Below are 55,429 nucleotides of genomic sequence, written 5' to 3'. Positions count from 1 at the left end.
CTGGCCAGTTCGACCGCCACATGGCCGCCGAGCGACCAGCCGAAGATGATGGCGTGGCCGATGCCCAAAGCGTCGAGAAGCCGGGCTGTGGTCTGGGCAAGGCCGGTAATCGTATAGGCGGTCGCCGGGTCGCGGGCATCGGAGGACTCGCCGTGGCCGGGAAGGTCGAAGGCGATCAGCCGATGGCCGTCGGCAAGCGGGCTATCGAACTGACGGGCAAACACGGCGCGCGAACTGCCCGAGCCATGGATCATGACGATGGGCATGCCGGACCCAGACGACTGGCTGAGGCGCAAGTCGGCCTGCGGCGTGCGGATGGTGCGGTGAGTGATGCTCATGCTGGATTAGACCTTGAGATTTGCCTGACCGCCAACATCGCATCGCTGGCTCTATATGTTCTTTAAACATGTGGTTAAGAAAGGATTTCTAAAGAGATAGCCGGCACGATCGCTGGCTCCATGGCAATCACGCGCGGAATCCCGACAATGGAACCAGTCCTCGATCTTCTTGTCTCGATCTGCAGCATCGCGATGCTTGGCCAATATGTCTGGTCGATGCGGGCGCATTTCCAATCGCAGGCGATGTCTCCAGGCGCCATGGTGATTTCGGCGGCGGTCATCGCCACGGCGCTGTTCTTTCTCGCCACCCTTTGGATCCAATCGCAGCCGGGTTCGGCAAAGCTCACCGGACTTGCCGTCGAACTGGCGAGCTCTGCCCTGTTCTGGTGGGCGATCGTCACGTCGCGCAAGGTGCGGCTGCGCTTCGTCTTCGCACCCGACGATCCGCACAGCCTGCTGACCCACGGCCCCTACGGCCATGTCCGCCACCCCTTCTATACGTCCTACATCGTCTTCTGGATCGGCTGGGGGATCGCGACCTGGTCGGTCTGGGCGTTGGTGCCGGTCGCCGGGATCGCTATCCTCTATGTGTTTGCGGCGCTGGACGAAGAGAAGAAATTTTCGCGCACGCCGCTGGCCGGAGCCTACGCGGACTATCGCGTACGTGCCGGCCTGTTCTGGCCCCGGCTGGGGTGGTAGCCGGCACCGGGGCAGGGTAGGTTCTGCCAAACTTAGGGATCACCAGAGATGAAGATCATTGCCTGCGGCAGCGTGCCGACCATCATCGCGCCGGACCAGTATTTCACCGGCCGCGTGCTGCAGACGCCCATCATCGAGAAGGAAGCGCCGGCCCGGCTCAGAGCCACGCTGGTCAGCTTCGAGCCCGGTGCGCGTACCCACTGGCACACGCATCCGCTCGGCCAGACGCTTTATGTCACTGCGGGGGCCGGCCTTGCGCAGGCATGGGGCGGGCCGATCCAGCAGATCAAGGCGGGCGACGTGATCTCGTTCGAGCCCGGCGAGAAGCACTGGCACGGCGCGGGTGCAAAGACGACAATGACCCACGTCGCCATGCAGGAAGCGCTGGACGGCGTCCACGCAGATTGGATGGAAGCGGTCACCAGCGAGCAGTATGGCGGCTGAGGTCTGCTCTTGACAAAAACCCGGCTCGAAAGGCCGGGTTTCATGTCTCGGAGCCTGATCAGGTCAGCGATGCAGTGAATCGCTGGATGCGGGTGCAGGCTTCCTCCAGCAGCGTCTCCGACGTGGCGTAGGAGATGCGGAAGTTGGGGCCGAGGCCGAAGGCCGAGCCGAACACCACTGCGACACCCTCGCCTTCGAGCAATTCGGAGCAGAAAGTCTCGTCGGTGTCGATTATCTTGCCGGCTTTGGTCTTCTTGCCAATCAGCTGGGCGCAGGACGGGTAGACATAGAAGGCGCCTTCCGGCGACGGGCAGGTTATGCCGCGCGCCTGGTTGAGCATCGACACGACGAGGTCGCGACGGCCCTGAAAGATCGCCTTGTTCCTGGCGACGAAATCCTGCGGGCCGTTGAGCGCCTCGACCGAGGCCCATTGCGCGATGGTGCAGGCGCCCGAGGTCTGCTGGCCCTGGATCATGTCCATCGCCTTGATCAGCTGGACGGGACCCGCGGCATAGCCGATGCGCCAGCCGGTCATGGCATAGGCTTTCGAGACGCCGTTCATGGTCAGCGTGCGCTCGTAGAGTTTCGGCTCGACCTCGGCGATCGTCCTGAAGACGAAGTCGCCATAGGTCAGGTGCTCGTACATGTCGTCGGTCAGTGTCCAGACATGCGGATGCTTCAAGAGCACGTCGGCCAACGCGCGCAGCTCGGCTTCCGTGTATGCGGCGCCGGACGGGTTCGACGGCGAGTTCATCAACAGCCATTTGGTCTTCGGCGTGATCGCCTTTTCCAGCACGGCGGGAGTGAGCTTGAAACCATTGTCGATCGAAGTATCGGCGAACACCGAGGTGCCGCCGCAGATCGCCACCATTTCGGGATAGCTGACCCAATAGGGGCAGGGGATGATGACCTCGTCGCCTGGGTTCAGCGTCGCCATGAAGGCGTTGAACAGGATCTGCTTGCCGCCGGTGCCGACAATGGTCTGCTCGGGCTTGTAGTCGAGATTGTTCTCGCGCTTGAATTTTTTCGCGATCGCCTCACGCAGCGGCGCGATGCCCGAAACCGGCGGGTATTTGGTCTCGCCGCGGCGGATCGCCTCGATCGCCGCATTCTTGATGTTGTCGGGCGTGTCGAAATCCGGTTCGCCGGCGCCGAGGCCGATAATGTCGCGGCCGGCATTTTTCAGCTCGCGGGCTTTCTGCGTCACCGCGATGGTGGCGGAAGGCTTTACGCGGGCAAGGGCGTCGGCAAGAAAGGCCATGGCCAGATATCTCCAGAGGGGTCGGCGCAACCGCAAACAGCTGCGGCGCCTCTCATGTCGCATCGACCCGGCAAGTGCAAGCATTGTCGGATGAGCCAGGGTCAAGGACCCCCTGGAGATCGGCTTTTTGGAGCGCGTGCATGACGGTTTCACTCTGCGTTGCGGGCTCTGCAATCGACGCCTATCCCCGGCAAGACTAAATTCATCAACGGCCGCTAAAACCTTTGACGGCAGGATCGCCAGCCATTTCGCCTGTCTCGCGGAGCGAGGGACCCTTGTCGCGCAGCACCGGGCTTGCCCACATCATCCGTCACGATGACGGCACCGCTTCAGGTGTCTGGGGTCCCTACACGCTGCAGAGCGCCTTTCAGCCGATCTTCGCCTTCAAGGAGAGCAAGCTCTCGATCGCAGCGTTCGAGGGGCTGATCCGGCCGTTTCGTGACGGCGAGCCGCAATCGCCGATGAACTTCTTCCGCACCTGTCCGGCCGGCGACCGCCTGCATATCGAGGCGCTGACGCGCACGCTGCATTTGCTCAATTCCGGCGCCTGCCTGCCGCAAGAGGCTTCGATCTTCGTCAATTTCGATCCGTCGGTGTTTACCGAGCGCTCCATCGCCGATAACGCGCTGCGCGACATGCGGCTGGTGCTGCACGAAGCCGGGATCGATCCGCGCCGCATCGTGTGCGAGGTGACCGAGCAGAAGTCGGCGTCGCAGGAAACGCTCTACAGCTTTGTCGAGGCGCTGCGGGCCAATGGCTTTCGCATTGCCGTCGACGATTACGGCGCCGATGAATCCGACATCAACCGCATCAAGGAGCTCAAGCCCGACATCGTCAAATTCGATGCGCACTGGATCACGCAGCTCATGGAATCCGGCGCCGGCTTTGCCCTCTTGACTGCCATGGTGACGAACTTCGAACTACAGGGCATCCGCACGGTGTTCGAAGGCATCGAGGAAGGCTGGCAGCTTCAATTGGCCGAGAAATCCGGCGCATCGATGGTGCAGGGCTTCGTGCTGGCGAAGCCGGAACTGGCGCCGACCAGCTTTCGCGCTTTCGGCAAGGATGGGCAGCCATCCGTCGCGGCGGCCGAGCCTGGCAAGACGCCTGGCGGCCCGACTGCAGCGCCTCCGGCGCGGTCGGGCAGGGTGTTCGGGCGCAGGACCGGGCCATGACCGGGCAACGCGAGAGGCGTCGCGATATCGGCGAAGCGATCTTTGCCGACGAGGTCGGCATCGAATACGGCGTCTATGGCGCGTTCCGGCTGAAGAGCGCCTACCAGCCGATCTTTGCGCCACGCGGTGGCGCGTTGGCCGCGGTTGCCGTCGAGGCGCTGATCGAACCGCAGCGCGCTTCCATGCCGGTTGCACCGGCCATGTTCTTCGACAGTGTTGCGCCGGGCGACCGCCTGTTTGTCGAGACGATGTGCCGGATGCTGCATCTGAAAAACTTCCGCAACATCGGCGTCGACGGGCTCGACCTGTTCTTCAATTACAACCCGATGATCAACGATCATCTCGGGCGGGCGCTGGCCGAGATCCGGCTGATGACGCGGCATCTTGGCGATCTCGACCTGCATGCCGCCATGCTGGTCTGCGAGATCACCGAACAGGCGGCCGACGATAATGTGCTGGCCCCGCTGGTGCGCGAGATGCGGCGCCACGGCATCCGCATCGCCATCGACGATTTCGGCACCGGCCACTCGACCGCGGAGCGGATGAGCCTGCTTCAACCGGATATCGTGAAGATCGACGGCGGCTGGTTCGCCGAATTCTGCCGCCACGCTGCCGCCGAGCGCTTCTTCCGGCCGCTCGTCTCGTCGCTGCACGATCGCGGCGCCAAGGTGCTGGTGGAAGGCATCGAGCAATCCGTGCATCTGCGCGTGGCGCTGGATGGCGGCGTCGACCTGCTACAGGGGTTCCATCTCGGCCGCTCGGCGCTGGCCGGCACGATCTTCAACCGGGAGCCGCTGTCGATCGAGGCGCTGCTTGGCGCCGACAACAAGGTGGTGCCGCTGCATCTGCGGCGCTGATTTGTGCTCGCGCTTGCCGCCGCTTCGCGGCTCGTTCCGGACCGGACGCCAACGGGCGCGATGCCCGGTTGGGCTTGCGGCCTTCGGCCGTAGCGCGCATTCAAAGAGGGCGAACTCGGCCCGCGTGAAGTTCAGCCAAAGCCTGCTCGGCAAACTTATCCAGCCGGCCAGCCTTGGCGTCCGCCTCGATCTGCATATCCCACACCTCTGCCTGATACGCTGCGAACCATTTGGTAAAGGCCTTTAGTTCTTTGGTGTTCAGGGCTGCGATGGATCTTTCAATCTGTTCGAGCTTGGTCATGGGGCGAAACTAGCATGGCCATCGTCCAATTCCAGACAAACAAAAAGGCGGGATAAATCCCGCCTTCCCATTTTCGGTAGCCTGATCGGAGCTTTAAGTCCGGGCCGGCAGCTATCTGCTGATCCAGCTTGTCGGGTCTTTCTGCTCCAGCGCGCTTCTCGCGCGACCGTCAGTACATCCGTGACTTGCCGCGCGCCCCGAACTCTCGTCCGGCGCGCGCTATCGCAAAATCAGGCTGCCTTGCTCAGAGAACCAGCGGACGACTTGCCTGTGCGGCGGTCCTGCTCGATCTCGAAGTTGATTTTCTGGCCTTCGACCAGGGTCGACAGTCCAGCGCGCTCGACAGCGGAGATGTGAACGAAAACGTCCGCACCGCCCGAATCAGGCTGAATGAAGCCGAAGCCCTTGGTGGCATTGAACCACTTGACCGTACCAGTTGCCATATGAATAGTCCTCGCATTTGCTTTGGTTTGACCGAACCGAGGTTCAGCCGGTTTGTATCGAGATTTTGGAGATAGACGTCAGCAAACGCGAAGATCGCGAGGCCCGGATCGATCGGCCGAAATATCAATGGAGTTGATATAGGCGGGTTTCGCACCAAAAACAAGATGGCTCGAAAAATGGCGTTGCGGTGGCGCCGCCCAAAGGCCGCCCCAATCGCATGAAAGCGTCGAGCAATCGGGAAGATCGGGACGCCCGACGGCGTTAGTCCGGTTTTGGGAGACTGTCATGAAAACGGTTGTGAAAACCATTCTGCTTGCCGCCTGCCTGACGCTGGCGGCCGCCGAGGCGCAGGCGATCTCGCGCTACGACCCCACTCGTATGAGCTGCGACAGGGTGCAAGGCACGATCGCCCGCCAGGGCGCGGTCATCCTGCGCTATCAGTCCAGGCGCGTGCCGGGGCTGCCGCTCTTCGACCGCTATGTGCAGAGCCAGCAATTCTGCAATGTCGGCGAGGTCAGAAAGCGCGCCTATGTGCCGAGCGCCGATACCGAATCCTGCCCGGTCTATCTCTGCAAGCGGATCGAGAACGACCATTTTCACCGCCGCTTCCTGCGCCGTCATTAGGCATATTGATATTCAAGTGAGGCCGGTCTTCTGCGCTTCCGGCGCCCACGTACATTAAGTACGCTCCGCTCCGGTTCTCGAAGACCATAGTTCTCGGTGCGGCCTGACCTGAATCTCAACATACCCAGCCGGCATACCATTCAAGCTCCTAGAACCCGAACGAGACCTGCGCCGCCGGCGGCGGGCCGACGCGCACGCCTTCCATGGCCAGCATCTTTTCCTTGGTGGCCGAGCCGCCGGGCGCCGAGAAGCCGCCGATCTTGCCGCCCGCGGCTAGAATCCGATGGCAGGGGATGACCAGCGGCACCGGGTTGGCGCCCAGCGCTGCCCCGGTTTCGCGCGGCAGGCCGGCTTGGCCGGCGCGCTTGGCCAGTTCGCCATAGGTGGTGGTTTCGCCGTAATGCAGTTTTCGCGCCGCGTCGTAGATGGCGAGACGGAAGTCGTCGACGCCGTCGAGATCGACCGGCACGCCGGAGAAATCGACGTCCTCGCCTGTGGCATACGCCTTGATCGAGGCGATCAGCTCGACCACCCATTGCGGCTGCCCAATGTTCGCAGTCGTATTGGCGGCAACACCGGCATGCCGCATCAGCCGGCGCTCCACCGCTTCGCGGCTCCTTTCGGGCAGGCAGAGCCGGATCAGGCCCTTTTCGCTCCAGGCGATGCCCATGAAGCCGATCACTGTTTCTAACACTGCGTGGCCGGCTGTGATCGAAGATGCCGTTTCCATGATGCGCTCCTTTCCGCAAAGCGGCGAAAACCAGGATGCCGACCGGTACATATGCAGAACAATATGGCATCTGAGCCCGGCTCTCGCCACCCGAAAACCACCAGATGGTCCCGATTGCCCACCAGGAATCGCTGGTGTAAGGACTTCTTAACAACCGACAAATCGGACCCGCGCGGCTTGCCAGCAAAATTCAACCTTTTCGCGATCTCTGTGATCGTCGGCGCAGCTGCCCTCAGCGGCTGCCAATCGACCTCGCAGATGAAGGCTACGCCTGCGCTGACCGAAACCGCGACCGCCGCCGGCAGCGATGCCGGCTTCACCTTGCCGCTGCCCGATACGGTTTCGGTGCTACCGCAATCCTCGGGCATAACACCCGTTCAGTCGGCCGAAGCGACGCCGGCCACGCCAGCGCTCGATGCCGCTGCGCTGCCGGTTGCCGCGACCGCGGCCTTTGCTGGCGCGACGCCCACGGCCCCGGCCCTGCCTGCGGTGATGGCCGCCAACGCCTGGCAGGCGCCTGCGCCCGCCAAGGCCGGACAGCCGGTCGCGGCGCAATATACGACCGCCGGCCTTGTCATGCCGGCGACCGCCAAGGGCGGCCAGAACGCCATGCCCGGCGTGCAGCAGGTAGCCTATGTCGTGCCGCAGAACCCTGCTTCCCTGGGCCAGTTCCCCGCCGCGCCCCTCGGTCTCCCGGAAGAAGAGCATGCGACCGGCATGCGCGGCGACGTCGACCGGCTGATCCAGAAATACGCTGCTCTCTACGAGGTGCCGGTCGATCTGGTGCGCCACGTCGTCAACCGCGAAAGCACCTACAATCCCAAGGCTTACAATAACGGCCATTGGGGGCTGATGCAGATCAAGCACGCGACGGCGCGCGGCATGGGCTATGACGGGCCGGCCAAGGGCCTGTTCGACGCCGAGACCAATCTGAAATACGCGGTCAAATATCTGCGTGGCGCCTGGCTGGTGGCGGGTGGCAACGCCAAGAAGGCCGATTGGCTCTACCAGACCGGCTATTATTTCGACGCCAAGCGCAAAGGCCTGCTCGAGGCCACCGGCCTCGGTGTCGACCGCAAGCGCCGCCGGCTGCAGCCCGACGCCTGAGCGCGATGCCTGAACCGCGCCCGCCGGCTCCAAACGACATCCGGCTGCGCAAGATCCTCGACGAGACGCTCGTTGCACCGCACTGGCCGGACGGCTTTACCATGCGCTGCTTCGAACATGGTGACGCGCAGTCCTTGCATGCGCTTTTGACCGAGGTGTTCGACGACGGCACCGACGGCCCGTTCGACGAATGGTGGCCGCGCATATCCAGCGATGCCGAATTCGACCCGGCGCTGTGTTTCCTCGTCATCGACGCCAAGGGACGGCTGGCGGCGGCAGCGCTGTGCTGGACGAGGGCCTTCGTCAAGGACCTCGCGGTCCATCCCGAAGCGCGCGGCCAAGGCATTGGCGAAGCGCTGATGTGGCAGGCTTTCAACGCCTTTCGCGATCGGGGCGCGGCCCATGTCGACCTCAAGACCAACACGGTCGAGAACGCCGCCGCGCTCCGGCTCTACGAGCGGCTGGGAATGATGCCTGTCGCCTGGGAAGGGTAAGGCTTTCTTGCCGCAATTCCCTGGGAAAGACGCTACGCGCTTTTTCCCGGGAAAACCGGTTCCCACTTTTCCTGGAATTGCTCGAGCGCTGTTGAAATCCTTCGGATTGTGAACTGCTTCACATAGGCCGCCGCAACCGGATGCTACCTCACCTTCCATGCCTTTCGACCGATGGCGGATCGACGACTGGCAGATGTGGAGGGGCTGCACCGGCATGTGTTCAGCCACTCCTTGGCGGGTCCCAGGCGGGGGTTTGGGGCCCGCCAGTCGTTTTGCGGTCGCCCTCAGATATCGGGCGCATTGCCGATCTTCTTTTTGAGCTCAATCGCCCAGGCGCGGCCCTCGTCGCCGCCCCACAGCAGCCAGGCGATATGGCCGGCCGATGGATTGTCTTCATTGCCGTAATTCTTGCCGCGCTTGTCGACCTCGTGGCGGGCGAAATAGCTGACCATGCGGCGGATGGTCGAGGGCGCCAGCTTTTCGCGGTTCTTGAGTTCCGTCGCCCGCGCCACGCCGATCTCGGTGCCGCCCCGGCCGAACTGCTTGCGCAGCCTCAACCCCTTGGCGGCATTGTCGGCCACCACTTGCGGGCAGCGCAGATCGATCTCTTCATCCTCTTGCATGTGTCTCCCCAGCTCCGGAAATCTAACCTGCAGACGCAATACAGGGAAGTGCAACCGGCTCCCAATGCAGCGCCGTCCATTAGGATCAGCGCGCCATCGGCATCTGCGAGATCCTGTGGAACCTTTATGGATTTCACGCCTGAGGGTCGGCCGAACTGGAACGAACAGCTGCAATATGGCGAGGCGTGCTGTCCTGAGGTTTGTCCGCCAGGGGCTCGGGACGGCTCTTCGGCAGATGGTCGCTGACGAATAGTTCTCCGGACGCAACCCTGCCGCCAATGCCGCGTTTGATTAGCCGAGGGAAATTTTCAAATCGGAGACCTCAGATGAAAACGCTTCTCACCATTGCCGCCGTCGCCTTGTTCGCCGGTGCCCCTGCCGCCTTTGCGGCCAACTCGACTGCGGTCGCGCCTGCCATGGCCGCCAGCAAGGTCGATACCCCAACCTTCGTCAAGACCGTGCCTAGCTCCAACGAATTCGAAATCCAGTCGAGCAAGCTCGCCGAGGAGAAATCCAAGGCGGCTGACGTCAGGAAATTCGCCAAGCAGATGGTCAAGGACCACACCAAAGCCGGCAAGGAGTTCAAGGCGGCGCTGAGCCAGGGCCAGACCACCGGTTCGACCAAAGCCGCGGGACCGGCCCTGCAGCCGAAGGAGCAGGCAATGCTCGACGAGTTGAAGAGCACAAGCGGCAAGGATTTTGACGCCAAGTACATCCAGATGCAGACGGACGCGCACAAGGAGGCCGTTGCCCTGTTCAGCACCTATGCCAACTCGGGCGACGACCCGGCGATGAAGGAATTCGCCAAGAAGACGCTGCCGACGCTGCAGATGCACGAGAAGCACGTGAAGGAACTCGCGGCCGCGCATCAGGGTTGAGGGTTGGTGACTGGCCAGCAACAGCATTCTACGGCGCCCCCTCTGTCCTGCCGGACATCTCCCCACGAGTGGGGAGATCAGCAGCGTCGGCGCCGTGCTTTTCTACCGACGGTGAAAATTGGCGAAGGCTGAGGCGACAGCCAATCTCCCTGCTTGTGGGGGAAATGTCCGGCAGGACAGAGGGGGGCGCCGTAGAGTGCGACGGCCGATGCCTGCCGTTGGCAAGGCATTGCGGCAAAGTGGCTCTGTGGCTGCGGCGGCAGTGACATACACTGCCGCCACCAATTCAATGGAGCTCCCATGCCCAAGATCGACCTGTCCACCGTGCCTGTCCGCAAGGGCTCCGGCTACCCCGCACCCTTCGACGCCCCTTGCGCCGAGCGCACACGCCACCGCCTCGGCGATGCCGGCGGCCTCACCGATTTCGGCGTCAACCTGATGACATTGCCATCAGGCGGCTGGTCCAGCCAGCGCCACTGGCACAGCCATGAGGACGAGCTCGTCTATGTGCTGGAAGGCGAACTGGTGCTGGTCGAGGATGGCGGCGAGACGCTGCTCAAGGCCGGCGACTGCGGGACCTTTGCCAAGAACAGTGGCAACGGCCACCACATGATCAACCGCTCGTCCACAACGGCGCGCTATCTCGAGGTCGGCTCGCGCAATCCGGATGATCTCATCACTTGCTCCGACATCGACATGATGAGCCCGAGTTCGGACGGCAGGTTCCTGCACAAGGACGGCACGCCGTATCCGGGGCAGGGGTGAGCGCTGGACCATGCTTCGGCGCTGGTGTTCGCTGGGCGACAGGATAAGTTCCTCACGATTAAAGGTGGCGCCGGTCCCCTCATCCGACCGCTTCGCGGCCACCTTCTCCCCGCTGGGGAGAAGAGGGAAGCGCTGGCGCTGACCGGCTCCTCTCCCCTCGGGGGTCTGAAGGACGGGCGAGACACGTGGCTCGCCCCGGAACGGTCAGCCGAGCGAAGCGGAGGCTGGGTGAGGGGGCCTTGGCGCCAGCTTGGCAAACAAGGGGAAGATCACCATGAAAAAAGAAGTCATCGAAGTGCCCGTCATGTCGGCCAAGGTGCGGGCGCTCGGGCTGCCCTGCTCGACAGCGGTCCGGGCCAACGGCTTCGTGTTCATATCGGCGACGCCGCCGGTGGACATGGTGACCGGCGAGATGGTGCGCGGCGACATCGAAACGCAGACCGAGGCGTCGCTGAAGGCGCTGAAACACTGCCTGGAAGCGGCGGGAACCTCGCTCGACAATGTGGTGATGGTGCGCATCTACGCCGTCAATTCCGGCTTCTACAACGCCATCAACCGGGTCTACGCCAAGTACTTCAGCGTCAATCCGCCGGCGCGCAGCTTCGTGCCTGTGGCGTCGTGGCCGATGGAGTTTGATATCGAGATCGAGTGCGTGGCGGTGGGGTGAGGGGGCCAAAGCCTTCTTAAATCTAAAAGACTCCAAAAACACAAGGCTATCTCAACCGCGCTGCGGGCCGGGAGGCAGCAGAAAGCGAAAGAGCTTGCAACCCGTTCTATTCACATAGATATAAGTTGGTTGGGCATGTAGATTGGGGAGTGGGAGCATAAAATGGTCGACTTCAGATCAACTAAAACATGGTCATCGTCTTTAGAAATCAAATCACAAGATAAATTTGGCGAGGAAAGGGGGATTTTGCGAAGCTCCTTTCTCGCCGCGCGCACCAAGGCGTCGTTACTAGTTCAGGAAATAGCTAGAGATTTGCCTGAATATACTTCCCACGATATAACGCATCTTGATGCTCTTTGGGAGTACTGCGATCTTATTATTGGCGATAGCCTAGATCTCAATCCAGCTGAGGCGTATGTCTTAGGGTTGAGCTTTCTTACCCATGACGCTGGTATGTCGCTAGCTGCCTACCCGAATGGCCTCGATGATCTTAAGAAGACAACTATTTGGAAGGACTTGAGTGCTCTATATAGAAGTGATATAAATTGGTCTGGCCTTCGTGTCGAAGCCGATTTAGATAAAATGGCCACTGCTGAGTCTCTAAGGCTTATGCACGCCGAGAAGTCGGTAGATGTTGCCAACCAGTTTTGGGTAGATAGGAATGGCAAGCAGATATACATAATTGATGACGAAAGGCTTCGTAATTCATTTGGTGAGGTGATAGGTGCTGTCGCCAAAAGTCACTGGGAAAGTATAGAGAAAATACATGTCTACTTAAATAGAATAATTGGGTCTCCTCCGTTCCTTCCTCCAGAATGGACGTGCGATCTTCTCAAGTTGTCGTGCATATTGAGAGCGTGCGATGTTGCTCATTTAGACTCCCGCCGCGCTCCATATTTTACCCAGCTATTTCGCAACCTACCACCAATCAGCCGAGACCATTGGATTTTTCAGGAAATGTTAGGTCGACCTATCGCTGTTGGCGACCGCCTTTCCTACGCCAGCACTAGAAGGTTCAGCGAGACGGAATCTGCGGCCTGGTGGCTCTGCTATGACACGTTGAGATATGTAGATGCCGAGTTGCGATCTACAGATGCACTTTTGGCGGATACACGGACTGACTGTCGCTTGGCAGTACGCGGCGTGTCGAACGTTGAAACTCCTGCGCTTATGGAAAAGAACGTGGGGACAAGGGACTGGGTTCCGGTTGATGCTCAAATCAGAATTTCAAACGTGTCCAAAATTGTTTCTATACTGGGTGGTCGGGGCCTTTACGGCGATAATCCGCTAGTTGCGTTACGTGAGCTGATACAAAATAGCTGCGACGCAGTTAGGGCCCGTCGGCTTATTGAGGGTCGGGGAAACGATTGGGAAAAGATAAGGGTCCGCAAGAGAGTAAGTGACAATGGAACCTATATTGATATCTCCGACGATGGGATTGGCATGTCTTTGGAAGCTATCAATTCTAAGTTATTAGATTTTGGCTCAAGCTATTGGGAGTCTTCGCTTTCCTATCTCGAATTGCCGGGCTTGTACGCGAAGGGATATAAGAGCACAGGGCGCTTCGGCATAGGGTTCTTTTCCGTCTTCATGCTCGGAGATCAGGTCTCAGTTTGGACAAGGCGGCCTTCTGCCCCTTTGGAGAAAACAATTGAGCTGGTGTTTAATTCCGGAATTTCTACTCGACCGTTTATTCGATACGCGAACGAGTCGAAAAGACTTGTGGATCCAGGCACTATTGTCAGCGTGAAGATTTTCGATAAGCCTGAGAAGCTTTTTCCTAGAGGTCGAGAGGTCGGGTATTTCTCAAAAAGCATAGAGAGAATAGCGTGCAGTTGTGACGTAAATATAGAGATAGTTGATGATGGTGATGGTGGATATCAATTGAGCATTCCAGCTAACTCCTGGAAAGAGCTTGATCCACCTGGCTTGGTTAGAAGAACGTTTGACGCTGATCGCTCAAATAACGAGAGATTTGGCTCGATAAAGCAAATTCAAAAGGAGTTGATGAAAGACGCGAGACGTGCTCGCCCCGTTATCGCGAAGTCTGGGGAAATCCTTGGCTTCGGCTTTTTGAACCCAAGGCCGGATTACTATATTGGCCCGGAGCTCGATGGAATAATTACGGTGGGCGGATTGAAGGCCGATCAAATAAATGGACTGTCAGGAATTTTCTTGGGTACGACTAACGCAATCTCACGAGACATAGCGTGCTTACGAGGTTCTAGAGAAGACTATAGCGATTGGATTAGTGATCAAGTCAACCTTATTCGTAAGGAGAATATCGACTTTGGAATATCAGTCGGGCTTGCCGAAACTTTGTTGCATCTTGGGATTAAGGATGAATCCCTTCCTATAATGGAAAGGGCAGGCCCAGCAGCATCGATTAACGATTTAAGGAATTTTCTTCGTGTAGAGGGGGAAGTCAAGTTTATTCATGATGCATCTCTGAGCCTGATGCGAAGAAGTTATGCAGCTGTTTCGTCCAATAAACTTGGAAGCATAGTACTAGATGATAATGTCTTTTCTGTTAGAATGGGAACTCGGCCGATATTTCCGATGAGGCGGCTGCATTTTAGAGAAGAGGTGGTTTGGAACGGCGACGGAGTCCGTTCCGATTTTGGTATTTTGGTTGGGTCGTTAGTGTTGTCGAAGAAGAGTGGAATGTGTCAATAGCCATAGATGAATATAGAGAAGCTAAGGCTAGGCTAGGCTCCTTAGATGGCAACCAGCTTGATGACAGATTATATGTGTTTAACAGGAATTCTTTGAGCTCCAGGGGAGCTAAGAGAAAGAGGTCGATGCGTCAGAAGTGATTCTGGATGCGGTGGCGATTACCCGATCAACTCCCTTCTCCCAGTTGAACGGGAGAAGGGAGCTAATCGCCTACGCAAAATACTCCTGCAGCGGCCTGACTTCCAGGCTCCCCGCCTTCAACGCCGCAATCGCCTCCGCCACCGCCGCGGCGCCCGACAGCGTCGTATAATACGGCACCTTCTGCATCAGCGTGGCGCGGCGCAGCGACTTGGAGTCCGACACCGCCTTCTGGCCGTCCGTCGTGTTGAAGACGATCTGGACCTGGCGGTTGCGGATGGCGTCTTCGATGTGGGGGCGGCCCTCCAGCACCTTGTTGATCTTCTGGGCGTCGACGCCGTTTTCGGCGAGGAAGCGGGCCGTGCCGGATGTCGCGAGCACCTTGAAGCCCTGGCCGGCGAGGCGCTTGACCGCCGGCAGGATGCCGGCCTTGTCCTCGTCGCGCACCGAGACGAACAGCGTGCCGGAGCGGGGGAGATCAACGCCGGCGCCGAGCTGGCTCTTGGCGAAGGCGAGCGCGAAGTCGCGGTCGAGGCCCATGACCTCGCCGGTCGAGCGCATTTCCGGGCCAAGCAGGATGTCGACGCCGGGGAAGCGGGCGAAGGGGAAGACGGCTTCCTTGACCGCGATGTGGCCGGGGTTCCTGGGGTCGGGCATGGCGCCGTAATGGGCGAAGGCGTCTTCCAGTTTTTCGCCGGCCATGACGCGGGCGGCGATCTTGGCGATCGGACGGCCGATGGTCTTGGCAACGAAGGGCACGGTGCGTGACGCCCGCGGGTTGACCTCCAGCACATAGACCGTGCCGTCCTTGATCGCATACTGCACGTTCATCAGGCCGCCGACATTGAGCGCGCGGGCAAGCGCCGCCGTCTGGCGCTCCAGCTCGTCGACCAGCTCGGAAGGCAGCGAGTGAACAGGGAGCGAGCAGGCACTGTCGCCGGAGTGGATGCCGGCCTCTTCGATGTGTTCGAGAATGCCTGAGACAAAGGTCGACGTGCCGTCGCAGAGGCAATCGACATCGACCTCGATGGCGCCGGAGAGATAGGTGTCGAACAGAAGCGGGTTCTTGCCCAGCAGCGTGTTGATCTGGCCGGTCTTGTCGTTGGGGTATTTCTGCTTGATGTCCTCCGGCACCAGGCCGGGCACGGTGTCGAGCAGGTAACTCTGCAGCATGCCTTCATCATGGATGATCTGCATGGCGCGACCACCCAGCACATAGGAGGGGCGCACCACAAGCGGGAAGCCGAGCTCGCCGGCGACCAGGCGCGCCTGCTCGACCGAATAGGCGATGCCGTTCTTCGGCTGGCTGAGGTTGAGCTTGTGCAAGAGCTTCTGGAAACGGTCGCGGTCTTCGGCGAGATCGATCATGTCGGGGGAGGTGCCGAGGATCGGGATGCCGGCCTTCTCCAGCGCATCGGCCAGCTTCAGCGGCGTCTGGCCGCCGAACTGGACGATGACGCCGACGAGTTCGCCCGAGGCCTGTTCGGCGCGCAGGATCTCCAGCACGTCCTCGGCGGTCAGCGGCTCGAAATAGAGCCGGTCGGAGGTGTCGTAGTCGGTCGACACCGTTTCGGGATTGCAGTTGATCATGATCGCTTCATAGCCGGCGTCGCGCAGCGCGAAGGCGGCATGGCAGCAACAATAGTCGAACTCGATGCCCTGGCCGATGCGGTTCGGACCGCCGCCGAGGATGACGACTTTTTTTCGCGATGACACCTGCGCCTCGTTGGCGAGCGCGCCGGCGAACGGGACTTCATAGGTCGAGTACATGTAGGCGGTCGGCGAGGCGAACTCGGCAGCGCAGGTGTCGATGCGCTTATAAACCGGATGAACGTCGAGCTTTTCACGAATCTTCGCAATCACTTCGGCGTCGGTCTTCGTCAGCGAGGCGAGGCGAGCATCGGAGAAGCCCATCGCCTTCAGCATGCGCAGATTGACGGCGTCCTGCGGGATGCCGTGCTCGCGGATGCGGGCTTCCATGGAAACGATGCCGGCGATCTGTTCGAGGAACCACGGGTCGATCTTGCACATGGCGTGCACGTCTTCGAGCGAGGTGCCCATGCGGATCGCCTGTGCCACCATGCGCAGCCGGTCGGGCGTCGGCGTGCCCAATGCGGCGCGAATGGCGTTGCGGTCGTCGGCGTGGTTGGCAGCCACGGCGCCGTGGCCGAGGCCGGGGATCTCGATCTCGTCTAGGCCGGTGAGGCCGGTTTCCAGTCCACGCAAAGCCTTCTGCAGGGACTCCTGGAAGGTGCGGCCGATGGCCATGACTTCGCCGACCGACTTCATGGCGGTGGTAAGCACCGGCTCGGCGCCGGGAAATTTCTCGAAGGCAAAGCGCGGGATTTTTGTGACGACGTAATCGATGCTTGGCTCGAAGGAGGCGGGCGTGGCGCCGCCGGTGATGTCGTTCTCCAGCTCGTCCAGCGTGTAGCCGACGGCGAGCTTGGCCGCGATCTTGGCGATCGGGAAGCCGGTCGCCTTCGAAGCCAAAGCGGAACTGCGCGAGACGCGCGGGTTCATCTCGATGACGACCAGCCGACCATCGGCCGGGTTGACGGCGAACTGCACGTTGGAGCCGCCGGTCTCGACGCCGATCTCGCGCAGCACCGCGATCGAGGCGTTGCGCATCATCTGGTATTCCTTGTCGGTCAAGGTCAGCGCGGGGGCAACGGTGATCGAGTCACCGGTGTGTACGCCCATCGGGTCGATGTTCTCGATCGAGCAGACGATGATGCAATTGTCCGCCTTGTCGCGGACGACCTCCATCTCATATTCCTTCCAGCCGAGCACGCTCTCCTCGATCAGCACTTCGGTGGTCGGCGAGGCGTCGAGGCCGGACTGGACAATGTCGTAGAATTCGGCGCGGTTGTAGGCGATGCCGCCGCCGGTGCCGCCCATGGTGAAGGACGGGCGGATGATGGCGGGCAGGCCGACATGGTCGAGCGCCTGGGCGGCGATCGCCATGCCATGGCTGATGTAGCGCTGCTTGCGGTCGCCTTCGCCGAGGTTCCAGCGGGTTTCCAGCGCGTCGAGCGCGGCATCGAGGTCGGCGGGCGCCTCGGCCTTTACGGCGGCGCGCTCGGCCTCGTGCGTCTTGCGGTCGGCATTCTTGACGTCGGTGGCATTGGCCAGCATCGACTTCGGCGTTTCGAGGCCGATCTTCTTCATCGCCTCGCGAAACAGCGCCCGGTCCTCGGCCTTGTCGATTGCCGTGGCGTCGGCGCCGATCATCTCGACATTGTAGCGCTCGAGCACGCCCATGCGGCGCAGCGACAGAGCGGTGTTGAGCGCGGTCTGGCCGCCCATGGTCGGCAGCAGCGCGTCGGGCCGCTCCTTGGCGATGATCTTGGCGACGACTTCAGGCGTGATCGGCTCGATATAGGTGGCGTCGGCCAGTTCCGGGTCGGTCATTATGGTGGCCGGGTTGGAATTGACCAGGATGACGCGAAAGCCCTCTTCCTTCAGCGCCTTGCAGGCCTGTGTGCCGGAATAATCGAACTCACAGGCCTGGCCGATGACGATGGGGCCGGCCCCGATGATCAGGATCGACTTGATGTCGGTGCGTCTTGGCATCGTTGTGAGTTCCGTTCGGCGAGCGGCTTGCACGAAAAACCGGGACGGGAAGACCCGGCCGGTTGTGCTTGCGATTCTGGTATCAGGCTAGGAGGGCCTTATAGGGAAGAGTTTTGGGAGATGTAACCCCGAAAATGAGGCCAGGCAGTAGGGATTAGGCAGTAGGGATCAGGCAGTGGGATTGGGCAGGAGCGAGGTTAAGGCGTCTACTGCCTATTCCCTACTGCCCAACACCTAATCCCCCAGCGCGAGCTGATCCGTAATCTCAAACCGCTCGGCAGCGCCGATGCGGATCATGTTGAGGCTGCCTTCCCTTGTGAAGCGGAACTCGCTGGGCGAATCCGAGTTGGCCGGCATGCCGGCAGAGAAGGAGATGACGCGCGTGCCGCCATCGGGCCAGGTCACGGTGATGTCTGCCTTGTCGGCGCCATTGTGGACGATGTTGACGGCGCAGCGGGTCATCGGCTGGCCGACATAACGAGCGCAGGGGATCTCGGCGGTGGCGCCGAGGGCGGGCGGGGGTTCCAGCCGTGCAACGGTTTGCGTAGCGGTCGCAGCTTTGGCCTGGTCTGGCCGTGGCGTCGGGGATGGTACCCCCGGCGCGGACGCTGTATCCGGCGCTGCTCCCGCAGACGCGGCGGCGGCGAGTTCCGGCGTCCCTGTGGCCTCCGTTGCCGGAGCCTCTGTGGCGGGGATTTCGTCCATCGGCGGGCTTTCATTCGCTGCGAAGGCAAGGCCGTAAGCATCCTGCATGGCGGTCCTGCCGATCTCGGCGGCGGACTTCGGCGCGCCTGGATCCGTACCGCCAAGGCGCTCCGTCAGGTCGAGTGGAGCCGGCGCGGGTGCAGCCGGGGTGGGTGGAGCCTGAGTGGGTGCAGCCGGAGCGGCAGAGGCGGCGGGTGCAGTTGTCGGGGGCGCTGCGGCCACGTCGGCCGGCTGCGTCGGCATGTCGGGCGCGAGCGCCGGGCCGCCGGCTTCAGCGCTGGCGGTCACCTGGGGCGGCGCGGCGTCAACTTCGACCACGGTCGGGTTGTCGGGGATAAGATAGCGCGCGGGCGCCCAGCCTTTGACCAGTGGATTGTCGATCTCCTCGACCTTGCACCAGCGGTGGCCGTCCACCTCGCTGCAGCCGAAATTCTTGACGCTCGACCCGATCGGCAGGCGCGCCTGGGTTCTGCCCACAGGCGACGGCGTGGCGCGGATGTTGAGGAGATCGCCTGGGCCGAGCTCGGTCACGATGGAAACGATGTCGGCAGGCGCGTCCTCGGCATTCGCCGGCATGCTCACCAGCAACAGGCCCATGAGCAACAGCCCCATGAGCAACGGGGCCCGCAGGAGCGGAGCGCCAGTTAGTCGATGCAAAATGGTTCGGATTGTGCGCCTCATCATGCGCCGATTACCTCGCGGCAGCAGTCCTACCGTATGCCAAGGCGGTTTTATAAGGGACGATACGCGGCCATGTAAGTCTGAAAATGCGTCCGATGTTTGGTGCCGCGAGGCCGAGGCAGGGCGCAGCCATGCGGTCAAGCGGAGCCTTGCCAAGAGGGTTTGGGCATGAAGCCGGTCCTCAGCGCATGCGCCCATTCCGGTCGGCCCGCCTGTGCGGCCTGTCTCGCCGCCGCTTCGTGGTCGTAGTCGACGGCGATGGTCTCAAAACGGTCGGGTTCTTCGCCATCCAAGGTGAGGATGCCGTAGCGCGCATGCGGGCTGCCTTGCTCCGAAACATGCGCCGGGGGCGTGTCATCTTCATAGGCGGGGGCGCCGACGCTGCCGGGATTGAAGAGGAAGGGGCCGCCGGGGATACGGACCAGTTCCGCGCGGTGGCTGTGGCCGCACAGCACGACGCGGCAGGCCGGGTCCAGCGCCTGCAACCGCCGCTGAATAGCGGCAAGCGGCGCGCGCACCAGTTGGCCATCGACGATCGCGTCGAGCAGGTATTTCTCGTCATGGTCGGGCCGCGCATGGAAAGCGACCACGCCGGGAACAATCTCCAGCGTGAAGGGCAGGGCGAGCAGGGCTTCGCGCTGCGTCTCCGTCAGCCGCTCCTGGGCGTACCGGTCAGAAGCCCACATCGTATCGTCTGCGGGATCGACGGCGACGCGGCGGTCATGGTTGCCGCGCACCGTCGGTAGGTCGAGCGCTTCGAGCCGCTCAAACGTCTCGCGCGGCCAGAGCGGGCCGGAGACGCAATCGCCAAGGTTGACGGTGAGATCGGCGCCGCCGCGCCGCGCCAGATCGGCGAGCACGGCATCCAGCGCCAGCACATTGCCATGGATATCGGCGAGAACGGCAATGCGCATGCGAGGGCTCCCTTGGTGCAGCCCGTTAAGGCTTGCGGCCCGTCTTCGTTATCAAGCCCCTGCCTTCATTATCAAGCCCTTCTGCCCGTTGGAGACAGACGGGAGCCCCGCCTATCGCGGAAGCACTCCATCTGCTAGCGTCCACGCCGTTCCGAAGTTCATCCGGGGGAGGACAGGCGATGACTCCCGACCAGATGGTTGCTCACCTTCGCGCCGCCAATGATGTCGCGCGCGAGACTGCCGCGCATGGGCACCATCCTTTCGGCTGCGTGCTCGTCGGCCCCGACGATCGCATCCTGATGCGGCAAGGAAACATCAACACCGTGCGCCACGCCGAAACGGAGCTCTCCCGGCGTGCCGCGGACGCCTATCCGCCGGAATTCCTCTGGTCCTGCACGCTGGTCACAACCGGCGAGCCCTGTGCGATGTGCACGGGAACGCTGTACTGGGCCAATATCGGCCGGCTGGTCTACGGCTTCGAGGAGACCAAGCTTCTCGCGCTGACCGGCAACCACGCCGAGAACCCGACGATGAACCTCTCGTCGCGCACAGTCCTCGGCTCCGGGCAGAAACCGGTCGAGGTCCACGGACCCTTCCCCGAGATGGACGAGGAGCTCCTCGCCCCGCATATCGGTTTTTGGCAGCGCTAGGACCTTGACCTCTGAACCGGTTAGCCCGGCATTTCGATGTCGTGGCCACCGACGATGGGCAGTGCCGGATCATCTCCGGCCGCCGCAATCACGCTATCGAGCAGGCCGGGGAAGCGGGCGTCGAGGTCGGCGCGGCGCAGCGTGATCATCCGGTTGGTGCCGGCCACCTCGGCGCGGGTGACGCCGGCCTCGCGCAGTTTGGCCAGGTGATAGCTGAGATTGGTCTTGGAGCCGAGGTCGAGGAACCGGCTGCAGTTCAGCGGCACGCCTTCCTTGCTGGCGAGATAGCGCACGATGGCGAGCCGGGTCGGGTCGCCAAGCACGCCGAGCACAACCGGCAGGCTGATCTGGTCTGTATTGGGGTGCGGCAAAGTCATGGCCCGAAACTAAGCACAGTCGGTGGCGATTTCAACGCGTCGATCTTTCGCGGGCATGCACAGTCCGTTTTCGCGATTGGCCCAATGGCTGTCCTGACACAGGGCTGTCAGCAGGCTTCAGCTATTTTCACCTGGCTTCATTGACATCATGTCCTGTTATGTCCAATTGTTCAATAAGTTTTGAACTAAGGACACGCCCTATGGACAAGCGCCTCTTCTGGCTTGCGCTCGGATCGTTCACGATCTCGACCGAAGGCTTCGTCATCTCCAGCCTGCTGCCTGATATCGCCACCGACGCCCGCATTTCCATTCCGCTCGCCGGCACGCTGATCACCGCCTTCGCGCTGGCTTACGCCATCGGCACGCCGATCCTGGCAACGCTGACCGGCGAATGGGACCGGCGCCGCGTCATCTTGTGGACGCTGGCGTTCTTCGTCATCGGCAATGTGGTGGCGGCGCTGAGCTCGTCCTTCGAACTGCTGCTCATTGCCCGCATCATCATGGCGCTGTCGTCAGGCTTGTTTGCCGCGACCGCTCAAGGCACGGCGGTGGCGCTGGTCGATGACCACCACCGGGCGCGGGCCATTGCCGTCGTCGTCGGCGGAACCACGGTGGCGGTTGCGCTCGGTGCACCGCTCGGCGCGCTGGTTGCCACGATAGCCGGCTGGCGCGGGACCTTCTTTGCCATTGCCGGGCTCGGCGCGCTGGTCGGCGCCATCCTGTGGTACCGGCTGCCGCGCGGCATTGTCGGTACCAAGCTGCCGCTCAGGCGGCGGCTGGCTGCGGCGCTGCGCCCCGGGGTCATGCCGATCCTGTTGACCACCGCTCTTGCCCTGATCGGCGCCTTCTCGGTGTTTTCCTATATCGCACCGCTGGCCATCCAGAGCGGCGGCCTCAGCCCGATTGCGCTGCCCGGCATGCTGCTCGCCTTCGGTGTCGGCGCCGTCATCGGCAACATAGCCGGCGGCCAGGCGGCCGACCGTTTTGGTGCGACGCGCACCGTCGGCTGGTCGCTGGCGCTGAGCGCCGTCATGCTGGTGATGCTCTCGGTCATCCCGACCTTCCTGCCGCAGCATCTCGCCGGGCCGGCATTGATGGCCATGATGGTGCCGTGGGGCATGGTTGGCTGGGCATTTCCGCCGGCGCAGGCCAGCCGCATCATCAAGCTGGCGCCCGACGCCGCCCCGATCGTGCTGTCGCTCAACGCTTCGGCGCTCTATCTTGGCGTGGCGCTGGGTGCTGTGGTCGGCGGCGCCGTGCTGCGCTACGGCGTGCCGGCCGATCTCGGCCTGGTCGCCGCCATCTTCCCGCTGATCGGGCTTGGCGTGGTGCTGGCCGGCCGCTGGGCGGCCCGGCCGGTCGCCATGCCGGCGGAATAGACCTTTGCAAATCACTGGCGGCCGCTCTTTCAGCTTGAAGGGGCGGCCGCGGGCACGTCGTAGTCCAGCGCCGCGACTTCATCCAGCATAGCGCGCAGATCTGCCGCTCGTTGCGGGCCGACCAGCGCCTCGAAGCGCTGCTGGGCAATGGTCCACAATTTCGTCGTCTCCTCGAGCTTGGCCAGGCCTTGGTCGGTCAGCCGCACCCGCTTGACGCGGCGATCGTCCTTGTCGGCGAAGGTGTCGACATAGCCGTCGCGGATCAGCGGCTTCAGCGTGTGGCCGAGCGCCGAGAGATCCATGACCATCGCTTCGGCTATCGTGCCCATCGCCGGCTCGTTGCTGACATGGATCTGGTAGAGCAGGCCGTACTGCGTGCCCTTCAGACCCGAAGGCGAGATTACATCGTCATAGAAGCGGCCGAGCTTGCGCGCGGCCCGCCGCAGCGTGGCGTTGTTGCAAAGGCTAAATCCCGGCAGCGCGGTCTTGCTCATCACGACTCCTTGCCGACAAAACCGCTGCCGGCCTGCCGCAGAAATAGTTTCTGCCGCCTCCGTTGACAAGATAGTGGTATATGCCTACTTCCCTGAAAGTGGTATATGCCACTAATTGGAGATCAGGGCGGGACGAGGGTTCATCGACCTGTCTCGCCGGGCAGAAAAAAGGAACAGGACAATGAGTGGACAGGACAACAAGGGTACCGCAGTCGTCACCGGCGCATCGGCCGGCATAGGTGCTGTCTATGCCGACCGGCTGGCCGGGCAGGGCTACGATCTGGTGCTGGTAGCGCGGCGCGCCGACCGGCTGGAGGAACTGGCTGAAAAGCTGCGATATGCCTACAAGCGCAAGGTCAGCGTGATATCAGCCGATCTTGCCGACGACAATGATGTGCGCCGCGTCGAGCAGGCGATCGCAGCCGACGACAGCGTCACGCTGCTGGTCAACAATGCCGGCATTGGTGGCCAGGCCCTGGTGGCAACGGCCGACGCCGACGAGGCCGAGCGCATGATCAAGGTCAACGTCATCGCCTTGACCCGCCTGACCCGCGCCGTTCTGCCGGGGCTTCTTGCGCGCAACCGCGGCGCCATCGTCAACATCGCCTCTGTGCTCGCCTATGATACCTCGTTCGGCGGCATCTACAGCGGCACCAAGGCCTATGTCGTCAACTTCACCGAGGCGCTGCACCGCGAAGTCGCCGGCACCAATGTGAAGGTGCAGGCGGTGCTGCCGGGCGCGACCCGCACCGATTTTTGGGAGCTTGCCGGCGGCGACATCGACAATCTGCCGAAGGAGATCATCATGTCCGCCGACGATATGGTCGATGCCGCGCTTGTGGGCCTATCCAGGGGCGAAGCCGTCACCGTGCCGGCACTTGCCGATGCGACCAAGCTCGACACCTTCCTCGGCGCAAGGCAAGTCTTCTACGGCAGCCTGCACGCCGACAAGCCTGCTGCCCGCTATGCTGCTTGAGAGTAGCTGGTTCGCTTCGCGAACCAGGACCCCCACCCCGCTCACTTCGTTCGCGGCCCTCCCCACAAGGGGGAGGGTAAAGTGCGCGCTCCCCTACCTCCCCTTTGTGGGGAGGTCGGACCGCAGGTCCGGGTGGGGGTACTGGCGCCGACCTCTGCGTTTACGCTCCCCGCCACATCGGTATGATCGATGCAGCCAGCACCAGCGCCAGCACGATGTTGAGCGCGCGCCATTGCCATTCGGTCTCGAGCAGCCGTGCCAGCACCATGCCCGCCACGCACCAGATCGACAGCGAGACGGCTGCAGTGAGGCCGAAGGTCGAGCCGAGCAGCAGCGCGAGTTGTCCCGGCCCGTCGGCAAGGGCTGCGAACGAGGCCGCCGCCCCCAGTCCCATCGCCCAGCCCTTCGGGTTCATCCATTGAATGCCGGCGCCGCCGAAGAAGCTGTTGGGTTTTGCCATCGCCACATCGAGATTAGGCGGCCCGGCGCGGCCGATCTTGATTGCCAGCCAGATGAGATAGAGCGAGCCGATGATTTTCATCGCCAGTTGCAGCGAAGGCATAGCCAGCAGCAGACCGGCGAGCCCGGCGGCGGCAGCAGCGGTCACGGTGGCGAGGCCGGCAGCGCTGCCGATCAATAGGGGAACGGAACGGCGAAAGCCGAACTGCGCACCTGAAGCAGTCGACAGGGTGGTGGCGATTCCCGGCGTGACGGTGGCCACGAAGGCAAACAGGATGAGCGGAAAGATGGGCTGCAACGTGAGGCGTCCTCCATCGAAGGCCCTACGGTAGACTTCTGCATACTTCAGTAAATGCAATGTTTGCGATGGTTGGCATTAGCAGATATAATGCCAACCATGATCCGTAACCTCGACACAGCGCTGATCCGCACCTTCGTCACTGTCGCCGACAAGGCCAGCATGACGGCGGCGGCGAACGCGCTGCATCTGACGCAAGGCGCCGTCAGCCAGCAGATCAAAAGGCTGGAGGAGGCGCTGGGCTGCAGCCTGTTCGAGCGCGACCGGCGTGGCTTGCGGCTGACGCGGCCCGGCGAGCGGCTGTTCGGCAAGGGCAAACGGTTGCTTGGCCTCAATGACGAGATCTGGGCCGAGATGGCGGGCACCGAGGTCGCCGGCCAGGTGCGGCTCGGTGTTCCCTATGACCTTGTCGGCACTTTGCTGGCGCCGGTGCTGAAGGCCTATGCCGAGACCTATCCGCAGGTCGAGATTTCACTGCTCTGTGCGGCTTCGCCGGACCTTGCCGCGGCCCTCGCGGCCGGCACCATCGACCTTGCCGTCATCGAGGAACGGGTCGGCCCGTCGGCCGGTGAGTGCCTGGCCATTGACCGGCTGGTCTGGGTGGGGGCCAAGGGCGGCGTCGCCCGCGCCAAGCGGCCGCTGCCGGTGTCGATCGTCGCCGACACCTGCGCCTTCCGCCCGGTGGTGCTGTCGGCGCTGAACGAGCACGGGCTGGAATGGCGCACCGTGTTCGAGAACGGCAACATCGACGCCACGACCGCGACGGTGCGCTCCGACCTTGCCGTCACCGCCTGGCTGGCCTCCACCGTGCCTGCCGATCTTGACATCCTGGCTTTTGATGCCGGGCTGCCGCCGCTGCCGAATTTTTCCATCAATCTGCATTTGCCGAAGTACGGCACGGCGCCGGCAGCGCAGGAGTTCGCGCGGTATATCCGGGGTGGGTTGGCACGGCGGGCTGTGGCGGCTTGACAGAACTTGCATTTCCTCTCCCCGTCGATCGGGGGAGAGGAAGGTGCCAAGCCTGTCCCTGTTACTTCCAGTTCTTACGCCGCTCGAGCTCGGCCTCTGACGGCTTCTGCGTAGCGAACGACCCGACCTTGACCTCACCCCCGCGTTCGTAGGTCGCCATGATGACGCCTGTGGTAGTGGCCTGCGACTTGACCAGCTTGAAAGCGGCGGGCATCGCACCACCATCGAACAGCCGCTTGCCCTTGCCCAGCAGCAGCGGGAAGATCATCAACCGGATCTCGTCGATCAGCCCGTTGGCCAGCAAAGTCTGGATCAGCTCGCTCGAACCCTGGATGAGCAGGTCAGGCCCATCTTCCTTCTTGAGGCGGCGCAACGCCGCGACGATATCTTCTCCAAGCCATTGCGTATTTTCCCAGGTGAGCGAATCCGGCCGATGCGTCGCCACATATTTAGTCGCAGGGTTGAAGGCATCTCCGATGGCATCTTTCTGATACGGCCAGTAAGCGGCGAAGATGTCGTAGGTTCTGCGGCCGAGCAGCAGGGCGAAGGGTTTGGAGAACAATTCCTCCATGGCCACCCCCGCCACCTCGTCGAAGTAGTGGAACGTCCAGCCGCCGAATTCGAAGCCGCCAACCGGGTCTTCTTCCGGGCCGCCTGGCGCCTGCATGACGCCGTCGAGGCTGACGAAGGTGGAAGCGATGATCTTTCGCATTGGATTTTCCTTTTCCAGGATCCGCGCCGTCAGGGCCGGATTTCGATCTAAGGACGGACAGGCCGGCGGCCGCCCGACAGGCGTTGGCAAAAAAACGCTGCCGGCCGACAAGGGTACCTACCGCCGTCGCCCGCCGCCAAGCGCCTGCGACGAAAACCAGACGTCGCCGATGATGGCGGTGGCGGTCCGGTCCGGCGCCCTGTCTGACGTCAGCCAGATCGAACGGCTGCGCGCCGCCTTCTGGAGGTCGGGGATTTTGGCCGCCGAACCGGCCGCCGAGGCGCCGACGCAGGGGATGAACCACGAGCGCATGAAGGGGTCGCAGGCAAAGCCCTTGTCGTTGCGGGTTACCATCACGGCCAGGCCGACGCCCTGGGACGGACGCCAGGGAAAGATCATGCGGCCGCCCGCTTTCAGCGCCCGAAGCCAAGGAGCCGGCGGTGCGACGACACCGGCATTGACATAGATGATGTCGGACGGCGCCAGATCGCCGGTGACGGCATCGCCGTGGACGACGCTTACATTGCCGTAGGTCTCGAGATTCTTTGTCGCTCTGGCAGCAAGATCGGCCTCCATTTCGAAGGCGGTCACCGGGCCGGGCGCAACCAGCCGGGCCAGCAAGGCGGTGTAGTAGCCGGTGCCGGCGCCGATGTGGGTGACGGCCTCGTCCGGTCTGGGAGCGATCCTGCCTCTCCACATGGCGTGCAGGGAGGGTTCGCCATTGTTGATGCCCTTGTCGGCATCGAGCGCCACCAGCACGTCCTGATAGATGTGAACAGGATCGGCGCTCGGCGTCATGATCTTGCCGTTGCCGGTGGTGAGCGCCCTGCCGGCGACGACCGCCCAGGGTCCGGGACCGAGAAAGGCCTCGCGCGGCACGGTGGCAAACGCCTCTTCGAGGCGCGGGTCGGCCGAGCCGGCATTGGCCGCCATCAGTTGCGCGTAAAATTTCCTGGCGTCTTCGACACTTGTCATGATGGCGATCAAGATAGCGCAAGCGGCCGGTTTGTCGCGGTCGGGAATGAAACTCAGCCGACGCCGAAGACGGTGTCGTAGAGCAGCTTGAAGTTGAGCACCAGGATGACCGCCGCGACGACCCAGGCGAGGACCGCCACGCCGCGGGGAATGGCAAGGTTGCCCATCTTCTTCTTGTCGGAGACGAACTGCACCAGCGGGATGACTGCGAAGGGCAGCTGCATCGACAGTACCACCTGGCTGAAGACCAGCAACTGGCCGGTGCCCTTTTCGCCATAGAGCGCGGTGACGACCACCACCGGGACGATGGCGATGCCGCGCGTCAGCAGCCGGCGCGCCCATTGCGGAATGCGCAGGCGCAAAAAGCCTTCCATGACGATCTGGCCGGCAAGCGTTGCCGTAACCGTCGAGTTGAGGCCGGAGGCCAGCAGCGCCACCGCAAACAGGATGGAGGCGATGCCGAGGCCGAGCAGTGGCGACAAGAGCTCGAAGGCTTGGCCGATCTCGGCGACATCCTGATGGCCGGTGCCATGGAAGGCCACCGCCGAGACGATCAGGATCGAGGCGTTGACGAACAGCGCCAGGACGAGCGCGATGGTCGAGTCCGTCGTCGCCCATTTAATGGCGTCGCGCTTGCCTTTTTCGGTCCGTTCATAGGCGCGTGTCTGTACGATCGAGGAGTGCAGGTAGAGATTGTGCGGCATCACCGTGGCGCCGATGATGCCGATGGCGATGTAGAGCATCGCCGGATTGGTGACGATCTCCGTCGACGGCACGAACATCGAATGCAGGATCGAGCCGACCGGAGGGGCAGCGGCAAAGATCTGGATGGCGAAACAGCCGAAGATGATGATCAAAAGCGCGATGACGAAGGCTTCGAGATAGCGGAAACCCTTGTTCATCAAGAGCAGCACGATGAAGGCGTCGAGCGCCGTCAGCAACGCGCCGCCGATCAGCGGAATGCCGAACAGAAGCTGCAGCGCGATCGCCGTGCCGATCACCTCGGCGAGGTCGCAGGCGATGATGGCGAGTTCGCAGGCGATCCACAGCACGAAACTGACGGGACGCGGATAATAGGCGCGGCAGGCCTGGGCGAGGTCGCGGCCGGTGGCGATGCCAAGCCGGGCGGCAAGCGCCTGCAGCAGGATCGCCATCAGGTTGGACAGCATGATGATGAACAATAGCGTGTAGCCGAACTGGGCGCCGCCGGCGAGGTCGGTGGCCCAGTTGCCCGGATCCATATAGCCGACCGAGACCATGTAGCCCGGTCCCATGAAGGCGAACAGGCGACGGAACCAGACGCCGGACTGCGGCACCGCGATCGTGGAGTTCACCTCGCGCAGGCTGGGAGGATTGTCCTCCGGCCTGTCAAATCGCCAGGATGATCCCAAGGTAGCGTCAGCTTCGGACATGGAGGGCTTTCCACTGGGTGGATCGGTTGACGTCATCCTATCTATGCCAGGGCTCAACATTATGCAATAGGCTATATTTCATTGTATGTGCTTCCTGTTGCGCCGACCGGCAGGCCGGCCGGGGATCGCAAACGCCGGTTGCGCCTACCATGGAATGGAAATAAACGGCTGGAACAGTTAAGCCCGTGCTATGAATGGCAAAGGGCGATTGCTTTGCCCAAAGCCGATTCTTGTCAAAAGATAGGAAGGAGCGCGTGTTGGCGCTGAAGCACAGACCGGTTGGACGCGAGGAGCCGCTGCCTGACGCCGAGATTCATTCGAAAGGGTTCCGGCAGCAGCGCGAAGCGCGCCGCGGCGCGCTGGTCGAGGATTATGTCGAGCTGATCGCCGACCTGATCGAGGACGGCAATGAGGCGCGTCAGGTCGATATTGCTGCGCGGCTCGGTGTCGCCCAGCCGACGGTGGCCAAGATGCTGACCAGGCTGTGCGCCGACGGGCTCGTTTCCAGAAAACCCTATCGCGGTGTGTTCCTGACCGACGCCGGGCGCAAGGTGGCGGAAGAGAGCCGCATCCGCCACCAGACGGTAGAAGCGTTTTTGCGTTCGCTCGGTGTCAGCGCCGAGACGGCGCGCATCGATGCCGAGGGCATCGAGCATCATGTCAGCGCCGAGACGCTGGAAGCCTTTCGCAAGGCGATGATCGCGCCGCGCTGAGGGGTGCCGGGGCCGCACCACTGGAACCTCCGCACGTCAGGCTCGTTGCTCCTGACGTTGCGCGTGATTGTCGCGCGCCAAGGAGGAAAACATGGGCGTCGAACAGGCACCGACCGCGAAGGGCAAGCAGGCGGCCGAGGGTTTGAGGCAGGCAGCGGCAAAGGACGAACGCAAGACCGAGGTCGAAACCGGCCATGCGCTGAAAAAGGGCGCCGCGCGTTTCGAGGAACGCTCCAAAAGCTCGGACGGCAAAAGCGCCGGCACCAAGCAGAAGATCTGAGTTCTGTTCGCAAGCGGCAACCTGCCGCTCATTCCTCGGTGTCCTGCACCCAACTGCGCGGATGGCCGTCGACGCGGAACTGGAATATGAAATAGGGCGGAATGCAGGAGCCCTTGCCAGGCTTGGCTGCGGCCAGATCGTCGTAGCCGGCGGTGCAGATATAGTCCTCGCGGCAGGGATGCGCCTTGTCGCAGGCGCGCAGGCCGGCGGTCTTGGTGAATTCCTTGGTGCAGAATTTGTGGTCCTTGCCCGACGCGATGCAGTCGTTGAAACCGGTCTTGGCGAGGCGGCCGCAAGTCGCCTCGTCGGGAAGCTTGTCGCAGCTTGCCTTGCGCAGCATGCCCCCGGGAAAGCCACCGGTCTTCTGCTCGGGGTTGTCGTAGCGTTGGCGCGCCGCGCCATAGCCGGCGAGCTTGATTACCGGTTTCTTGTCGCGCGCCGGATCGATGGCGCAGGCTTTTGCGGTGGCCGGCGACAGGCGGCAATATTTGTCGCTGCCCCAGCTCGACATCTTAATCTCGCCGAACTCGACGGGGTCGCCGACTGCGGTGGCCGCCTCGCTGACGCAGGTGCCGAAGCCCGGATGGATGTCGCTTTCATGGACGCCGGCGCAGCGCAGGCTTTCGCCGCAGCTCCAGTCCTTGAAGCTGGCATCCTTGCCGCTGTAGCAGATCGAGCCCCAGCCATTGTAGAGATCGGTGCCTTTCAGCGCTTCGGCGAGTTTGGCGTCCGGACGGGCGGCGAAGCCGCGTGAGAAATCCGGATGGCCGCCGGCGGCGAAGTCCTCGACGATGGCGCGGCGGCGAGGCAGGTCGGCGAAGAACACCGCCGAGCCGGGGACGAAGACGGCGTTGCGGCGCGGCTCGCTGGCCGGATCGGCGCCGGTGTAATGGAAGCCGGCAATGCCGTGCGTCTGGTGGCAGCCGGTGCAGGTCATTTCGTTGAGACGCAGATTGAAGCCGGCCACCGATTTCACGCTGCGCAGCTCGTTGCCCTTGGCGACATAGTCCTGCAGTGCCTTGTCGATGTCGGCATCGTCGAGCAGCCCATAGGCGATATTGTTTTGCGACCTGGCCATGCCGCCGGGTGCGACCGAGACGGCGCTGGTCGCCAGGAACTTGTCGTCGATGACCAACCGGCCGCGATCGAGGTCGTAGAGGTTGCGGTCGGTGAGCAGCCATTTGGCGAAGGCCGGCCGGTCGGCCAGAACCACTTTCCGGTCGATCTGGTTCTCCATCTTCGATTCCTGGAAGGTGGACGTCGTTGGGTCCCATTTGAAAATCTTGAGGAGATATTCGGCGTGGCCACCGAAGTCGCGGCGGCTCGAGGCCGACAGCCGGAGAACCTGCATGTTCAGCTCAAGCCGCATGATCTGCGACGAATTCAGCATGGCGTTGGAGAGCGGCCCTTCGTCGGAGCGCAGCCAGGCTGCCAGTTGCTCGGGCGCAAGGTTCTTCTGGCCGGCGGCGAGCCAGCGCTTGGCGATTTCGGCACAGGAAACGGCGGCGGCGCTTGGACGGTCTCTCGAAGCGCGGGGGCGAGCCTCGCCGGGCCTGGCGTTGAAGACCAGACCCATGGTCAGCGGCAGCCGCGACGAGATGCGTTGCGCTGTCTTTCCCTTCGTGGGCTTCTCCGCCACCGAATAGTGGAAGCGGTAGATCAGCCTGATCTCGCCGCATTCGGTGTGGCCGAGATAGCCGCGGTCCATGCGGTTGACGACGCCGGTCAGGTCGAGCGTCGAGCCGTCATCGTCGATGTATTTCGGGTTGAATTTCTGGCTGGTGTCCTTCGACTTGGCCATGGCCGCGACGTAAGGATCGGGGCTATTGGCAGGCTCGTCGGCGATCTCCTGCTTGACGGCGTTGCGCACAGGGGTCAGCGCGCGCACCGAAAACAGGCCCCGATTGTCGACCTCGCGCGTGAGACCCAGCGCCGGGCCGAGCAGGCGGCTGATCGAGAGGCCGCCACGCTCAAGCGCCTGCAATGTCTCGGGATCGGTTACGGCGACGCTGGAATCGAGCGTCACGGCGCGCGCCGGCGACGGGCCGAGGCATAGCACCACCGCCAGCAGCAGAAATCGACCGATTGTCCGCAAGTCCCCGACACCCCCGTTCGAACCGGATGCTACAGCGCGCATGCCGCCTCGACCAGAGTGCGAACACGATGCCGCTGCCACGAAAAATACTGTGACTTGGCGCAACCATTGCGATAATTGTCTGTTGGGTCGGACTGGGCCACGACATCGGCCACGCCAGCCGAAATTTGCATACGGGGAGTTGCCATGCTCTGGAAGGGCCGCCGTCAGAGTGACAATGTCGAGGACGAGCGCAGCGACAGCGGCGGCGGTGGTGGTTTCGGCGGCGGCAGCCCTGGCCAGTTCCGCATCCCGATCGGCGGCCGCACCGGCGGCGGCGGCAGCATATTGCTGGTCGTCCTCGTGGTGCTGGCCGGATGGTATTTCGGCTTCGACCCGTCGCAGATCCTGGGCAGCGGCGACGGCGGCGGCGTGCTGCCGGGTGGCGGTGGCCAGATTACCGACAACAGCGGCGGCCAGGACGACGGCGCCGGCACGCCTGCTTCCGACGAGATGAAGCAGTTCGTGGCGACCGTGCTGGCCGAGACCGAAGAGACCTGGACCGGCATCTTCCAGTCGCAGGGCCTGAAATACGAGGACCCGAAGCTTGTGCTGTTCAGCGGCCAGATCCGCTCGGCCTGCGGCTCCGCCTCGACGGCAGCCGGACCGTTCTATTGTCCCGGCGACCACAAGGTCTACCTCGACACCACCTTCTTCCAGCAGCTCGACCAGCAGTTCGGCGCCTCGGGGGATTTCGCCCAGGCATATGTGATCGCCCATGAAGTCGGTCACCATGTGCAGAACCTCACCGGCATCCTGCCCAAGTTCAACCAGATGCGGCAGTCGATGGGTGAGGCGGAAGCCAACCAGATGTCGGTGCGCATCGAGCTGCAGGCCGACTGCTTCGCCGGCGTTTGGGCGCATTTCACCGCGCAGAAGGGCATTCTGGAACAGGGCGACATCGAAGAGGCGCTCAACGCCGCCAAGCAGATCGGCGACGATACGCTGCAGAAGAAGATGCAGGGCTATGTCGTTCCGGAAAGCTTCAACCACGGGACGTCGCAGCAAAGGCAGACCTGGCTGGCGCGCGGCTACAAGAGCGGCAAGCTGTCGGATTGCAACACGCTGACCGGTCCGGTTTGAGGCGCTCGCAAGTTCCAGCCGACCGCGGTTCAAAGCGCATCCGTCGGCGGGCCGATTCACCACCGGCAACAGATGTCAGGAGGAGAACGCCTGAGGCGTTCTCCTATTGTTCCAAAGTGGCGCCTCGCCTATAACGGGCGCCCGCCCAAGGGCGGTCTCAGGGAGCAGACGCCATCATGATCGACCCCAAAACCGCCAGGCGGGGCCTTGCGCTCGTCTTCACCACGCTGCTGCTCGACATTATCGGCTTCGGCATGATCATGCCGGTGTTGCCGGCCTTTCTCAGGGAGCTTTCCGGCGTCGGCATCAGCGAAGCGGCGATCGAAGGCGGCTGGCTGTTCTTCGTCTATGCGGCGATGCAGTTCTTCTTCGCGCCAATCATGGGTGGATTGAGCGACCGCTTCGGGCGGCGGCCGATCCTGCTTGCCTCGGTGCTTACATTCTCGATCGACAATCTGATCTGCGCCATCGCCTGGTCCTATCCGATGCTGTTCATCGGCCGCGTGCTGGCCGGCGTTTCGGGCGCCAGCTATTCGACGACGTCGGCCTTCATTGCCGACATCTCGAACGACGACAACCGGGCGAAGAATTTCGGTCTGCTCGGCATCGCCTTCGGCGTCGGCTTCGTCATTGGGCCGGTGCTGGGCGGGCTGCTCGGCACGTTCGGGCCGCGAGTGCCGTTTTACTTTGCCGCCGGGCTTGCCTTCGTGAACTTCCTCATCGCCATGTTCTTCCTGCCTGAAACGCTCGATGAAAAGCACCGCCGCCGCTTCGAGTGGAAACGCGCCAACCCGGTCGGCACGCTGCTGCAGATGCGCCAATATCAGGGCATCGGCTGGATCGGGCTCGCCTTCTTCCTGATGACGCTCGGCCACATGATGTATCCTGCGGTGTGGTCGTTCGTGTCCAATTATCGTTATGGCTGGAGCGAGCAGCAGATCGGCTTCTCGCTCGGCGCCTTCGGCCTGTGTGGGGCGATCGTCATGGCGACGGTGCTGCCGCGCGTGATCCCCAAACTTGGCGAATGGAGGACGGCGGTGATCGGCCTGACATTTACTGCGGCCAGCGCCTTCGGCTACGCCTTCGCCTCGCAAGGCTGGATGATCTATGCGGTGATCGTCGTCGGCTGCCTCGAAGCACTGGCCGATCCGCCGCTGAGAAGCCTTGCCGCCGCCAAGGTGCCGCCATCGGCGCAAGGCGAATTGCAGGGTGCGATGACGTCGATCTTCTCGATCACCTCGATCATCACGCCGCTGCTCTACACCGCGATCTTTTCCTGGTTCACCGGACCGAATGCGCCCGTAGTGTTCGGCGGCGCCCCCTATCTGGTTGGCGCGTGCTTCCTGACGCTTGCCGTCATTGTCTTTGTGACGAAAGTTGCGAGGCCGACGGCGGTGAGAAGCGTTGCCACCGGCGCTGCGGAAGATGGAGCCCAGATATGAGCCATGACAGCCGCATAGAGCTGACCAAGGACGGTTTGTCGCTGTCGCGGCTGGTGTTCGGCGCCTGGCGCCTGCTCGACAGCGCCGCGCGCCCGGACGCCGACCAGATCGCGCGGCTGATCGGCACTGCGGTCGATCTCGGCCTTACCAGCTTCGACCATGCCGATATTTACGGGCATTACCAGGTGGAAGCTGCCTTTGGCGCCGGCTTGTCGCGCTGGAAGGGCAAGCGCGATAGCATCGAGCTGATCTCGAAATGCGACATCATTCTGGCGTCGGCCAACCGGCCTCAGAACCGGCTGAAGCATTACGACACCAGTGCGGCCCACATTGCCGCCTCGGTCGACCGTTCGCTCGCCAATCTCGGCACCGACTATCTCGACCTGTTGCTGCTGCACCGACCGGATCCGCTGATGGATGCCGACGAGACGGCGGCGGCCCTTGCCGGGCTGGTCAAGTCGGGCAAGGTGAGAGCGGTCGGGGTCTCCAATTTCACGCCGTCGCAGTTCGACCTTCTGGCTTCGCGGCTGCCGTTTGCCTTGGCCACCAACCAGATCGAGATGTCGGTGCTGAAAACCAATGCGCTGGTGGATGGCAGCCTCGATCACGCGCAACGCCTCGGCTATGCGCCGATGATCTGGTCGCCGCTCGGCGGCGGCTTGCTGTTCACCGGCAAGGAAGGGCGCGAGGCGCGGGTCAGGGCGGCAATCGCGGCGGTGGCTGCCGAGATCGGCGCCGGCGATCTCGCCGCCGTCGCCATCGCCTGGCTGCTGCGTCATCCGGCGCGGCTGGCGCCGGTGCTCGGCACGATGAAGCCCGAGCGGCTGGCCGTCATGGTCAAGGCGCTGGAGATCGACCTCGACCGCCAGCAATGGTTTGCCATACTGGAGGCCAGCGAAGGCCGGCCGGTGGCGTAAGGTTAGATACTAGGCTTCGATCCATTCGCTGGGCACGTCCAATGCCTTCGACAGCATGGTGCTGGTTTGCGCCGATGGCTTGCGGCGATTGGATTCAAGGTCCGACAGGAAGCCCTGGCTGACACCGATGGCATCAGCGAACTCGCCCTGCGTCAGCTTGCGCCAGTTGCGCAGCGCCTTGAGCCCGGCTGGAACCTCGCAAAATATCCATGGTCACCTCGGCGGGCAGAGGCTTTTCCGTTTTGAACTCGGCCTTCCGCTCATCGTAGATCGCCACATCCGCAGCGTCTTCTCTGGCTTCTTCGGCGGCATGCAGCAATGCCTCGTAGTCAGCCTTCGGGATGACGACCAGTTCTTCCCCGGTTGAAGTCCTTATGATTTGCGGAGCGTTCATGATGTGCTGTCCTATGGCCGGCTGTAGGTCGTCGTTTCGCGCTTGCCGATGTAGATCGCGAGGATTGTCGTGCGATCTTCATCAATATAACGCGGTAGCAACCGATCCGAAGTCTGTAACCGTCTCGGCCGGCAAGACGTTCTACATCCCCACGCCCGCTGATGGCATAAGTGTTCAAACCCTCAGAGACCTGCTCGCGGACATCGGCCGGCAGGTTGTCGAGATCGCGAGCTGCCGACACCGAGAGGATGATCGTCTTCACTCGCGCAATACCGCAGATTTATCGCTCGAGGCTAAGCGATATTATCGCTGCTACACAGAGGGCTCAGGCCCGTTCGGCCAGCAGTTCCTCGCCGCGCTTTTCGCGGATCAGGTTGACGAAGCGGCGGAACAGATAGTGCGAGTCCTGCGGGCCGGGCGAGGCCTCGGGGTGGTGCTGGACCGAGAACACCGGACGTCCGGTCAGCGCGATGCCGCAGTTCGAGCCATCGAACAGCGAGACATGGGTTTCCTCGACGCCCTCGGGCAAGGAGTCGGCATCGACGGCAAAGCCGTGGTTCATCGAGACGATCTCGACCTTGCCGGTGGTATGATCCTTGACGGGGTGGTTGGCGCCGTGATGGCCCTGGTGCATCTTGGCGGTCTTGCCGCCCAGCGCCAGGGCCAGCATCTGGTGGCCGAGGCAGATGCCGAACACCGGAATATCGGTCTTGAGCAGGTCCTGGATGACCGGCACCGCGTATTCGCCGGTGGCTTCCGGGTCGCCGGGGCCGTTGGAGAGGAAGATGCCGTCGGGCTGCATGGCCAGGATTTCTTCCGAACCGGTACCGGCCGGAACCACGGTGACCTTGGCGCCGAGGCCGGAAAGCAGGCGAAGGATGTTACGCTTGACGCCGTAGTCGATGGCGACGACGTGCATCGACGGCTCGGCCTGTTCGCCAAAGCCTTCGTTCCACACCCAGGGCGTTCCACGCCAGACCGAGGACTGGCCGGAGGTGACTTCCTTGGCGAGGTCAAGCCCGATCAGGCCCGACCAGGCGGCGGCCCGCCGCTTCAAATCGTCGAGGTCGAAGATGCCGTCGGGCGCGTGCGCAATGACGGCATTGGGCATGCCCTTTTCGCGGATCAGCGCGGTCAGCGCCCGGGTGTCGATGCCCGACAGCGCGACGATGCCGCGCTTCTTCAGCCACTGGTCCAGCCCGGTGTCGGCGCGGTAGTTGGACGGGTTGGTGACATCGGCCTTGAACACCGCGCCAACGGCGCCGGCACGGGCGACCGGGTTCAAGTCCTCGATGTCTTCGTCATTGGTGCCGATGTTGCCGATATGCGGGAAGGTGAAGGTGACGATCTGGCCGGCATAGGACGGGTCGGTGAGAATTTCCTGGTAGCCGGTGAGCGCGGTGTTGAAGCAGACTTCGGCAACGGCGGAACCGGTGGCGCCGAGGCCGCGACCCTCGATGACGGTGCCGTCGGCCAGCACCAGGACGGCGGTCGGCTTTTCGGTTGCCCAAGGCGGGGTCAGTTCGGGGGTCATCTCGGCCATGGCGACGCTCCTGTCACGCTGCGCGCTTCGATGGCGGGCCATCTGCGCAGCAAACGGCGCGGCCGATCTCTCGAGCCTGCGCGCATCAATTCTTTGTCTTGTGCAAGGCCGAGTACATAGGGGAAGGCGCCAGAGCGGTCAATGATGCCCGTGCCAAAAACGGCGAGCATTTGTTTCGTCGAACGATATCAGGGCTTTGGCGCGTTTGCTTTGCGGATGGGCCGCGGTTATTGTCCGCGCCGTTCGAAGGAGAAAGCATCATGCGCGCAAAAATCGCCGAATCCCTGAAAAGCGCGATGAAGGCGCAGGACAAGCACCGGCTGCCGACGCTCAGGCTGATCCAGGCCGCCATCCACGACCGCGACATCGCCAATCGCGGCTCGACCAAGGACCCCGCCAGCGACGAGGAGATCCTGCAGATCCTGGCCAAGATGGTGAAGCAGCGCGAGGAATCGGCCAAGGCGTTCGAGGACGGCAAGCGCCCGGATCTGGCCACGCAGGAGCGTGGCGAGATGGAGATCATCCGCGGCTTCCTGCCGACGCAGTTGGACGACGCCGCCGTCACCGCGGCCGCGCGCGAAGCGATCGCAGCGACTGGTGCGGCGAGCCAGAAGGACATGGGCAAGGTGATTGCCGCGCTGAAGGCGAAATATGCCGGCCAGATGGATTTCGGCAAGGCCAGCGGCATCGTCAAAGGCCTGCTGCAGTAGGAGCCGACACCACTTCAATGGCGAAGGAGAGCAGGGGCATTACCTCTGGGCAAGAAACGGTCCGCACCGGCTTAAGCGAGCAAGCCTTGACCTGCCGGAGAGACCCACCATGATCGAAATCGTCAAACCCACGCTCGAACATCTGCCCTCCTACAAGGCGGCGCTCGAGCGTGGCTGGTCGCCGGACAATGTCCGGCTGATGGAAGCGACGCGCGAGCAACTTGCGGCGATCGACGAGGATCCCGCGGCGTTCCTTGCCAGCCTCGACGATCCCGAGGCCAAAGGAGGCCCGATTACCTTGCCGGACGGCACGACCGTGCCGCGGCTGCCGGGCTTCCGGCGCTGGATCTGGGACGGCGAGGCCGCTGGCTCGATCGGCTTTCGCTGGCAGCCGGGTACGGCCGCACTGCCGTCGCATGTGCTCGGCCATATCGGCTATGCCGTGGTGCCGTGGAAGCGCGGACGAGGCTATGCGACCGAGGCGCTGCGGCTGATGCTGGACGAGGCGAGGGCTGTTGGTTTGCCATATGTCGAGCTCACCACCGACCTCGACAATCCGGCCTCGCAGAAGGTGGTGCTGGCCAATGGCGGCCGTGTGGTCGGTCCGTTCATCAAGGACGCCGCGTATGGCGGCGCCGAGAGTTTGTTGTTCCGGATCGATTTGTAGTCCGACGCTATTCGGCCGCTGCTGGCAGCGGTGGCGCTGCCCGGCTGCGCCCCTCCCAGATGTAGGAGGCAAGTGCCACCACCACCGCCACCAGCATGGCGGCAGCGCCCACAACCGGCAGGCTGCGAAAGCCGTAGCCGGCATTGAGCATGGCAGCGCCCAGCGACGCGGCGAGCGCGATGCCGACATTGAAGCCGGAGGGGATGAGCGAGGAGGCGAGGTTGGAGGCGTCCGCCGTCCAGGCCAGGATGCGGGTCTGGATCGGCGTGCCTATGGCGAAGTTGAGGCCACCCCAGACAACGATGGCGATGACCATCGGCACGGGGTAGGGGCTGACGGCATAGATCACGCCCAACATCACCGCCTGCAGCGCAAGCATGGTGATCAGCGACGGCATCAGCTTCCAATCGGAAAGCTTGCCGCCGAGAAAGACGCCGACCGTGGCGCCGACGCCGTTGAGCAGCAGCACCCAGGGGATCAGGCTCTCGTCGAGATGGCTCACCTCAAGCAGTGTCGGGGTGATGTAGGTGAACAGGCCGAACTGGCCGATCATCAACATCAGCATCAGGATCAGCGAGGTCCAGACTTGCTGGCGCGCCAGCACGCGAACCTCGCTGCCAAGGCTGGTGGATGGGCTCGATGCGCCCGTTTTGCGCGGCAGGAGGGCGGCCATGGCGGCAAACGCCACCACGCCCAGCGCGCACATCACCCAGAAGGTGGCGCGCCAGCCCCAGAGATTGCCGATTGCGGTGCCGGCCGGCACGCCGATGACATTGGATACGGTGAGGCCGGAGAGGATCACAGCCACGGCCATGCCGCGCTTGTCCTCGGGCACGAGGCCGACAGCCACTACCATGGCGACGCCGAAATAGGCGCCGTGTGCGACGGCGACCGCAATGCGCAAGAGCAGCATCGAGGTAAAATCGGGCGCCAGCGCGCAAGCGGCCTGGCCGATGGTGAAGGCGACGGTCAGGCAAAGCAGCAGCGTCTTGCGGGAAATGCCCTTGGTGGCGAGCGCCAGCAATGGCCCACCAACGGCGATGCCGCCGGCGTAGCCGGAGACGAGATAGCCGGAAGTCGGGATCGAAACGCCAAGGCCGTCGGCCACTTGCGGCAATACACCGGCGATGACGAATTCGGTGGTGCCGAAAGCAAAGGCGGCAATGAACAGGGCAATGAGCGGGAGCATGACGGAAGCGATCCTCGGATAAGGTCGCCTCAAACCATGGATGGGGTTCGTGGGCAATGCAGAAATTATCGACGCCGCTTTAGGTTTTCTTGATCAGCTTGCCTTCAACCGCGACCCACCCAGCAACCCGCGCTCTTCCAGCACCGGGTAGGCCATCGACGCCAGCAGCGAGTTGATCTGCTTCAGGTCGCGGATGGTGTCGAGGTGGATGGAACTTGTTTCGACGCTCTTGGCGGTGCCGTCGCGCAGGCGCACGAAATGGCTGGCGCTGGTTTCCTTTTCGCGGTCGCGCAGCCGGTCCTTTTCCAGCACCAGCTGGCGGGCGGTCTCAGGGTCGCGCGACACCAGCACGTTGAAAGCAAGCCTGGCATTGGCCAGCACCGAGGTGTGAAAGGCGAGCAGCTCGCTCCAGCCCTCGGGCGTGAACTCCAGCCCGCGCTCGAACTTCTTCTTCACATGCACCAGCATGTTGCGCACGATGATGTCGCCGACCTGCTCGAGCTTGACGCAGGCGCCTATCAGCTCCTGGCAGCGCAGCGCCTCGTCCTCTGTGAGCGAGTTCCTGGTCAATTTGGCCAGATAGAGCTTGATCGCCGCGTGCTTCCTGTCGACGCGGTCGTCAAGGGCGGCCAGCGCCTTGATCTTGTCGCCGTCGGCGCTTTCATACAGCTCGATGATGCGCTTGAGCATGATCTCGACCGTCTCGCAGACGCGCACCACCTCGCGGGTGGCGTTGGCCAGCGCCTGGCTCGGAACGTCGAGCGCGCCGTCGTTGAGGGCGGAGAGTTCGACCACATCGAGCTCTGTAGCCGGCGCTGGCTTGGTGCCCATTGCGACGATCTTCTCAGAGGCACGATAGATCAGGCTGGCAAGCGGCAGGCCGGCGAGCAGGATCAGCACATTGAACAGGATGTGGGCGTTGACGATCTGGTCGGGCACGGTGGCGCCGAGGAAGGCGACCGGCGGCTTCAGCGTCATGAACAGGATCAGCATCATCAGCGAGCCCATGCCGCGCATCAACAGATTGCCGATCGGCACGACGCGCACGCCAGGTTCGGCACTTCGGGTGAGCAGCGGCGCGATGATCGACGAGCCGAGATTGACGCCGAGCACCAGCACGATGCCGAGTTCGGGCGGGATGAAGCCGCGGCCGGCCAGCGTCACCATCAAAAGCACGGCGGCGATCGAGGAGTGGAAGAGCCAGGTAACGAGCGCGGCGAGCAGATAGGCGGTGACGTAGTCGCTGGAGAAATATTCGATGATGAGCGGCATCAGCGTGCTCTGCCGCAGCGGCTCCGACGCCTGGCCGATCATTTCCAGCGACAGTACCAGAAGGCCGATGCCGACCAGGATACGGCCGAACTGGCGCCAATCGCGCCGCTCGGTGGCCATGAACATGACCGTGCCGGCGACGAGGCAGATCGGCACCAGCAGCGTCAGATCGAAGGTCAAGAGCTTGACCACCAGCGCCGAGCCGATCTCGGCGCCGCGCACAGCCAATTGGCCCGACATGCCCGAGACGATGCCGGCGCCGGCGAAGGAGCCGACGAGAAGCGTGACGGCGGTCGAGCTCTGCAGCGCGATGGACAGGCCGCAGCCGGCCAGCACCGCCATGATCGGATTGCGCATGGTGGAGCGCAGCCGGTGACGCAGCACGTCGCCATAGGCGCGCTCGACGCCTGTCTTGACCATGCGGGTGGCAAACAGCATCAGCGCCACCGCGCCCGCCAGATGCAGCAGGACGACGGAGCCGCTCATTTCGAAACCCGCACGCAGACAGCTACCGCGACGCGGAGGGTGCGCAGTGCAGGGAGGAAAACGGGGCTGCGAATCATGGTCATGACAGTCTTGAACAATATCCGGAATATTTTAGCCGGGTAATAAAATCTTGTCGATTTCAAGAGCCGTCGCGGCGCGACAGGGCGTGTCGGAAAATGGACGGATGCGCAAATGGTTGCATGGCGGATCCCTGGTGATGGCAGCGGATCGTCCCGGTTTGCCGGACTCCCGGCAATCGCCTTTGCGATGATGTTCAAATATCCAGGATAAGCACCGGATTTCATTACGTAAATGTAATGCTAGTGTTCAGTTTCGGTTCATCCTTCGGGCGCTATTCCCTAGGCATCGACAACCAAGGAGCCCCGCTATGAAACGTGTTGTTCTTTCCGCCCTCGCTTTCTCGATGCTGGCCGCCACTTCGCTTACCGGCCAGGCCGCACCGGTGAACGCACCGGTCGCACCGCAGTCGAATTACACGCGGGTCGACTGGCAGAGGCCCGGCAAGCATGTCGATGTCAGGAAGCGCGTCGTGAAGAAGACGGTGGTCGTCAAGCGCAGCCATTGGCGCAATGGCCAGAAATATTCCAGCTGGAAGCGGCACCAGCCGATCCGCGATTATGGCCGCTATGGCCTGCATCGCCCCGGCCGCGGCCAGGAATGGATCCGCGTCGGCAACGACTATGTGCTGGTCAGCGTCCTGTCCGGCATCATCTTCGGCGCCATTGCCGCGCATTAAGCCCGGCCTCGCCGGCGCAATGCAGAGACTTGAAAGGAGGCGGCCCGAAACGGCCGCCTTTCTTTTGGCTGTAGAAACCGGGCTTTTTGGCTGTGGAAACCGGGTATGGTCCGCAATAAGGGTCGTCGGATTCCGCGAGCATGATTATATGAGGGACAAACGAGTTCCCCAATGCGCTTTCCGCCCGCCTTTCTCGATGAGATACGCGACCGTGTGCCGATTTCATCGGTCATCGGCCAGCGCGTCGCATGGGACAGGAAGAAGACCAACGCCTCGCGCGGCGACTATTGGGCCTGTTGTCCGTTCCATGGCGAAAAGAGCCCCTCCTTCCACTGCGAGGACAAGAAGGGCCGCTATCACTGTTTCGGCTGTTCGGTGTCGGGCGATCATTTCAAGTTCCTGACCGAGCTCGACGGATTAAGCTTTCCCGAAGCGGTCGAGAAGATCGCCGACATGGCCGGCGTGCCGATGCCGGTGCGCGACGAGCGGGAAGAACAGCGTGAGAAGGAACGCGCCAGTCTGACCGATGTCATGGAGATGGCGACTGCCTTCTTCCAGGAGCGGCTGCAAGGACCGGAGGGTGCAAAAGCCCGCGCCTATCTCAGGGATCGCGGGCTGACGCCGGCGACGCAGCAATCGTTCCGGCTGGGCTTTGCGCCCGACAGCCGCAATGCGCTGAAGGAACATCTTGCCGCCAAGGGTGTGCCCAAGGCCGACATCGAGGCCTGCGGGCTGGTGCGTCATGGCGACGACATCCCGGTCTCCTATGACTGGTTCCGCGATCGCATCATGTTCCCGATCCCGGATTCGCGCGGCAAGATCATCGCCTTTGGCGGCCGCGCACTGGCACCCGATGCGCTGGCCAAATACATGAATTCGCCCGACACGGAGCTCTTCCACAAGGGCAACGTGCTCTACAATTTCGCCCGCGCCCGCAAAGCGCTGGCGAAAGGCGGCACGGTGATTGCCGTCGAAGGCTATATGGACGTGATTGCGCTGGCGCAGGCCGGCTTCGAGAATGCCGTGGCGCCGCTCGGCACCGCGCTCACCGAAAACCAACTCGAACTTCTGTGGCGCATGGCGCCTGAGCCGATGCTGTGCTTCGACGGCGACCAGGCCGGGCTGAAGGCGGCGTGGCGCGCCGCGGATCTCGCGCTGCCGTCGGTGCAGGCCGGGCGGTCGGTGCGCTTTGCGCTGTTGCCGGAGGGCAAGGATCCCGACGATCTGGTCAAGGCAGAAGGGCCGGACGCGTTTCGTGCCGTGCTGGCGGAAGCGCGGCCTCTCGCTGATTTGTTGTGGATGCGTGAGACATCCGGTGGCGTCTTCGACACGCCGGAGCGGCGGGCGGGGCTGACAAAGACGCTGCGCGAACTGACCAGCCGCATCCGCGATGAGAGCCAGCGCTACCACTACCAGCAGTGGATGCGCGAGCGGGAGCTGACCTTCTTCAGCGCCCAGCGCGAAGTGCGGCAAGGTCGCCAGGACTGGAAACCGGGGCAGGGCAAAACGCCCGCACCCGGCGGACAGTTCGCCAAAGGCAGCGGGGCAGGCGCGCGCGCCGCGATCACCGAAAGCCTCGGCCGCTCCGCCATGGTCAAACGCGGTGGCGAGATGATGTCGGTGCGCGAGGCGACGATCATCGTAGCCCTCGTCAACCATCCGGCGCTGATCGACGAGAACTTCGCCCATGTCGAGTTCCTCGATCTCGCCAACACCGATCTGCAGCGGCTGCACGCCGCCATCCTCGATGCGATGGCGCACGACATGGCCAATGACCGTAGCGCGGTGATCGCCACCATCGAACGTGCCGGCTGCAGCGATATCTGGGGGCGCGCCGTGGCGCTCATCCAACGGGCCAGGCAATGGCCCGCGCTGGAAACCGCAGCGCTTGACGATGCCCGCGACGCCTTCAACCAGGCGCTGCACTTGCAGCGCAGCGCGCGCACCTTACATAAGGAGCTGAAACAGGCGGAAGCAGCGCTCGCCAGCGATCCCACTGACGAAAACTACCGGCACCTCATCGAGATTCAGGCGCAATTCCGTGATGTACAAGCAACGGAAGCGCTGATCGAAGGCTTCGGTGTATCCTCGGGCAGGGGTGGGCGCGTCTAGGTCGAAACCTGCGCAAGAATGAATGTTGTACGTGCTGCGCGTCGAATCGACGCCTCTAAGTCGGGTAATTGATTCGCTTTTTTGATGCGAATCATGCGAGAGGCGCTTGACCTTCTGGCAGAATGACGGAATCAGGACGATTCGAAACCTTAACCCGCGCCGGCGTCGATGGAAATGCACTGACGCGAGGTGCTGATCACTGGACAGGCTGTCAGCCTGCCACAGATATCAGGGTTAATCTGGACTTAATGCATATCGCCCAAAAGTGAAAACCGGTTTTGGGGGCACGATATGAACAAACAAAAGAGTTGATTCGGTTACCGGCCCGGTTAAGCGCCACCAGCGCATGTAGTTTGACCGGTGCGGCAGCTACGCGGCTTCGATGCTCGGCCGCTAGGAGAAGATAAAGACTATGGCGACAAAGGAAAAGGAAGAGGTCGAGACCGAACGTGAAGGCGCCACCGATGGGCCTCTGCTCGACCTTTCCGATGATGCTGTCAAGAAGATGATCAAGGCCGCCAAGAAGCGCGGCTATGTGACTCTCGACGAACTGAACGCGGTGCTGCCGTCGGAAGAGACCGATCCGGATCGCATCGAAGACATCAATGCGATGCTGTCCGACATGGGCATCAACGTGGTCGAGGACGACGATCAGAGCGAGGAGCCCGAGGCCGCCGACAGCAATGCCGACGCCGAGGAAGACGCCAACGAACTGGCCGAGCAGACCGGCACCGCCGTCGCCGCCACGACCACCAAGAAAGAGCCGACCGACCGCACCGATGACCCGGTGCGCATGTATCTGCGCGAGATGGGCTCGGTCGAGCTCCTGTCGCGCGAGGGCGAAATCGCGATCGCCAAGCGCATCGAGGCCGGCCGCGAGACGATGATCGCGGGCCTCTGCGAAAGCCCGCTGACCTTCCAGGCCATCATCATCTGGCGTGACGAGCTCAACGAATCCAAGATCCTGCTGCGCGAGATCATCGACCTCGAAGCCACCTATGCCGGCCCCGAAGCCAAGCAGGCGCCGGTGGTCGAGCGCATCGAGGAGGCGCCCAAGGCCGAGGACAAGCCGAGGCGTGGACGCGACGAGGAAGACGACATCACCAATGTCGGCGCCGACACGCGCGGCCTGGTCGATGACGACGAGGAAGACGAGGACGAGGCGAGCCTGTCGCTGGCGGCGATGGAAGCGGAGCTGCGCCCGCAGGTGATGGAGACGCTCGACGTCATCGCCGACACCTACAAGAAGCTGCGCAAGCTGCAGGACCAGCAGGTCGAGAACCGTCTGGCCGCGACCGGCACGCTGTCGCCAAGCCAGGACCGCCGCCTGAAGGAGCTGAAGGACCAGCTGATCAAGGCGGTGAAGTCGCTGTCGCTCAACACGGCGCGCATCGAGGCGCTGGTCGAGCAGCTCTACGACATCAACAAGCGGCTGGTGCAGAACGAAGGCAAGCTGCTGCGCCTGGCCGAAAGCTATGGCGTGCGCCGCGAGGAGTTCCTCAAGGAATATCAGGGCTCCGAGCTCGACCCGAACTGGACGCGCTCGATCGGCAACCTGACCTCGCGCGGTTGGAAGGAATTCACCAAGAACGAGAAAGACGCGATCAAGGATCTGCGTTCGGAAATCCAGAACCTCGCAACCGAGACGGCGATCTCAATCCTGGAATTCCGCAAGATCGTCAACCAGGTGCAGAAGGGCGAGCGCGAAGCCGCGATCGCCAAGAAGGAAATGGTCGAGGCCAATCTGCGCCTCGTCATCTCCATCGCCAAGAAATATACCAATCGCGGCCTGCAGTTCCTCGACCTGATCCAGGAAGGCAATATCGGCTTGATGAAGGCGGTCGACAAATTCGAATACCGCCGCGGCTACAAGTTCTCGACCTACGCGACATGGTGGATCCGGCAGGCGATCACGCGTTCGATCGCCGACCAGGCGCGCACCATCCGCATCCCGGTGCACATGATCGAAACGATCAACAAGATCGTGCGCACGTCGCGCCAGATGCTGCATGAAATCGGCCGCGAGCCGACGCCGGAGGAACTGGCAGAAAAGCTCGCAATGCCGCTCGAAAAAGTGCGCAAGGTCTTGAAGATCGCCAAGGAGCCGATCTCGCTCGAAACCCCTGTGGGTGACGAAGAGGATTCGCATCTGGGCGATTTCATCGAGGACAAGATGGCGATCCTGCCGATCGATGCGGCGATCCAGGCCAATCTGCGCGAGACCACCACGCGGGTGCTCGCCTCGCTGACGCCGCGCGAGGAGCGGGTGCTGCGCATGCGCTTCGGCATCGGCATGAACACCGACCACACGCTGGAAGAAGTCGGCCAGCAGTTCTCGGTGACGCGCGAACGTATCCGCCAGATCGAGGCCAAGGCGCTGCGCAAGCTCAAGCACCCGAGCCGGAGCCGCAAGCTGAGGAGCTTCCTCGACAGCTGATAGCGGCAACAGACCAGCATTCGAAAAGGGCGCCGATGGCGCCCTTTTTGTTGCCGGGTGAAGGCTCTTGTCGCCCATCTCCGTCGGGAGGATACTTGCCTGGTCGGATGCATGTTCTGGGCGAAAAAACCGGATGTCCGCCCCGGCTGATGTCCTCAGCCGTGCTCCGTGGCGCCGGAGGGAGGTGTGTGATGACAACCTACATCCTGCTGATGAACTGGACGGAACAGGGCGCCAGAAACATCCGAGAGTCGCCGAAGCGGCTCGATGCCGCCAAGAAGCAACTGGCCGACATGGGCGGCTCGTTCAAGGCGTTTTACCTGACTATGGGCGAATATGACATGGTGGCGATTATCGAGGCGCCCGACGATGCTGTGCTTGCTCGTTTCGCCCTGATGCTGGCAACGGGTGGCAGCGTCAAGACGCGAACGCTCAAGGCTTTCCCGGAATTTGCCTATCGCGAGATCGTCACTTCGCTTGGATAGCGCTGGGCGCGGGTCCGTGCGGCTCGGCGTCTTATTGCGGGGCCGTGCCGTCAGGGTGATAGTCGCGCCATGTCCAAGCCTGCGCTGACCGTCTGGTACAACACACGCTGCCCGGTTTGCGATGGCGGCATCACCCGGCAGAAACGGCGGCTGATCGAGGCGATCAAGGCCGGGCGGATCGAATTCCGCGACATCAACCTCGAACCGGCGGCGCTCTCTGGCTACAGCGCCTCGCTGGAGGACATACGCCGCCGGCTGCATGCCACCGATGCCGAAGGCAGGCTGCTGGTCGGCGCCGATGTCGCGGTTGCCGTCTGGCGGGCGACGCCGGGCGAGGGCTGGCTGGCGACGCTCTTCGGCAATCCGGTCGCGCTGCCGCTGACGCGCTTGGCCTATGATCGTTTCGCCGATCTTCTCTATGCCTGGAACCGGCGCAAGGGCCGCTGGTAGCGAGGCAAGGCCCGAAGATATCTGCGGGCCTTACCGTCATGGGCGTTACCGGGACGCCGGCTCGCAAAGCCAGCCGACAATGCGGCGCACCGCCGGCAGCACCATGAGCAACGTTGGGAACGCTACCAGCCAGGACAGGCCCCAGGCAGTGAGCCAGACAGCCGGCAAATCAGGTTGCAGTCCAAGGCTTTTCAGCGTCGATATGAACGAGACGATGAAGGTCATCAGCAGCGACAGCACCAGCGGACTGACGATCGCGGCATAGCGCGCCGGCAGCTTGCCGCGCTTACGGGTCGTGGTCATTTTTGGATTTTCCTGAAACATCCGGTCCGTCGCATTTGGCATCCATTGCGCCGGGTTTCCGGCGGAACTGCCCGGAAAGACCGGGGTGGATGCGTTGCTTGACGTCAGACGCTTACGGAGAGGTTTTGGCCCTCACGCGCTTTCTAGCTGCCGGCGGCGGCGAAATCAACCTTCTGGCGCCGCCTTTAGATACATCGTAAGATATATCTTGACTCGTCGGCGGGGCAAGCCTAATTAAGATGTATCGTAAGATATAACTCAAGGAGCAATTCATGCATAGACATCATCCCTTTGGCGAGCGCGCCGAGCGCGCATTCCTGCACATGGCAGGCAAATTTGGTGGAAGAGGGGGCAGCGGCTTTGGTCCGTTCGGCCATGGCGGACGTGGCGGTGGACGCGGCGGCCCGGGCGACATGTTTCGCGCCGGGCGCATGCTGGCCGACGGCGATCTCAAGCTGATCACGCTGTCGCTGCTGGCCGAGGCGCCTCGCCACGGCTACGACATCATCAAGGCGCTGGAAGAGCGCACCAGCGGCATCTACAGCCCGAGCCCGGGCGTCGTCTATCCGACGCTGACCTTCCTGGAAGAGGCCGGCTATGCGGCTTCAGCCGCCGACGGCAACAAGAAGGTGTTTTCGATCACCGAGGCGGGCCAGGCGCATCTCGCCGAGAACCGCGAGATGATCGACGGCGTGCTGGAGCATCTCGAGCGCTTCGGCCGCAAGATGGCGAAAGCGCGGGACTGGTTCGGCTGGAACGACGACGGCGAGGAAGGCGGACGGCGTGGTGGACGGGGTCGCTCGGAAGCCCGCGAGGAGTTCCGCGCCGTGCGTCACCGGCTGCGTGCCGCGCTCGGCGATCTCGTCGACGCGTCGGCTGAAAAGCAGGCCGAGGCGATTGCAGTCCTGGAAGCCGCCGCTGAAGCCCTGGAAGCGCTATCGCGCGGTTGACCCCTGGCGAGAACGCTTGCCCGTTCGACTGAGGAACGGTACTGAAAATCATCCTGCACCGCGAGACGTGGTGCAGGATGATTGCCGTTGGAGGAAGCCCCATGTCTTTTCTGAAGCGTCTTTTCGGTGGTGGCGGTGAGGGGGGCGAGCCCAAGAGCGCAGCACCGGCAAAGCAGGTTGAGCACAAGGGATTTTTGATCAGTGCCACGCCCTACAAGGCGGAGGGGGGCCAATACCAGACCTGCGGCGTGGTTTCGAAGGAAGTCGACGGCGTGATGAAGGAACACAAATTCATCCGCGCCGATCGCTTTGCCGGACTGGGCGACGCCGTCGACATCTCGATCAAGAAGGGCATGCAACTGGTCGACGAGCAAGGCGAGAGGATGTTCGGGTAGCCTACAGCCTCGGATCGATTGGCTCGCTCTCCAGCGCCAGGACGCCGAAAACACACTCGTGAACACGTCGCAGCGGTTCCTTGGCGACAAACCGCTTCAGTGCCTCGTGACCGAGCGCGAACTCTCTGAGCGCCAGGCTGCGCTTGCCACCCAAGCCTCGTTCGCGCAGGCGCACGAGATTGTCCGGCGCATCGTATTCGGGGCCATAGATAATGCGAAGATACTCCTGGCCGCGCACTTTCAGCGCCGGTTGCATGAGCCCCTTCTTGTTTCGGCTGACGAAGTCGTGCGGCTTCACTACCATCCCTTCGCCGCCTGAGTCGGTCAGCGTCTCCCACCAGGCGACGGCCTCCGCACAAGAACCGGCATCGGCCAGGTCAACCATCCGCCATTGCGTTCGCGTTACCACGCCGCCCCCGGCAGCCAGACGGTCCGCAAGCGTCATGTGCCAAACGTGGTTCTGGTCGTACCAGACGCATCCCTCACTTGCCAGCAGGTGGAACGGCGCGACCTTCAGGTCGTCGACGCCCGAGACCGGCCACACGTAAGGCGCCCAGGCAGTGGCGTATCTGGCGGCACGCGCGGCGCGGTCCTCAATGCGAGCCTTGAGCGCGGCCGTATCCACGCCGCGTGCCATCGCACGGGCCAGCGCTTCGCGGCTGGCCTGGAGCCCAGCGGCCGCAGACGTTGCCACTGGGGCGTACTGGCTTTCAATCAGGCTGCTTGCCTTGGCCGACCATGGCATGATCTCGGTGTCCAGCAGCAACCAGTCGCTGTTCAATTCCTGCCATAGATCCGCAGCGTCGACGCTGGCGCGCAGGCGATTGAGCAGGCGCTCCGTCATGCCGCTGTCGCTGAAAAAGGAGCGTCCGGTCCGGGTCCAGATCGCGCCTGTCTCGTCGCCAGATACCCCGAACCGGTCGCGCGCCGTCTGCGCGTTTCGGCACAGAGCGATGACTGCCCGCGAACCCATGTGCTTCTCTTCGCACAGGATTTGGGTGACGCCACGCTCGCGGAAATGACTGAGAGCTTCCTCGGGGCGTTCCAGCCAGCCGGCTTGGCTGCTGGTCTCGGATGGCGACATTGTCGGCGGCAGATATACCAGCCACTGCGGCGACAGCGCGAAGCGGCTCATCACCTCAAGTGCCGCCGACGCGTTCTCCTCGGCCACGACAACCCTGCCTTTCAGTTCGGTCTCGATCCAGCGTCGCCCAGAGACATCCTGATAGTCGAGCACGCCGTCGGCATCGGCCTGTGCCGATTTGCCAAGGCCCGGTCCGCCGAGGGGACGCACGGGTTCGGACCAGGTCTCGACTGCCGGCACGTCGACCAGTTCGCGTTCCGGCCAGCGCAAGGCAGTCAGCTTGCCGCCGAACACGCAGCCGGTGTCGATGCAAAGCGTGTTGTTGACCCACTCCGCCAACAGCACCGGCGTGTGCCCGTATACTACGCTGGTTTTGCCCCGATAGGCGGCTGCCCAGTCGGCACGGACGGGCAGGCCAAATTCGTCGATTTCGCCCGTGGTTTCGCCATAGAGGGCGAACTCGCGCACCGCGCCGGAACCGCGCCCGATCATCTCTTCCTTGAGTCCGGCATGTGCCACGGCGAGGCGTCCGCCGTCCAGCCAGACGTGGCTGCGCAGGCTGTCGAGGAAGGCCGGCAAAGCCTCTCGCAGGCCGCGATCCTGAGCGTCCAACTGGTCGATGGTTTGCTGCAGGCCGTGGGCGATCGTGACCTTGCGGCCTTCCAGCCAGCGGCTGAGTTTGCGTTCGTGATTGCCCTGGACACAGTAGGCGGTTCCCGCCGCGACCATGCTCATGGCGATGCGCAAGACGTCGGGCACGTTGGGACCACGATCGACGAGGTCGCCGACAAAGACGATCTTGCGGCCTTCTGGCGGCGTTACAGTGACGGTCCGATCACCATGGCCGTCGGACCAGGCGATGCTGTAACCGAGCTGACAGAACAAGGTCTGAAGTTCGTCGGCGCAACCATGGACATCACCTATGACGTCGAAAGGACCGCAATCGTCGCGCTTGTCGGTCCATAATGGCTGACGCGAGACCTTGGCCGCGTCGATACTGGCCTCGCCGGTGAGCTTCCAGACCTGACGGAAACCTTCGCGTTGCAGGCCGCCGAGGCCCTTGCGAATTTCGTTCGTCATGCGCTGGGCAACGCCGGCGCCGAAGGGACGATCGGCTCGTAGCGCGTTGCGGGCGACGCAAACATCAACACCCGGATCGATGACCACGGCGACCGGCAAAGCGTGCCATTTGCGCGCCAGCTCGACCCACGCCTTGCGATCAGCGGGTCGCACATTGGTCGCGTCGATGACGGCCAGCTTTCGATGCTTGAGCCGTTTGCCGGCGATTTCGCGCACCAAATCAAAAGCGTCGGCCGAGACATCCTGATCAGTCTCGTTGTCGCTGACGAACGCGCGGCAGCGATCCGACGAGATGATTTCGGTCGGCAGGAAGTGCCTGGCGGCGAAGGTCGACTTGCCCGATCCCGTCGAGCCGATCAGCACGACGAGGGCGAAGTCAGGGATGGTGAGGTCGGTCTTGTCTGGCTCTCTCATCGGGTGAACACCGCCATCTGCGTCGGCGCGCCGAGCACGGGGTCCACGGCTCCGATGCCACTTAAGGCGGCGCTATAGCCATAGATCTCGCCGATCCTGGCCGCCCAGGCTTCAAACCGAACCCGGCCCCATTCGAAACGGTGATCCGGATGGCGAAAAGCGCCGGCGGCCAGACTGGGGAACAAGGGGTTGTAGTCAGCGTTCGGCGTAGTCACGATCACGAATTTTGGCGCTGTCTCGCCGAAGATAATACGCTCGATCATTGGCAGCCGGTCTTCGTCGAGATGTTCGATGACCTCGACCAGCACCGCGACGTCGGCTTCCGCCCATCGGCTGTCGCGATATGTCAGCGATCCGTGCAGCAGCGTGACCCGGTCTTCAGGCGGTCCCCCGAACTCGTTCAGTTTGAGACGCTTGGCGGCCCATTCCAGTTCACGAATAGCGGGGTCGAGCCCGAACAGCTTGTGGACCCATTTTTCGCGCACGAGCCGATAGAGCAGCTTGCCTTCGCCACACCCCAAATCTGCAACACTGGTCCCTCCGGTCGCCCGAATGGCTTGCACCACGGCGTCCATGCGCAGGTCGTTCAGCCGGATGGGCGCCTCCAGCGCTTGCTCAGGTGCAGCCCAGGCCTCGGGGGGTAGGACCTCATTGGCCGTCTCCGGAGCCAGCCGCTCCAGGGCGATGCGGGCCAACGCACCTCGGTTGCGCAGATACCGGCGCACGATCAGGTCTTTGGCTGGGTGGTTTTCCAGCCAGCCCTCGCCCTTGGACAGCAGCTTGTCAATCTCGGCCTCGCCCACCCAGTAGTGCTTGGTGTCGTCCATCACCGGGATCAGGACATAAAGGTGGTTGAGCAGGCTGCTTAGGCGGCCGGTGCCAGTCAGCCTCAGATGACCGTATCGTGGTCCACCCGCGCCAGATCCGACAGTTTCGACCGGCGCCAGGTTGACGGTCCATCCCAGCGGTTCGAATAGATCTCGAACCAGGGCCTCGCCGCCACGCATCGGCAGCGGGGTCACCACAGCTTCGAGCGGGAGGTCGCTATCGGCCAGTTGCTGGCGCTCCTTCGAGATGCCGGTCATCGCTGTCCGCAGTACCTTGTTCAAAGCCACAGACAGAAATGACGATGCCGTATAAGGTCGGTCGTTTACATATTGATCCAGCAAGCCCTCTGCCTGGCCTTTGCCCCGAACGAGCCCTATCGGATCGACATCGAGCAGAAGCACAGCCTCACAACGCTCATCGGTCGCCTCCGGATAGAACAGCCAGGCCTTGCCGAAGGATAGGTCAGTCTCGTGCAGACGTTCGGGATGCTTGTGCAGCAAGAAGCCGAGATCTGTGGCTGGATGATGGGTTGTCGCGACGGAAAGGAACATCAGCGACCGATAACGCAGACAGGCCGAATAACCAATGGCGTTGCGCGGCAATCTAGTAACGCGATAGATCCGTTTTCGACACGCAACCTATCGCGCCGCCTGACAAGGAAAAAGGCAGGCGCCGAAGCGCCTGCCTTTTCAATGCGAATGACGGGGTGTGCTTACGCGGCGATTTGCGCGCTCGCGGTCTTGGCCACCACGGCATCGACCTTGGCCGTCGCATTGGCGAGCGCGGCGGTGACGGCATCAGGGCCCATGCCGACGCCTTCGATGCGGATGACGTCGACATCGGTCATGCCGAGAAAGCCGAGCACGCCGCGCAGATAGGGGATGGCGTGATCGAACTGCACGGCCGCACCTTCGGAATAGATGCCGCCCGAGGCGAGTACGATATAGACCTTCTTGCCGGTGACGAGGCCCTTGGGACCACCCTCGCCATAAGAGAAGCTCTTGCCGGAGCGGGAGATGTGATCGACCCAGGACTTCAGGGTCGAGGAGATGTTGAAGTTGATGAAGCCGGTGGCCAGGATCACGGTGTCGGCTGCGAACAGTTCGTCAAGCACGATGTCGGAGACGCCGACGACTTCGGCCTGGCGCGGCGTGCGGGCTTCAACGGGGGTGTAGATGCCGGTCGCATAATCGGTGTCGATATGCGGCAGCGGGTTGGCCACGAGGTCGCGTACGACGAGCGTATTCGACGGGTCGGCGGCGACGAGCTTTTCAGCGAATTCGGTAGCGATACGGGTCGAGTGCGAGGCAGCGCCGCGCGGGCTCGAGGTTACAAGCAGGATAGACATAGCGGTTCTCTCCAGTGGGAATTGATTTCTCCCGCCTGATATGGGCCTACCGACCCATTCAAAAAACTGGTATATTTTCTATACGATCCATCCATAAAGTAGGTATGCCGTGCAGCCCAATCCGACGCTCGACCAATTGCAGATCCTGGTTGCGGTCGCCGACACCGGCAGCTTCTCAGCCGCCGGCCGCAAGCTTAACCGCGCGCAGTCCGTCATCAGCTACGGCATCGCCAATCTTGAAGCGCAGCTTGGCCTGAAACTGTTCGAGCGCGAGGGCACGCGCGAGCCGCAGCTGACCGAAATCGGCCGGGCGATGCTGGAGGACGCCCGGCGCATGGTCGGCGTGCTGCAGCGCATCCGTTCGCGTGCCGACGGTCACCATCAGGGGCTGGAGGCTGAAGTTGCGCTATCGGTTGACGCGGCGCTGCCCTCGCCGGTGCTGGTGCGGGTGCTGAAGGCGTTCGAGGCGCAGTTCCCGACCGTGATGATGCGACTGCATATCGGCACGCTCGGTCTGATCCCCGACCATGTCGTCAGCGGACAGTCGGATCTTGGCATCGGTGGCTTGCTGGGCGAGGTCGACGTGCATCTCGTGCGCATCGGCTTCATGTCGATCGTGCTGGCTGCCGCCCCCACCCACCCTCTGGCACTGCTGCCGAAACCGGTGGCGCTCGAGGATGCGCGAGAGCACACCCAGCTGGTTGTCAGCGACCAGTCGGAACGCACCAAGGGACGCGACTTCGGCGTCTTTGCCTATCGTACATGGCGGCTGACAGATGTGCGTATCAAGCATACGTTGATGCGCGAGGGGCTGGGCTGGGGCGGGTTGCCGCGCTGGCTGATCGCGGACGATTTGGCCAGCGGCAGGCTGGTCGAACTCGACCTTGAACCTTTTAGCGAGGTGCGCTCATCGCTCTACGCCATGCACCGCGCCGACCGCAGCCCGAAACCGGCGGCGGCCTGGCTGATCGACCAGTTCAAACGCCAGCTCGGCTGCTTCAACGAGTTCGACCCGGACGACCTGCCTGAGGGCGAGCCGGAGACAGCCCATCGATCAGAGCCATGAGCACGGCGCGATAGTCTTCGGCCGAGGCGCCGGCCTCGACGGCAAGTGCTGCGCGGTCGAAGGCGGCGGCGAGCAAAGCGGTCAGCGCATCG

Annotated in this window: 56 protein-coding genes (2 of these 56 running past the window's edge); 30 read left to right on the top strand and 26 right to left on the bottom strand. The window is 62.9% G+C overall.

Annotated features, from left to right (window positions below):
• Positions 1-338, bottom strand: the beginning of a protein-coding gene (locus NLY44_RS14530) for an alpha/beta fold hydrolase (protein WP_023711179.1). Its footprint begins 523 nt before the window's first position; only the first 338 of its 861 coding nucleotides appear in the window; the start codon lies at positions 336-338; the stop codon falls past the left edge of the window.
• Positions 339-485: 147 nt separating this feature from the next.
• On the opposite strand from NLY44_RS14530, the gene NLY44_RS14525 reads away from it, so the two are divergent.
• Positions 486-1,037 carry a methyltransferase family protein gene (locus NLY44_RS14525; protein WP_023683763.1) on the top strand — a complete coding sequence of 184 codons (552 nt, stop codon included), beginning with the start codon at positions 486-488 and terminating at the stop codon, positions 1,035-1,037.
• Positions 1,038-1,085: 48 nt separating this feature from the next.
• Entirely contained in the window at positions 1,086-1,481 is a 396-nt protein-coding gene (locus NLY44_RS14520; protein WP_023705864.1) for a (R)-mandelonitrile lyase, read from the top strand.
• Positions 1,482-1,539: 58 nt separating this feature from the next.
• On the opposite strand, the gene NLY44_RS14515 is transcribed toward NLY44_RS14520, so the two are convergent.
• Complete coding sequence (locus NLY44_RS14515) at positions 1,540-2,742, bottom strand: pyridoxal phosphate-dependent aminotransferase (protein ID WP_023805974.1); 1,203 nt, start codon at positions 2,740-2,742, stop codon at positions 1,540-1,542.
• 275 nt (positions 2,743-3,017) lie between these two features.
• Between NLY44_RS14515 and NLY44_RS14510 the strand changes: the two genes are divergently transcribed.
• Together NLY44_RS14510 and NLY44_RS14505 are read left to right on the top strand one after the other, a co-directional pair.
• Entirely contained in the window at positions 3,018-3,917 is a 900-nt protein-coding gene (locus NLY44_RS14510; protein WP_023805973.1) for an EAL domain-containing protein, read from the top strand.
• Positions 3,914-4,774, top strand: coding sequence for an EAL domain-containing protein (locus NLY44_RS14505; RefSeq protein WP_023805972.1), 861 nt, complete (start codon positions 3,914-3,916; stop codon positions 4,772-4,774). Before NLY44_RS14510 ends, NLY44_RS14505 begins: the two co-directional genes overlap by 4 nt.
• 100 nt (positions 4,775-4,874) lie before the next feature.
• Here the strand turns inward: NLY44_RS14505 and NLY44_RS14500 are convergent, their stop codons facing one another.
• Entirely contained in the window at positions 4,875-5,075 is a 201-nt protein-coding gene (locus NLY44_RS14500) for a hypothetical protein (protein WP_023671961.1), read from the bottom strand.
• Positions 5,076-5,305: 230 nt separating this feature from the next.
• Positions 5,306-5,518, bottom strand: coding sequence for a cold-shock protein (locus tag NLY44_RS14495; protein WP_015316174.1), 213 nt, complete (start codon positions 5,516-5,518; stop codon positions 5,306-5,308).
• Between the two features lie 298 nt (positions 5,519-5,816).
• Between NLY44_RS14495 and NLY44_RS14490 the strand changes: the two genes are divergently transcribed.
• The gene (locus NLY44_RS14490) at positions 5,817-6,143 is read left to right on the top strand and encodes a hypothetical protein (protein WP_023689728.1); all 327 of its coding nucleotides are present in this window, start codon (positions 5,817-5,819) and stop codon (positions 6,141-6,143) included.
• A gap of 148 nt (positions 6,144-6,291) precedes the next feature.
• Here NLY44_RS14490 and NLY44_RS14485 read toward each other — a convergent pair whose 3' ends face one another.
• Positions 6,292-6,873, bottom strand: coding sequence for a methylated-DNA--[protein]-cysteine S-methyltransferase (locus NLY44_RS14485; RefSeq protein ID WP_023805971.1), 582 nt, complete (start codon positions 6,871-6,873; stop codon positions 6,292-6,294).
• Positions 6,874-7,050: 177 nt separating this feature from the next.
• Here NLY44_RS14485 and NLY44_RS14480 point away from each other — a divergent pair, with 177 nt between their 5' ends.
• Both NLY44_RS14480 and NLY44_RS14475 read left to right on the top strand, forming a co-directional pair.
• Positions 7,051-7,980 (top strand): lytic transglycosylase domain-containing protein, encoded by a 930-nt coding sequence (locus tag NLY44_RS14480; protein WP_023805970.1) that lies wholly within the window; start codon positions 7,051-7,053, stop codon positions 7,978-7,980.
• A 5-nt stretch (positions 7,981-7,985) separates the two neighbouring features.
• A complete protein-coding gene (locus NLY44_RS14475; RefSeq protein ID WP_023805969.1) occupies positions 7,986-8,474 on the top strand; it encodes a GNAT family N-acetyltransferase in 489 nt (162 codons plus the stop codon).
• A 284-nt stretch (positions 8,475-8,758) separates the two neighbouring features.
• On the opposite strand, the gene NLY44_RS14470 is transcribed toward NLY44_RS14475, so the two are convergent.
• On the bottom strand, positions 8,759-9,097 hold the full coding sequence (locus NLY44_RS14470) for a hypothetical protein (protein WP_023672415.1): 339 nt from the start codon (positions 9,095-9,097) through the stop codon (positions 8,759-8,761).
• Positions 9,098-9,423: 326 nt separating this feature from the next.
• Here NLY44_RS14470 and NLY44_RS14465 point away from each other — a divergent pair, with 326 nt between their 5' ends.
• The 4 genes from NLY44_RS14465 to NLY44_RS14450 all read left to right on the top strand — a co-directional run bounded on the left by NLY44_RS14465 (position 9,424) and on the right by NLY44_RS14450 (position 14,083).
• Positions 9,424-9,975, top strand: a complete 552-nt coding sequence (locus NLY44_RS14465; RefSeq protein WP_023733307.1) for a DUF4142 domain-containing protein — start codon at positions 9,424-9,426, stop codon at positions 9,973-9,975.
• A 300-nt stretch (positions 9,976-10,275) separates the two neighbouring features.
• Complete coding sequence (locus NLY44_RS14460; RefSeq protein WP_023805968.1) at positions 10,276-10,740, top strand: cupin domain-containing protein; 465 nt, start codon at positions 10,276-10,278, stop codon at positions 10,738-10,740.
• 274 nt (positions 10,741-11,014) lie between these two features.
• Positions 11,015-11,407 carry a RidA family protein gene (locus NLY44_RS14455; protein WP_023711190.1) on the top strand — a complete coding sequence of 131 codons (393 nt, stop codon included), beginning with the start codon at positions 11,015-11,017 and terminating at the stop codon, positions 11,405-11,407.
• A gap of 162 nt (positions 11,408-11,569) precedes the next feature.
• Entirely contained in the window at positions 11,570-14,083 is a 2,514-nt protein-coding gene (locus NLY44_RS14450) for an HD domain-containing protein (protein ID WP_286457522.1), read from the top strand.
• 210 nt (positions 14,084-14,293) lie between these two features.
• Here the strand turns inward: NLY44_RS14450 and carB are convergent, their stop codons facing one another.
• From carB to NLY44_RS14435, 3 genes are all read right to left on the bottom strand, one after another.
• On the bottom strand, positions 14,294-17,797 hold the full coding sequence (gene carB, locus NLY44_RS14445; protein WP_023805966.1) for a carbamoyl-phosphate synthase large subunit: 3,504 nt from the start codon (positions 17,795-17,797) through the stop codon (positions 14,294-14,296).
• Positions 17,798-18,031: 234 nt separating this feature from the next.
• Positions 18,032-19,114 (bottom strand): SH3 domain-containing protein, encoded by a 1,083-nt coding sequence (locus NLY44_RS14440; protein WP_245263848.1) that lies wholly within the window; start codon positions 19,112-19,114, stop codon positions 18,032-18,034.
• 206 nt (positions 19,115-19,320) lie between these two features.
• Complete coding sequence (locus NLY44_RS14435; protein ID WP_023805964.1) at positions 19,321-20,097, bottom strand: metallophosphoesterase family protein; 777 nt, start codon at positions 20,095-20,097, stop codon at positions 19,321-19,323.
• A gap of 179 nt (positions 20,098-20,276) precedes the next feature.
• Here NLY44_RS14435 and NLY44_RS14430 point away from each other — a divergent pair, with 179 nt between their 5' ends.
• Positions 20,277-20,747: a nucleoside deaminase gene (locus NLY44_RS14430; RefSeq protein WP_023805963.1), complete on the top strand. Its 471-nt coding sequence runs from the start codon at positions 20,277-20,279 to the stop codon at positions 20,745-20,747.
• Positions 20,748-20,767: 20 nt separating this feature from the next.
• Here the strand turns inward: NLY44_RS14430 and NLY44_RS14425 are convergent, their stop codons facing one another.
• Positions 20,768-21,124 (bottom strand): ArsR/SmtB family transcription factor, encoded by a 357-nt coding sequence (locus NLY44_RS14425; protein WP_023689740.1) that lies wholly within the window; start codon positions 21,122-21,124, stop codon positions 20,768-20,770.
• Between the two features lie 200 nt (positions 21,125-21,324).
• On the opposite strand from NLY44_RS14425, the gene NLY44_RS14420 reads away from it, so the two are divergent.
• Positions 21,325-22,503: an MFS transporter gene (locus tag NLY44_RS14420; RefSeq protein ID WP_023683782.1), complete on the top strand. Its 1,179-nt coding sequence runs from the start codon at positions 21,325-21,327 to the stop codon at positions 22,501-22,503.
• A gap of 29 nt (positions 22,504-22,532) precedes the next feature.
• Here NLY44_RS14420 and NLY44_RS14415 read toward each other — a convergent pair whose 3' ends face one another.
• The gene (locus NLY44_RS14415) at positions 22,533-22,997 is read right to left on the bottom strand and encodes a MarR family winged helix-turn-helix transcriptional regulator (RefSeq protein ID WP_023672426.1); all 465 of its coding nucleotides are present in this window, start codon (positions 22,995-22,997) and stop codon (positions 22,533-22,535) included.
• A 181-nt stretch (positions 22,998-23,178) separates the two neighbouring features.
• Here NLY44_RS14415 and NLY44_RS14410 point away from each other — a divergent pair, with 181 nt between their 5' ends.
• Positions 23,179-23,973: an SDR family NAD(P)-dependent oxidoreductase gene (locus NLY44_RS14410; RefSeq protein ID WP_023741112.1), complete on the top strand. Its 795-nt coding sequence runs from the start codon at positions 23,179-23,181 to the stop codon at positions 23,971-23,973.
• 160 nt (positions 23,974-24,133) lie between these two features.
• Here NLY44_RS14410 and NLY44_RS14405 read toward each other — a convergent pair whose 3' ends face one another.
• A complete protein-coding gene (locus NLY44_RS14405; RefSeq protein ID WP_023805962.1) occupies positions 24,134-24,730 on the bottom strand; it encodes a LysE family translocator in 597 nt (198 codons plus the stop codon).
• A 90-nt stretch (positions 24,731-24,820) separates the two neighbouring features.
• On the opposite strand from NLY44_RS14405, the gene NLY44_RS14400 reads away from it, so the two are divergent.
• Entirely contained in the window at positions 24,821-25,699 is an 879-nt protein-coding gene (locus NLY44_RS14400) for a LysR family transcriptional regulator (protein ID WP_373420136.1), read from the top strand.
• Positions 25,700-25,760: 61 nt separating this feature from the next.
• On the opposite strand, the gene NLY44_RS14395 is transcribed toward NLY44_RS14400, so the two are convergent.
• The 3 genes from NLY44_RS14395 to NLY44_RS14385 all read right to left on the bottom strand — a co-directional run bounded on the left by NLY44_RS14395 (position 25,761) and on the right by NLY44_RS14385 (position 28,798).
• Positions 25,761-26,411, bottom strand: coding sequence for a dihydrofolate reductase family protein (locus NLY44_RS14395; protein WP_023727458.1), 651 nt, complete (start codon positions 26,409-26,411; stop codon positions 25,761-25,763).
• A gap of 117 nt (positions 26,412-26,528) precedes the next feature.
• The gene (locus NLY44_RS14390; RefSeq protein WP_023805961.1) at positions 26,529-27,386 is read right to left on the bottom strand and encodes a protein-L-isoaspartate O-methyltransferase family protein; all 858 of its coding nucleotides are present in this window, start codon (positions 27,384-27,386) and stop codon (positions 26,529-26,531) included.
• Positions 27,387-27,439: 53 nt separating this feature from the next.
• Positions 27,440-28,798 (bottom strand): Nramp family divalent metal transporter, encoded by a 1,359-nt coding sequence (locus NLY44_RS14385; protein WP_023672432.1) that lies wholly within the window; start codon positions 28,796-28,798, stop codon positions 27,440-27,442.
• A 257-nt stretch (positions 28,799-29,055) separates the two neighbouring features.
• On the opposite strand from NLY44_RS14385, the gene mntR reads away from it, so the two are divergent.
• Positions 29,056-29,511 (top strand): manganese-binding transcriptional regulator MntR, encoded by a 456-nt coding sequence (mntR, locus tag NLY44_RS14380; RefSeq protein ID WP_023672433.1) that lies wholly within the window; start codon positions 29,056-29,058, stop codon positions 29,509-29,511.
• A 91-nt stretch (positions 29,512-29,602) separates the two neighbouring features.
• Entirely contained in the window at positions 29,603-29,791 is a 189-nt protein-coding gene (locus NLY44_RS14375; RefSeq protein WP_023672434.1) for a hypothetical protein, read from the top strand.
• Positions 29,792-29,819: 28 nt separating this feature from the next.
• On the opposite strand, the gene NLY44_RS14370 is transcribed toward NLY44_RS14375, so the two are convergent.
• A complete protein-coding gene (locus NLY44_RS14370; protein ID WP_031356125.1) occupies positions 29,820-31,886 on the bottom strand; it encodes a hypothetical protein in 2,067 nt (688 codons plus the stop codon).
• 186 nt (positions 31,887-32,072) lie between these two features.
• On the opposite strand from NLY44_RS14370, the gene ypfJ reads away from it, so the two are divergent.
• The 3 genes from ypfJ to NLY44_RS14355 all read left to right on the top strand — a co-directional run bounded on the left by ypfJ (position 32,073) and on the right by NLY44_RS14355 (position 35,367).
• Positions 32,073-33,008: a KPN_02809 family neutral zinc metallopeptidase gene (gene ypfJ / locus NLY44_RS14365; protein WP_023672436.1), complete on the top strand. Its 936-nt coding sequence runs from the start codon at positions 32,073-32,075 to the stop codon at positions 33,006-33,008.
• Between the two features lie 176 nt (positions 33,009-33,184).
• Positions 33,185-34,450 carry a TCR/Tet family MFS transporter gene (locus NLY44_RS14360; RefSeq protein WP_023733296.1) on the top strand — a complete coding sequence of 422 codons (1,266 nt, stop codon included), beginning with the start codon at positions 33,185-33,187 and terminating at the stop codon, positions 34,448-34,450.
• On the top strand, positions 34,447-35,367 hold the full coding sequence (locus NLY44_RS14355; protein ID WP_023672438.1) for an aldo/keto reductase: 921 nt from the start codon (positions 34,447-34,449) through the stop codon (positions 35,365-35,367). The genes NLY44_RS14360 and NLY44_RS14355 overlap by 4 nt, the downstream gene beginning before the upstream one ends.
• A 9-nt stretch (positions 35,368-35,376) precedes the next feature.
• Here NLY44_RS14355 and NLY44_RS14350 read toward each other — a convergent pair whose 3' ends face one another.
• The 3 genes from NLY44_RS14350 to carA all read right to left on the bottom strand — a co-directional run bounded on the left by NLY44_RS14350 (position 35,377) and on the right by carA (position 37,304).
• On the bottom strand, positions 35,377-35,496 hold the full coding sequence (locus tag NLY44_RS14350; protein WP_245260145.1) for a helix-turn-helix domain-containing protein: 120 nt from the start codon (positions 35,494-35,496) through the stop codon (positions 35,377-35,379).
• 4 nt (positions 35,497-35,500) lie between these two features.
• Positions 35,501-35,761 carry a hypothetical protein gene (locus tag NLY44_RS14345; RefSeq protein ID WP_245260143.1) on the bottom strand — a complete coding sequence of 87 codons (261 nt, stop codon included), beginning with the start codon at positions 35,759-35,761 and terminating at the stop codon, positions 35,501-35,503.
• Between the two features lie 325 nt (positions 35,762-36,086).
• Entirely contained in the window at positions 36,087-37,304 is a 1,218-nt protein-coding gene (gene carA / locus NLY44_RS14340; protein WP_081726027.1) for a glutamine-hydrolyzing carbamoyl-phosphate synthase small subunit, read from the bottom strand.
• A 260-nt stretch (positions 37,305-37,564) separates the two neighbouring features.
• Here carA and NLY44_RS14335 point away from each other — a divergent pair, with 260 nt between their 5' ends.
• Both NLY44_RS14335 and NLY44_RS14330 read left to right on the top strand, forming a co-directional pair.
• The gene (locus NLY44_RS14335) at positions 37,565-38,014 is read left to right on the top strand and encodes a GatB/YqeY domain-containing protein (protein WP_031356124.1); all 450 of its coding nucleotides are present in this window, start codon (positions 37,565-37,567) and stop codon (positions 38,012-38,014) included.
• Between the two features lie 109 nt (positions 38,015-38,123).
• Entirely contained in the window at positions 38,124-38,681 is a 558-nt protein-coding gene (locus tag NLY44_RS14330) for a GNAT family N-acetyltransferase (protein WP_023672441.1), read from the top strand.
• A gap of 7 nt (positions 38,682-38,688) precedes the next feature.
• Here the strand turns inward: NLY44_RS14330 and NLY44_RS14325 are convergent, their stop codons facing one another.
• Both NLY44_RS14325 and NLY44_RS14320 read right to left on the bottom strand, forming a co-directional pair.
• Complete coding sequence (locus tag NLY44_RS14325) at positions 38,689-39,870, bottom strand: MFS transporter (protein ID WP_031356123.1); 1,182 nt, start codon at positions 39,868-39,870, stop codon at positions 38,689-38,691.
• A 93-nt stretch (positions 39,871-39,963) separates the two neighbouring features.
• Entirely contained in the window at positions 39,964-41,628 is a 1,665-nt protein-coding gene (locus NLY44_RS14320) for a Na/Pi cotransporter family protein (protein WP_023691517.1), read from the bottom strand.
• A 388-nt stretch (positions 41,629-42,016) separates the two neighbouring features.
• Here NLY44_RS14320 and NLY44_RS14315 point away from each other — a divergent pair, with 388 nt between their 5' ends.
• The 5 genes from NLY44_RS14315 to NLY44_RS14295 all read left to right on the top strand — a co-directional run bounded on the left by NLY44_RS14315 (position 42,017) and on the right by NLY44_RS14295 (position 47,869).
• Positions 42,017-42,385 (top strand): RcnB family protein, encoded by a 369-nt coding sequence (locus NLY44_RS14315; protein ID WP_023672444.1) that lies wholly within the window; start codon positions 42,017-42,019, stop codon positions 42,383-42,385.
• Between the two features lie 171 nt (positions 42,386-42,556).
• Positions 42,557-44,497 carry a DNA primase gene (dnaG, locus tag NLY44_RS14310; RefSeq protein ID WP_023683795.1) on the top strand — a complete coding sequence of 647 codons (1,941 nt, stop codon included), beginning with the start codon at positions 42,557-42,559 and terminating at the stop codon, positions 44,495-44,497.
• 412 nt (positions 44,498-44,909) lie between these two features.
• A complete protein-coding gene (gene rpoD / locus NLY44_RS14305) occupies positions 44,910-46,934 on the top strand; it encodes an RNA polymerase sigma factor RpoD (protein ID WP_023672446.1) in 2,025 nt (674 codons plus the stop codon).
• Between the two features lie 191 nt (positions 46,935-47,125).
• A complete protein-coding gene (locus tag NLY44_RS14300; protein ID WP_023672447.1) occupies positions 47,126-47,419 on the top strand; it encodes a GYD domain-containing protein in 294 nt (97 codons plus the stop codon).
• A gap of 69 nt (positions 47,420-47,488) precedes the next feature.
• Positions 47,489-47,869, top strand: coding sequence for a thiol-disulfide oxidoreductase DCC family protein (locus NLY44_RS14295; protein WP_023697082.1), 381 nt, complete (start codon positions 47,489-47,491; stop codon positions 47,867-47,869).
• Between the two features lie 45 nt (positions 47,870-47,914).
• Here the strand turns inward: NLY44_RS14295 and NLY44_RS14290 are convergent, their stop codons facing one another.
• Complete coding sequence (locus tag NLY44_RS14290; protein WP_023672449.1) at positions 47,915-48,172, bottom strand: DUF2798 domain-containing protein; 258 nt, start codon at positions 48,170-48,172, stop codon at positions 47,915-47,917.
• A 272-nt stretch (positions 48,173-48,444) separates the two neighbouring features.
• On the opposite strand from NLY44_RS14290, the gene NLY44_RS14285 reads away from it, so the two are divergent.
• Together NLY44_RS14285 and NLY44_RS14280 are read left to right on the top strand one after the other, a co-directional pair.
• Complete coding sequence (locus NLY44_RS14285) at positions 48,445-49,122, top strand: PadR family transcriptional regulator (protein WP_023733292.1); 678 nt, start codon at positions 48,445-48,447, stop codon at positions 49,120-49,122.
• A gap of 101 nt (positions 49,123-49,223) precedes the next feature.
• Entirely contained in the window at positions 49,224-49,517 is a 294-nt protein-coding gene (locus NLY44_RS14280; RefSeq protein ID WP_023701148.1) for an HlyU family transcriptional regulator, read from the top strand.
• 1 nt (position 49,518) lies between these two features.
• On the opposite strand, the gene NLY44_RS14275 is transcribed toward NLY44_RS14280, so the two are convergent.
• The 3 genes from NLY44_RS14275 to NLY44_RS14265 all read right to left on the bottom strand — a co-directional run bounded on the left by NLY44_RS14275 (position 49,519) and on the right by NLY44_RS14265 (position 54,271).
• A complete protein-coding gene (locus NLY44_RS14275) occupies positions 49,519-52,095 on the bottom strand; it encodes a polynucleotide kinase-phosphatase (RefSeq protein ID WP_023733291.1) in 2,577 nt (858 codons plus the stop codon).
• Complete coding sequence (locus NLY44_RS14270) at positions 52,092-53,525, bottom strand: 3' terminal RNA ribose 2'-O-methyltransferase Hen1 (protein ID WP_245260775.1); 1,434 nt, start codon at positions 53,523-53,525, stop codon at positions 52,092-52,094. Before NLY44_RS14270 ends, NLY44_RS14275 begins: the two co-directional genes overlap by 4 nt.
• A gap of 110 nt (positions 53,526-53,635) precedes the next feature.
• Positions 53,636-54,271 (bottom strand): FMN-dependent NADH-azoreductase, encoded by a 636-nt coding sequence (locus tag NLY44_RS14265; RefSeq protein WP_023672454.1) that lies wholly within the window; start codon positions 54,269-54,271, stop codon positions 53,636-53,638.
• A gap of 109 nt (positions 54,272-54,380) precedes the next feature.
• Between NLY44_RS14265 and NLY44_RS14260 the strand changes: the two genes are divergently transcribed.
• A complete protein-coding gene (locus NLY44_RS14260; RefSeq protein ID WP_023805957.1) occupies positions 54,381-55,337 on the top strand; it encodes a LysR family transcriptional regulator in 957 nt (318 codons plus the stop codon).
• On the opposite strand, the gene NLY44_RS14255 is transcribed toward NLY44_RS14260, so the two are convergent.
• Positions 55,270-55,429: the final stretch of a TetR/AcrR family transcriptional regulator gene (locus NLY44_RS14255; protein ID WP_023748199.1), read on the bottom strand. It continues 467 nt past the right edge of the window; only the last 160 of its 627 coding nucleotides appear in the window; its start codon lies beyond the right edge, outside the window; its stop codon occupies positions 55,270-55,272. The genes NLY44_RS14260 and NLY44_RS14255 overlap by 68 nt on opposite strands.

This window comes from Mesorhizobium sp. C089B (assembly GCF_030323125.1).
Classification (GTDB): domain Bacteria; phylum Pseudomonadota; class Alphaproteobacteria; order Rhizobiales; family Rhizobiaceae; genus Mesorhizobium.
The sequence above is the reverse complement of the archived record's forward strand: the minus strand, read 5'-3'. Positions and strand labels throughout refer to the sequence as shown.

Bases quoted from the DNA above. Each gene is read 5' to 3' on its own strand.
- NLY44_RS14435 (WP_023805964.1), bottom strand. From the start codon at position 20,097: ATGCGCATTGCCGTTCTCGCCGATATCCATGGCAATGTGCTGGCGCTG.
- NLY44_RS14415 (WP_023672426.1), bottom strand. From the start codon at position 22,997: ATGAGCAAGACCGCGCTGCCGGGATTTAGCCTTTGCAACAACGCCACG.
- NLY44_RS14520 (WP_023705864.1), top strand. From the start codon at position 1,086: ATGAAGATCATTGCCTGCGGCAGCGTGCCGACCATCATCGCGCCGGAC.
- NLY44_RS14425 (WP_023689740.1), bottom strand. From the start codon at position 21,124: ATGACTTTGCCGCACCCCAATACAGACCAGATCAGCCTGCCGGTTGTG.
- NLY44_RS14335 (WP_031356124.1), top strand. From the start codon at position 37,565: ATGCGCGCAAAAATCGCCGAATCCCTGAAAAGCGCGATGAAGGCGCAG.
- NLY44_RS14345 (WP_245260143.1), bottom strand. From the start codon at position 35,761: ATGAACGCTCCGCAAATCATAAGGACTTCAACCGGGGAAGAACTGGTC.
- NLY44_RS14505 (WP_023805972.1), top strand. From the start codon at position 3,914: ATGACCGGGCAACGCGAGAGGCGTCGCGATATCGGCGAAGCGATCTTT.
- NLY44_RS14495 (WP_015316174.1), bottom strand. From the start codon at position 5,518: ATGGCAACTGGTACGGTCAAGTGGTTCAATGCCACCAAGGGCTTCGGC.
- NLY44_RS14500 (WP_023671961.1), bottom strand. From the start codon at position 5,075: ATGACCAAGCTCGAACAGATTGAAAGATCCATCGCAGCCCTGAACACC.
- carA (WP_081726027.1), bottom strand. From the start codon at position 37,304: ATGGCCGAGATGACCCCCGAACTGACCCCGCCTTGGGCAACCGAAAAG.
- NLY44_RS14440 (WP_245263848.1), bottom strand. From the start codon at position 19,114: ATGGGGCTGTTGCTCATGGGCCTGTTGCTGGTGAGCATGCCGGCGAAT.
- NLY44_RS14295 (WP_023697082.1), top strand. From the start codon at position 47,489: ATGTCCAAGCCTGCGCTGACCGTCTGGTACAACACACGCTGCCCGGTT.
- NLY44_RS14390 (WP_023805961.1), bottom strand. From the start codon at position 27,386: ATGACAAGTGTCGAAGACGCCAGGAAATTTTACGCGCAACTGATGGCG.
- NLY44_RS14355 (WP_023672438.1), top strand. From the start codon at position 34,447: ATGAGCCATGACAGCCGCATAGAGCTGACCAAGGACGGTTTGTCGCTG.
- NLY44_RS14300 (WP_023672447.1), top strand. From the start codon at position 47,126: ATGACAACCTACATCCTGCTGATGAACTGGACGGAACAGGGCGCCAGA.
- NLY44_RS14465 (WP_023733307.1), top strand. From the start codon at position 9,424: ATGAAAACGCTTCTCACCATTGCCGCCGTCGCCTTGTTCGCCGGTGCC.
- NLY44_RS14385 (WP_023672432.1), bottom strand. From the start codon at position 28,798: ATGTCCGAAGCTGACGCTACCTTGGGATCATCCTGGCGATTTGACAGG.
- NLY44_RS14420 (WP_023683782.1), top strand. From the start codon at position 21,325: ATGGACAAGCGCCTCTTCTGGCTTGCGCTCGGATCGTTCACGATCTCG.
- dnaG (WP_023683795.1), top strand. From the start codon at position 42,557: ATGCGCTTTCCGCCCGCCTTTCTCGATGAGATACGCGACCGTGTGCCG.
- NLY44_RS14325 (WP_031356123.1), bottom strand. From the start codon at position 39,870: ATGCTCCCGCTCATTGCCCTGTTCATTGCCGCCTTTGCTTTCGGCACC.
- NLY44_RS14280 (WP_023701148.1), top strand. From the start codon at position 49,224: ATGTCTTTTCTGAAGCGTCTTTTCGGTGGTGGCGGTGAGGGGGGCGAG.
- NLY44_RS14460 (WP_023805968.1), top strand. From the start codon at position 10,276: ATGCCCAAGATCGACCTGTCCACCGTGCCTGTCCGCAAGGGCTCCGGC.
- NLY44_RS14525 (WP_023683763.1), top strand. From the start codon at position 486: ATGGAACCAGTCCTCGATCTTCTTGTCTCGATCTGCAGCATCGCGATG.
- NLY44_RS14515 (WP_023805974.1), bottom strand. From the start codon at position 2,742: ATGGCCTTTCTTGCCGACGCCCTTGCCCGCGTAAAGCCTTCCGCCACC.
- NLY44_RS14330 (WP_023672441.1), top strand. From the start codon at position 38,124: ATGATCGAAATCGTCAAACCCACGCTCGAACATCTGCCCTCCTACAAG.
- NLY44_RS14265 (WP_023672454.1), bottom strand. From the start codon at position 54,271: ATGTCTATCCTGCTTGTAACCTCGAGCCCGCGCGGCGCTGCCTCGCAC.
- rpoD (WP_023672446.1), top strand. From the start codon at position 44,910: ATGGCGACAAAGGAAAAGGAAGAGGTCGAGACCGAACGTGAAGGCGCC.
- NLY44_RS14450 (WP_286457522.1), top strand. From the start codon at position 11,570: ATGGTCGACTTCAGATCAACTAAAACATGGTCATCGTCTTTAGAAATC.
- NLY44_RS14395 (WP_023727458.1), bottom strand. From the start codon at position 26,411: ATGCGAAAGATCATCGCTTCCACCTTCGTCAGCCTCGACGGCGTCATG.
- NLY44_RS14470 (WP_023672415.1), bottom strand. From the start codon at position 9,097: ATGCAAGAGGATGAAGAGATCGATCTGCGCTGCCCGCAAGTGGTGGCC.
- NLY44_RS14275 (WP_023733291.1), bottom strand. From the start codon at position 52,095: ATGAGAGAGCCAGACAAGACCGACCTCACCATCCCTGACTTCGCCCTC.
- NLY44_RS14320 (WP_023691517.1), bottom strand. From the start codon at position 41,628: ATGAGCGGCTCCGTCGTCCTGCTGCATCTGGCGGGCGCGGTGGCGCTG.
- NLY44_RS14360 (WP_023733296.1), top strand. From the start codon at position 33,185: ATGATCGACCCCAAAACCGCCAGGCGGGGCCTTGCGCTCGTCTTCACC.
- NLY44_RS14475 (WP_023805969.1), top strand. From the start codon at position 7,986: ATGCCTGAACCGCGCCCGCCGGCTCCAAACGACATCCGGCTGCGCAAG.
- NLY44_RS14455 (WP_023711190.1), top strand. From the start codon at position 11,015: ATGAAAAAAGAAGTCATCGAAGTGCCCGTCATGTCGGCCAAGGTGCGG.
- NLY44_RS14430 (WP_023805963.1), top strand. From the start codon at position 20,277: ATGACTCCCGACCAGATGGTTGCTCACCTTCGCGCCGCCAATGATGTC.
- NLY44_RS14485 (WP_023805971.1), bottom strand. From the start codon at position 6,873: ATGGAAACGGCATCTTCGATCACAGCCGGCCACGCAGTGTTAGAAACA.
- NLY44_RS14290 (WP_023672449.1), bottom strand. From the start codon at position 48,172: ATGACCACGACCCGTAAGCGCGGCAAGCTGCCGGCGCGCTATGCCGCG.
- ypfJ (WP_023672436.1), top strand. From the start codon at position 32,073: ATGCTCTGGAAGGGCCGCCGTCAGAGTGACAATGTCGAGGACGAGCGC.
- NLY44_RS14410 (WP_023741112.1), top strand. From the start codon at position 23,179: ATGAGTGGACAGGACAACAAGGGTACCGCAGTCGTCACCGGCGCATCG.
- NLY44_RS14375 (WP_023672434.1), top strand. From the start codon at position 29,603: ATGGGCGTCGAACAGGCACCGACCGCGAAGGGCAAGCAGGCGGCCGAG.
- carB (WP_023805966.1), bottom strand. From the start codon at position 17,797: ATGCCAAGACGCACCGACATCAAGTCGATCCTGATCATCGGGGCCGGC.
- NLY44_RS14285 (WP_023733292.1), top strand. From the start codon at position 48,445: ATGCATAGACATCATCCCTTTGGCGAGCGCGCCGAGCGCGCATTCCTG.
- NLY44_RS14400 (WP_373420136.1), top strand. From the start codon at position 24,821: ATGCCAACCATGATCCGTAACCTCGACACAGCGCTGATCCGCACCTTC.
- NLY44_RS14315 (WP_023672444.1), top strand. From the start codon at position 42,017: ATGAAACGTGTTGTTCTTTCCGCCCTCGCTTTCTCGATGCTGGCCGCC.